This is a genomic window from Dietzia sp. CH92, from assembly GCF_032248695.1.
Classification (GTDB): Bacteria; Actinomycetota; Actinomycetes; order Mycobacteriales; family Mycobacteriaceae; genus Dietzia.
Genome location: NZ_JAVHXC010000002.1, coordinates 114,938 through 170,735 on the forward strand (window position 1 = coordinate 114,938; position 55,798 = coordinate 170,735).

Annotated in this window: 57 protein-coding genes and 1 tRNA gene (2 of these 58 cut by a window edge); 20 read left to right on the top strand and 38 right to left on the bottom strand. The window is 72.0% G+C overall.

Going from position 1 to position 55,798, the window contains the following annotated elements:
• Both RWK90_RS03875 and RWK90_RS03880 read left to right on the top strand, forming a co-directional pair.
• A protein-coding gene (locus RWK90_RS03875; protein ID WP_314034940.1) for a hemerythrin domain-containing protein crosses the window boundary here: on the top strand, positions 1–117 show its 3' end. 261 nt of this gene lie to the left of the window's left edge; 117 of the gene's 378 nt are visible here — the last part of the coding sequence; its start codon lies off the left edge, out of view; the stop codon is at positions 115–117.
• Positions 117–437: a hypothetical protein gene (locus tag RWK90_RS03880; protein WP_314034942.1), complete on the top strand. Its 321-nt coding sequence runs from the start codon at positions 117–119 to the stop codon at positions 435–437. The genes RWK90_RS03875 and RWK90_RS03880 overlap by 1 nt, the downstream gene beginning before the upstream one ends.
• A gap of 79 nt (positions 438–516) precedes the next feature.
• Here the strand turns inward: RWK90_RS03880 and RWK90_RS03885 are convergent, their stop codons facing one another.
• From RWK90_RS03885 to RWK90_RS03925, 9 genes are all read right to left on the bottom strand, one after another.
• Positions 517–1,770 carry an NADH:flavin oxidoreductase gene (locus tag RWK90_RS03885; RefSeq protein WP_314034944.1) on the bottom strand — a complete coding sequence of 418 codons (1,254 nt, stop codon included), beginning with the start codon at positions 1,768–1,770 and terminating at the stop codon, positions 517–519.
• A gap of 134 nt (positions 1,771–1,904) precedes the next feature.
• Positions 1,905–2,222: an SMR family transporter gene (locus RWK90_RS03890; protein WP_314034946.1), complete on the bottom strand. Its 318-nt coding sequence runs from the start codon at positions 2,220–2,222 to the stop codon at positions 1,905–1,907.
• Entirely contained in the window at positions 2,222–2,605 is a 384-nt protein-coding gene (locus RWK90_RS03895) for an SMR family transporter (RefSeq protein ID WP_314034948.1), read from the bottom strand. Before RWK90_RS03895 ends, RWK90_RS03890 begins: the two co-directional genes overlap by 1 nt.
• Positions 2,562–3,854, bottom strand: a complete 1,293-nt coding sequence (locus tag RWK90_RS03900; protein WP_314034950.1) for an alpha/beta hydrolase fold domain-containing protein — start codon at positions 3,852–3,854, stop codon at positions 2,562–2,564. Before RWK90_RS03900 ends, RWK90_RS03895 begins: the two co-directional genes overlap by 44 nt.
• A 74-nt stretch (positions 3,855–3,928) precedes the next feature.
• Positions 3,929–4,001, bottom strand: a tRNA-Ala gene (locus RWK90_RS03905).
• Between the two features lie 113 nt (positions 4,002–4,114).
• The gene (gene glpR, locus RWK90_RS03910) at positions 4,115–5,398 is read right to left on the bottom strand and encodes a gephyrin-like molybdotransferase receptor GlpR (protein ID WP_314034952.1); all 1,284 of its coding nucleotides are present in this window, start codon (positions 5,396–5,398) and stop codon (positions 4,115–4,117) included.
• 120 nt (positions 5,399–5,518) lie between these two features.
• The gene (locus RWK90_RS03915) at positions 5,519–6,199 is read right to left on the bottom strand and encodes a GNAT family protein (RefSeq protein ID WP_314034954.1); all 681 of its coding nucleotides are present in this window, start codon (positions 6,197–6,199) and stop codon (positions 5,519–5,521) included.
• A complete protein-coding gene (gene glp, locus RWK90_RS03920) occupies positions 6,196–7,467 on the bottom strand; it encodes a gephyrin-like molybdotransferase Glp (RefSeq protein ID WP_314034956.1) in 1,272 nt (423 codons plus the stop codon). The genes RWK90_RS03915 and glp overlap by 4 nt, the downstream gene beginning before the upstream one ends.
• A gap of 67 nt (positions 7,468–7,534) precedes the next feature.
• The gene (locus tag RWK90_RS03925) at positions 7,535–8,434 is read right to left on the bottom strand and encodes a UTP--glucose-1-phosphate uridylyltransferase (protein ID WP_314034958.1); all 900 of its coding nucleotides are present in this window, start codon (positions 8,432–8,434) and stop codon (positions 7,535–7,537) included.
• 64 nt (positions 8,435–8,498) lie between these two features.
• On the opposite strand from RWK90_RS03925, the gene RWK90_RS03930 reads away from it, so the two are divergent.
• The 4 genes from RWK90_RS03930 (at position 8,499) to mscL (ending at position 10,807) form a co-directional block, all read left to right on the top strand.
• Positions 8,499–9,125, top strand: coding sequence for a 5-formyltetrahydrofolate cyclo-ligase (locus RWK90_RS03930; RefSeq protein ID WP_314034960.1), 627 nt, complete (start codon positions 8,499–8,501; stop codon positions 9,123–9,125).
• A 37-nt stretch (positions 9,126–9,162) separates the two neighbouring features.
• Positions 9,163–9,507, top strand: coding sequence for an FmdB family zinc ribbon protein (locus RWK90_RS03935; RefSeq protein WP_314034962.1), 345 nt, complete (start codon positions 9,163–9,165; stop codon positions 9,505–9,507).
• 224 nt (positions 9,508–9,731) lie between these two features.
• A complete protein-coding gene (locus RWK90_RS03940) occupies positions 9,732–10,247 on the top strand; it encodes a hypothetical protein (protein WP_314034964.1) in 516 nt (171 codons plus the stop codon).
• 131 nt (positions 10,248–10,378) lie between these two features.
• Complete coding sequence (mscL, locus tag RWK90_RS03945) at positions 10,379–10,807, top strand: large conductance mechanosensitive channel protein MscL (RefSeq protein WP_314034965.1); 429 nt, start codon at positions 10,379–10,381, stop codon at positions 10,805–10,807.
• A gap of 67 nt (positions 10,808–10,874) precedes the next feature.
• On the opposite strand, the gene RWK90_RS03950 is transcribed toward mscL, so the two are convergent.
• From RWK90_RS03950 to RWK90_RS03980, 7 genes are all read right to left on the bottom strand, one after another.
• Positions 10,875–11,087, bottom strand: a complete 213-nt coding sequence (locus tag RWK90_RS03950) for a hypothetical protein (RefSeq protein ID WP_314034967.1) — start codon at positions 11,085–11,087, stop codon at positions 10,875–10,877.
• Positions 11,084–11,662: a molybdopterin-binding protein gene (locus RWK90_RS03955; protein ID WP_314034969.1), complete on the bottom strand. Its 579-nt coding sequence runs from the start codon at positions 11,660–11,662 to the stop codon at positions 11,084–11,086. The genes RWK90_RS03950 and RWK90_RS03955 overlap by 4 nt, the downstream gene beginning before the upstream one ends.
• A complete protein-coding gene (locus RWK90_RS03960; protein WP_314034971.1) occupies positions 11,659–12,756 on the bottom strand; it encodes a trypsin-like peptidase domain-containing protein in 1,098 nt (365 codons plus the stop codon). Before RWK90_RS03960 ends, RWK90_RS03955 begins: the two co-directional genes overlap by 4 nt.
• A 449-nt stretch (positions 12,757–13,205) precedes the next feature.
• On the bottom strand, positions 13,206–14,582 hold the full coding sequence (locus RWK90_RS03965) for a HAMP domain-containing sensor histidine kinase (RefSeq protein ID WP_314034973.1): 1,377 nt from the start codon (positions 14,580–14,582) through the stop codon (positions 13,206–13,208).
• Positions 14,583–14,596: 14 nt separating this feature from the next.
• Entirely contained in the window at positions 14,597–15,280 is a 684-nt protein-coding gene (locus RWK90_RS03970; RefSeq protein WP_314035914.1) for a response regulator transcription factor, read from the bottom strand.
• Between the two features lie 193 nt (positions 15,281–15,473).
• Positions 15,474–15,644, bottom strand: coding sequence for a 50S ribosomal protein L32 (gene rpmF / locus RWK90_RS03975; protein WP_314034975.1), 171 nt, complete (start codon positions 15,642–15,644; stop codon positions 15,474–15,476).
• A 53-nt stretch (positions 15,645–15,697) separates the two neighbouring features.
• Positions 15,698–15,958: a type B 50S ribosomal protein L31 gene (locus tag RWK90_RS03980; protein ID WP_007632787.1), complete on the bottom strand. Its 261-nt coding sequence runs from the start codon at positions 15,956–15,958 to the stop codon at positions 15,698–15,700.
• Between the two features lie 375 nt (positions 15,959–16,333).
• On the opposite strand from RWK90_RS03980, the gene rpmB reads away from it, so the two are divergent.
• The 5 genes from rpmB (at position 16,334) to RWK90_RS04005 (ending at position 18,415) form a co-directional block, all read left to right on the top strand.
• Entirely contained in the window at positions 16,334–16,570 is a 237-nt protein-coding gene (gene rpmB / locus RWK90_RS03985) for a 50S ribosomal protein L28 (protein ID WP_007632788.1), read from the top strand.
• Between the two features lies 1 nt (position 16,571).
• A complete protein-coding gene (gene rpmG, locus RWK90_RS03990) occupies positions 16,572–16,736 on the top strand; it encodes a 50S ribosomal protein L33 (protein WP_010542298.1) in 165 nt (54 codons plus the stop codon).
• Between the two features lie 3 nt (positions 16,737–16,739).
• Complete coding sequence (gene rpsN, locus RWK90_RS03995) at positions 16,740–17,045, top strand: 30S ribosomal protein S14 (RefSeq protein WP_314034983.1); 306 nt, start codon at positions 16,740–16,742, stop codon at positions 17,043–17,045.
• 10 nt (positions 17,046–17,055) lie between these two features.
• A complete protein-coding gene (rpsR, locus tag RWK90_RS04000; RefSeq protein WP_017836288.1) occupies positions 17,056–17,313 on the top strand; it encodes a 30S ribosomal protein S18 in 258 nt (85 codons plus the stop codon).
• A 163-nt stretch (positions 17,314–17,476) separates the two neighbouring features.
• Positions 17,477–18,415, top strand: a complete 939-nt coding sequence (locus RWK90_RS04005; RefSeq protein ID WP_314034986.1) for an AEC family transporter — start codon at positions 17,477–17,479, stop codon at positions 18,413–18,415.
• 15 nt (positions 18,416–18,430) lie between these two features.
• On the opposite strand, the gene RWK90_RS04010 is transcribed toward RWK90_RS04005, so the two are convergent.
• From RWK90_RS04010 to RWK90_RS04050, 9 genes are all read right to left on the bottom strand, one after another.
• The gene (locus RWK90_RS04010) at positions 18,431–19,120 is read right to left on the bottom strand and encodes a type II CAAX endopeptidase family protein (RefSeq protein WP_314034988.1); all 690 of its coding nucleotides are present in this window, start codon (positions 19,118–19,120) and stop codon (positions 18,431–18,433) included.
• Between the two features lie 89 nt (positions 19,121–19,209).
• On the bottom strand, positions 19,210–19,899 hold the full coding sequence (locus RWK90_RS04015; RefSeq protein ID WP_314034990.1) for a 3-oxoacid CoA-transferase subunit B: 690 nt from the start codon (positions 19,897–19,899) through the stop codon (positions 19,210–19,212).
• Positions 19,899–20,675 (bottom strand): CoA transferase subunit A, encoded by a 777-nt coding sequence (locus RWK90_RS04020; protein ID WP_314034992.1) that lies wholly within the window; start codon positions 20,673–20,675, stop codon positions 19,899–19,901. Before RWK90_RS04020 ends, RWK90_RS04015 begins: the two co-directional genes overlap by 1 nt.
• A gap of 31 nt (positions 20,676–20,706) precedes the next feature.
• Entirely contained in the window at positions 20,707–22,356 is a 1,650-nt protein-coding gene (locus tag RWK90_RS04025; RefSeq protein ID WP_314034994.1) for an AMP-binding protein, read from the bottom strand.
• 61 nt (positions 22,357–22,417) lie between these two features.
• Positions 22,418–23,284 (bottom strand): CoA ester lyase, encoded by an 867-nt coding sequence (locus RWK90_RS04030; protein ID WP_314034996.1) that lies wholly within the window; start codon positions 23,282–23,284, stop codon positions 22,418–22,420.
• A complete protein-coding gene (locus RWK90_RS04035; RefSeq protein WP_314035916.1) occupies positions 23,281–23,814 on the bottom strand; it encodes a MaoC family dehydratase in 534 nt (177 codons plus the stop codon). The genes RWK90_RS04030 and RWK90_RS04035 overlap by 4 nt, the downstream gene beginning before the upstream one ends.
• A 26-nt stretch (positions 23,815–23,840) precedes the next feature.
• Positions 23,841–24,986 carry an acyl-CoA dehydrogenase family protein gene (locus tag RWK90_RS04040; protein WP_314034997.1) on the bottom strand — a complete coding sequence of 382 codons (1,146 nt, stop codon included), beginning with the start codon at positions 24,984–24,986 and terminating at the stop codon, positions 23,841–23,843.
• Entirely contained in the window at positions 24,979–27,066 is a 2,088-nt protein-coding gene (locus RWK90_RS04045; RefSeq protein WP_314034999.1) for an acetyl/propionyl/methylcrotonyl-CoA carboxylase subunit alpha, read from the bottom strand. Before RWK90_RS04045 ends, RWK90_RS04040 begins: the two co-directional genes overlap by 8 nt.
• An 8-nt stretch (positions 27,067–27,074) precedes the next feature.
• Positions 27,075–28,649: a carboxyl transferase domain-containing protein gene (locus RWK90_RS04050; RefSeq protein ID WP_314035001.1), complete on the bottom strand. Its 1,575-nt coding sequence runs from the start codon at positions 28,647–28,649 to the stop codon at positions 27,075–27,077.
• Positions 28,650–29,276: 627 nt separating this feature from the next.
• Between RWK90_RS04050 and RWK90_RS04055 the strand changes: the two genes are divergently transcribed.
• The gene (locus tag RWK90_RS04055; protein WP_314035002.1) at positions 29,277–29,567 is read left to right on the top strand and encodes a DUF1540 domain-containing protein; all 291 of its coding nucleotides are present in this window, start codon (positions 29,277–29,279) and stop codon (positions 29,565–29,567) included.
• A gap of 31 nt (positions 29,568–29,598) precedes the next feature.
• On the opposite strand, the gene RWK90_RS04060 is transcribed toward RWK90_RS04055, so the two are convergent.
• On the bottom strand, positions 29,599–30,276 hold the full coding sequence (locus RWK90_RS04060; protein ID WP_314035004.1) for a hypothetical protein: 678 nt from the start codon (positions 30,274–30,276) through the stop codon (positions 29,599–29,601).
• A gap of 146 nt (positions 30,277–30,422) precedes the next feature.
• Between RWK90_RS04060 and RWK90_RS04065 the strand changes: the two genes are divergently transcribed.
• A complete protein-coding gene (locus tag RWK90_RS04065; protein ID WP_314035006.1) occupies positions 30,423–31,907 on the top strand; it encodes an amidase in 1,485 nt (494 codons plus the stop codon).
• A gap of 6 nt (positions 31,908–31,913) precedes the next feature.
• A complete protein-coding gene (locus RWK90_RS04070) occupies positions 31,914–32,102 on the top strand; it encodes a hypothetical protein (RefSeq protein WP_314035008.1) in 189 nt (62 codons plus the stop codon).
• Between the two features lie 36 nt (positions 32,103–32,138).
• Here the strand turns inward: RWK90_RS04070 and RWK90_RS04075 are convergent, their stop codons facing one another.
• On the bottom strand, positions 32,139–32,606 hold the full coding sequence (locus RWK90_RS04075) for an Lrp/AsnC family transcriptional regulator (RefSeq protein WP_314035010.1): 468 nt from the start codon (positions 32,604–32,606) through the stop codon (positions 32,139–32,141).
• A gap of 167 nt (positions 32,607–32,773) precedes the next feature.
• On the opposite strand from RWK90_RS04075, the gene RWK90_RS04080 reads away from it, so the two are divergent.
• Positions 32,774–36,412: an indolepyruvate ferredoxin oxidoreductase family protein gene (locus RWK90_RS04080; protein WP_314035011.1), complete on the top strand. Its 3,639-nt coding sequence runs from the start codon at positions 32,774–32,776 to the stop codon at positions 36,410–36,412.
• A 122-nt stretch (positions 36,413–36,534) separates the two neighbouring features.
• Here RWK90_RS04080 and RWK90_RS04085 read toward each other — a convergent pair whose 3' ends face one another.
• From RWK90_RS04085 to sucC, 6 genes are all read right to left on the bottom strand, one after another.
• Entirely contained in the window at positions 36,535–37,188 is a 654-nt protein-coding gene (locus tag RWK90_RS04085; protein WP_314035013.1) for a TetR/AcrR family transcriptional regulator, read from the bottom strand.
• A 1-nt stretch (position 37,189) separates the two neighbouring features.
• Entirely contained in the window at positions 37,190–38,770 is a 1,581-nt protein-coding gene (gene purH / locus RWK90_RS04090; RefSeq protein WP_314035015.1) for a bifunctional phosphoribosylaminoimidazolecarboxamide formyltransferase/IMP cyclohydrolase, read from the bottom strand.
• Positions 38,767–39,411 carry a phosphoribosylglycinamide formyltransferase gene (gene purN, locus RWK90_RS04095; protein ID WP_314035017.1) on the bottom strand — a complete coding sequence of 215 codons (645 nt, stop codon included), beginning with the start codon at positions 39,409–39,411 and terminating at the stop codon, positions 38,767–38,769. The genes purH and purN overlap by 4 nt, the downstream gene beginning before the upstream one ends.
• A gap of 63 nt (positions 39,412–39,474) precedes the next feature.
• A complete protein-coding gene (locus RWK90_RS04100; RefSeq protein ID WP_314035019.1) occupies positions 39,475–41,208 on the bottom strand; it encodes a DUF6350 family protein in 1,734 nt (577 codons plus the stop codon).
• Between the two features lie 132 nt (positions 41,209–41,340).
• Positions 41,341–42,243, bottom strand: coding sequence for a succinate--CoA ligase subunit alpha (sucD, locus tag RWK90_RS04105; protein ID WP_314035021.1), 903 nt, complete (start codon positions 42,241–42,243; stop codon positions 41,341–41,343).
• A gap of 21 nt (positions 42,244–42,264) precedes the next feature.
• Positions 42,265–43,431, bottom strand: a complete 1,167-nt coding sequence (gene sucC, locus RWK90_RS04110) for an ADP-forming succinate--CoA ligase subunit beta (RefSeq protein WP_314035023.1) — start codon at positions 43,429–43,431, stop codon at positions 42,265–42,267.
• Between the two features lie 412 nt (positions 43,432–43,843).
• Here sucC and RWK90_RS04115 point away from each other — a divergent pair, with 412 nt between their 5' ends.
• The gene (locus tag RWK90_RS04115) at positions 43,844–44,632 is read left to right on the top strand and encodes a M23 family metallopeptidase (protein ID WP_314035025.1); all 789 of its coding nucleotides are present in this window, start codon (positions 43,844–43,846) and stop codon (positions 44,630–44,632) included.
• Positions 44,633–44,636: 4 nt separating this feature from the next.
• On the opposite strand, the gene RWK90_RS04120 is transcribed toward RWK90_RS04115, so the two are convergent.
• Positions 44,637–45,224, bottom strand: coding sequence for a TetR/AcrR family transcriptional regulator C-terminal ligand-binding domain-containing protein (locus tag RWK90_RS04120; RefSeq protein WP_314035027.1), 588 nt, complete (start codon positions 45,222–45,224; stop codon positions 44,637–44,639).
• Positions 45,225–45,396: 172 nt separating this feature from the next.
• Between RWK90_RS04120 and RWK90_RS04125 the strand changes: the two genes are divergently transcribed.
• Complete coding sequence (locus tag RWK90_RS04125; RefSeq protein ID WP_314035029.1) at positions 45,397–46,605, top strand: FAD-dependent oxidoreductase; 1,209 nt, start codon at positions 45,397–45,399, stop codon at positions 46,603–46,605.
• Between the two features lie 30 nt (positions 46,606–46,635).
• On the opposite strand, the gene RWK90_RS04130 is transcribed toward RWK90_RS04125, so the two are convergent.
• Both RWK90_RS04130 and RWK90_RS04135 read right to left on the bottom strand, forming a co-directional pair.
• The gene (locus tag RWK90_RS04130) at positions 46,636–49,122 is read right to left on the bottom strand and encodes a UvrD-helicase domain-containing protein (RefSeq protein ID WP_314035031.1); all 2,487 of its coding nucleotides are present in this window, start codon (positions 49,120–49,122) and stop codon (positions 46,636–46,638) included.
• Between the two features lie 44 nt (positions 49,123–49,166).
• The gene (locus RWK90_RS04135) at positions 49,167–50,603 is read right to left on the bottom strand and encodes a sodium:alanine symporter family protein (protein ID WP_314035033.1); all 1,437 of its coding nucleotides are present in this window, start codon (positions 50,601–50,603) and stop codon (positions 49,167–49,169) included.
• 47 nt (positions 50,604–50,650) lie between these two features.
• On the opposite strand from RWK90_RS04135, the gene RWK90_RS04140 reads away from it, so the two are divergent.
• Complete coding sequence (locus RWK90_RS04140; RefSeq protein WP_314035035.1) at positions 50,651–50,932, top strand: chorismate mutase; 282 nt, start codon at positions 50,651–50,653, stop codon at positions 50,930–50,932.
• 9 nt (positions 50,933–50,941) lie between these two features.
• Here RWK90_RS04140 and RWK90_RS04145 read toward each other — a convergent pair whose 3' ends face one another.
• The gene (locus tag RWK90_RS04145; RefSeq protein WP_314035037.1) at positions 50,942–51,613 is read right to left on the bottom strand and encodes a DUF5701 family protein; all 672 of its coding nucleotides are present in this window, start codon (positions 51,611–51,613) and stop codon (positions 50,942–50,944) included.
• A gap of 51 nt (positions 51,614–51,664) precedes the next feature.
• Here RWK90_RS04145 and pgi point away from each other — a divergent pair, with 51 nt between their 5' ends.
• A complete protein-coding gene (pgi, locus tag RWK90_RS04150) occupies positions 51,665–53,320 on the top strand; it encodes a glucose-6-phosphate isomerase (protein WP_314035039.1) in 1,656 nt (551 codons plus the stop codon).
• A gap of 263 nt (positions 53,321–53,583) precedes the next feature.
• A complete protein-coding gene (locus RWK90_RS04155; protein WP_314035041.1) occupies positions 53,584–55,383 on the top strand; it encodes a DUF222 domain-containing protein in 1,800 nt (599 codons plus the stop codon).
• Positions 55,384–55,425: 42 nt separating this feature from the next.
• Here the strand turns inward: RWK90_RS04155 and RWK90_RS04160 are convergent, their stop codons facing one another.
• Positions 55,426–55,798 carry the end of an SDR family oxidoreductase gene (locus RWK90_RS04160; protein WP_314035043.1) on the bottom strand. 383 nt of this gene lie beyond the right edge of the window, so the window shows 373 of its 756 coding nt (coding positions 384–756); its start codon lies off the right edge, out of view; it ends in the stop codon at positions 55,426–55,428.

Here is a 55,798-nt window from a genome sequence, read left to right on the forward strand (position 1 = left end):
GACCACGCTCGGATAGCCCCGGCAGCGGAGGCGGCCGCCGAGGCCGCGCGGGCGTACGTGGCCACCACGACCGCCCCCCCCCGCGGGCGGCGCTCATCGACGCCCTCGACGAGTTGATGGAGGTGTTGTTCCCCCATCTGGACCGCGAAGTGGCCGAGGCGATGCCGGTCGCGTCCGCCTGCCTCACCGCGCGCGACTGGGACGGCTTCCTGAAGCATCTCGAGACGAGGCCGACTTCCCCGAGGGCGGTCGCGCTCCTGGCGATGCAGGCGCTGTGGGCCCTGGAAGGAACGGACGCCGAGAGCTACGCCGTGGCGACCGCTGCGGTGCCGGCCCCGCTCCTGTTCGTCCTCGTCCACGGCTTCGGGCGCTCGTACCGCCGCCACGCCGCGGAGAGGTGGGGTCCGGACCGACCGGCCGGCTCGGCCGCCGCGTGAGCGACGCCGCGCCGGGAGCACGCCCTCTCCGGATCTCACCGCGTCCGGATCTCGCCGCGTCAGACCTGCGGCGTCAGGATCAGACCTGCGGCGTCAGGCTGGTCACCTGCAGGGTGTCGTGGCCGCCACGGGGCGGGATCGGCGGCACGTACTCGCGCAGCACACACCGGCTACCGCTGTAGATGGTGGCCATGCAGCGGTTGCAGTGCACGCACAGCGACCGGCGCCGCTCGTCCTCGCGCAGCTTCGCGGGGAAGTCGGGCTCACGCAGCAGCGCGCGGCCCATGGCGACGAACTCGAATCCGGCGCCCATGGCCTTGTCGATGGAGGGCCGGTCGACGATCCCGCCGAGAAGCATCATCGGCAGGTCGACGGCGTCGCGGATCTGACGGGCGTCGTCGAACATGTACGCGTCGGTGTACGGGTACTCCTTGAACATCCTCGGACCGACGACCTTCATGCCCATCTTGATGACGGGCGGCTGGGTGGCGGCGAACTCCTCCAGCGGCGCGTCGCCCTTGAACAGGTAGATGGGGTTGAGCAGGGAGCTGCCGACGGTCATGACCAACGCGTCGGCGGAGCCGTCCTCCTCGAGCCACCTGGCGACCTGGCGCGCCTCGTCGATCCAGAATCCGCCGGGCACGCCGTCGTCCATGTTCAGCTTGATCGTGACGGCGATCTTGTCGCCCATGGCGTCGCGGATGGCGCGGCCGATGCGGCGGGCGAAGCGGGCGCGGTTCTCCAGCGACCCGCCGTACTCGTCCTTGCGGCGGTTGAGCTTGGGGCTGAGGAACTCGCTGACGAGGTAGTTGTGGCCGAAGTGGACCTCGATGGCGTCGAACCCGGCCTCGTAGGCACCTCGTGCGGCCCGCACGTGGTCCTCGACGATCCGGTCGATGTCGGCGATCGTGCACGCCTTGGTGATGGCCAGGCCCGTGGGCGCGGGGATGCGTGAGGGGCCGAGCGGGGTCATCCCGTTGGACGCGCCGTTGGCGACGGCGCCGGCGTGACCGACCTGCGCGGAGACCGCCGCCCCCTCGGCGTGGACCGAGTCGGTGAGCTTGCGCAGCATCCCGCCGTCGTCCATGCCCCAGTGGTACTGGTGCTTGTCGGTGCGCCCCTCGGGCGAGGTGGCGAGGTAGGCGACGGTCGTCATGCCGACCCCGCCGCGCGCGTACTCGGTGTGGAACTCGATGAGCTCGTCGGTGACCCGCCCGTGCGGACAGCGCCCCTCGAAGGTCGCGGCCTTGACGATGCGGTTGCGCAGGGTGACGTTGCCGATCTTCCCGGGGCTGAAGACGTCGGGTGCGGGTGTTCCGGGCGCGAGAGTCATGCCGGAACTGTAACTCGTTCTAGCGGGCCTGTCACTGCCTTGGCCTGCACTTATGCACGGCGTCTGCAGGATTTTCCGGCCGCTGCCGGGCCCGTACCCCGCCTACCTGCGGGGCATAGGGTGGCCTAACCGGGTCACACGCCCGCACCCAGTTCGACGAGCAGGACCCCGCAGGCGATGAGGGCGATCCCGGCACCCATCATCGGCGTGAGCGGCTCGCGGAACAGGAGCCGGCTGAACACCGCGGCCAGGGCGACGCCGGCGGCGGTCCAGATCCCGTAGGCCACGCCGAGCGGCATCCCGGCGGCCAGGGTCAGGGACAGGAACACGAACGCGACGAGATAACCGGGCACGACGGCGGCGTACCACCGCGCGTCGTCGACGGCCGTGCGGAGGGAAAGGGTCGCCGCGAGCTCACAACAGATGGCGACGACGAGGTAGCCCCACGCCATCACGCGGCCCCTGCCGCGCGGGCGCGAGCGCGCCCCGATCCGAGTTCGACGCACAGGACGCCGGCGATGATGACCGCGATACCGGCCCCCATCAGCGGGGTCAGTGGCTCGGCGAAGATCAGCGCGGACAGGCCCGCGGTGAGCGCGACGCCGGTGGCGCCCCAGATGCCGTAGGCCACGCCCAGCGGCAGGCCGGCCTTCAGCGTGCGGGCGAGAAACGTGAAGGCGCCGAGGTAGCCGACCACCACCACCGCGTAGAGGGCGCGCCGGTCGAGCGCGCCCTTGAGTGCGAGGGAACCGGCGACCTCGCAGCCGATCGCGGCCGTCAGGTACAGCCACCTACCGGTCGGTCGTCTCCCGGCCGCGCTGTTCCCCTGGGTCACGGGGGCCCACTGTATCGACGTCCGCCGCGGACGCCGTCACCGCCGTTTGGATATGCCCGGCCAGCACCGCGAGCGCGGACGCGCCCTCGGGGGTCCCCGCCACGACGGGGAAGCAGTGGACCATCCCGGGCCAGACGCGCAGGTCGACGGTCGCTCCCCGCGCGGTGCTCGCGTCGACGAAGGCGCGGACGTCGTCGACCACGAAGTCGTCGCCGCCGCAGACGATCGCCACCGGGGGCGCATCGGCGCCGAGCGGACGGCGGCCCGGGGATATCCCCGGGTCGTCCACGGGGGTCTGCCCCGCGTAGGCGTCGCGACAGTCGACGGCCACGGCCGGGGGCGTGAGCGGGTCGAAGGTGCCGCCGCGACGGCGTCGGCGCGGGAGCGCCGCGAGATCGACCCACGGGCTGATCAACGCGAGACCGGCGGGCCGGTCGCCGCGCCCGAACAGGCGATCTAGCAGCGCCAGCGCGAGGCCCCCGCCGGCCGAGTCCCCGACGATCGCCACCCGGCCGGGGCCGCCGACGCGTCCGGCGAGGTACCGGAACGCGGCCTCCGCGTCGTCGAGGGCGGCCGGGTACCTGTGCTCGGGGGCGAGGCGGTAGTCGGGGACGTATCCGGTCGTCCCGGACAGGCGGGACAGCGCCTTGGCCATGGTGGCGTGTGTGTCCGACGAGCCGGCGACGTAGCCGCCCCCGTGGAGGACGAGCAGTCCGGGTGCGTCCGACGGACCGTCGATCCACAGCCCCGGGACCGGGGCGTCGTGTGCGGGCCGGGTCCGCCGGCGCGCCCCGGTCGCGCGGGACGCGGCCGCCGCCACCGTCCGGAGGGCTCGGATCCCGCGCTCGTCGAACGGCGCGACGGCCAGGGCGGGCCGGACGACCAGCTGGAGGCCGACGCGCTGCAGCCGCGACGGCAGGCTGGGCCGGCGGGTGACGGCGATCCGCCGGTCCGCCTCGGTGACGAGCCGACGGGCGAGCAGGGTGAGGCCCGCCCGCGCGACGGTGTCCGCCAGCGCACCGGCGGGCCGCGTCGGCAGCCTCCACTCGAGTTCTCCGCCGCCGTCGGGAAGGGCTCGCACCGTGGGGCGTCCGAGGTGCCGGTGGGCGTGCCGGATCGGCAGTGGACCGGCCCATTCGCGCCACCGGGAGGGATCGGAGGTGAGGGCGAGGACATCGGCGGGCTCCGCAGAGAACCGCACGCGGACCCCGGGCGGGCGCCCGGACGCCCCGTCCTCTCGACGTGCCACCCCGCACCTCCCCGGATAGCGGAAAGGCCGTCCCCGCCTGAGCGGAAACGGCCTCTGTCCTTGCGGATCGTGGGTGGAGCTAAGGGGAATCGAACCCCTGACCTTCTCGATGCGAACGAGACGCGCTACCAACTGCGCTATAGCCCCTCGCCGCCCTCGCGGGCCGCGATGCCCCTCTTCCGAGAGGCTGTGCCGCCCTCTCGAGCAGCGTGGAATACCTTACCAGCATGGCCGGGCACCCGACCAAATCGGGGGTCTGATCAGCCCACCGCCCGGCGCAGCGGCTCGCGGTGATGGCGGCGCTGATCGTGGCGACCGGGGTCGGTGTCCAGGTCCTCGTGGAACGTGTCGAGCACGTCGAACGCGGGGTCCTCGTCGTCGATCTCCAGCACCACGGCGCCGGGCCGGCGCAGTCGCGGCGGCACGATCGACAGTTCGTCGTCCTCGCGTGACTCCACGCCGAGGCGGGCGCGACGCATGCGCTCGATGCGGCGGCGGCGCAGGCTCTCCTCCAGTTTCACCTGCCGGCGCAGGTACGTGAGGTAGGCGGCCAGCAGCAGCACGGCACCGCCGGCGAACCACCACACGGCGGGGACGGTGAGCAGTGCCAGGACCACGGCGATGAGCGAGAGCCCCACGAGGATGAGGGCCGTGCGCTGCCGGGCGTGGGCCCGCTGCTCGGCGGCCTGCCGGTCCGCCATCGGGTCGTAGGCCCCGCGCCCGCGACGCCGCTCGGCGAAGTCCAGATCGGCATCGGTGAGCTCCACCTCGGGCTCGGCCGGCCGCCGGCGTCCGCGGTGGGTGAGCACGGCCTCCTCGTCGATGCCCGCGGCGTCCTCGGCATGATCCGTGCGCCCGGCCGTCCGCTCCCCCGCGGAGCGTTCGACGAGCTCGCCGTCGACCACGACGGGCCGCCCCGGGTCCTCGCCGGCGTCGGCGGCGGCGTCGTCCCCGCGCACGTCGGATCCCCCGCGGGTGGTGACCACGCGGGCGGCGGTCACGCGCGCATCGGAGTCCCCGCGCCCGCCACCGACCTCGGCCGCCACGGCCGACGCGGTGCGCTCGGACACCGAGGCCACCGCGCGGGCGGCGTCCCGGTCATCCGCCACGACGACCGCCGGGATCTCGGAGGTGATCTCCTCGGAGGCCTCGTCTCCACCGGCCACGCGCTCGCCCCGGGAGGCCGCGGCGCGCCGCTCCTCCATGGCGCGCCGCACGGCCTCGCCGCGCCGACCTGCGGCCTCGCGGCGCAGGGTCTGCTCGAGCAGGTGCTCCCACGTCTCGGTGTCGAGCAGCTCCGCGTCCGTGGCCCCCGCCCCGGAGGGCAGGCCGAACACCGACTCCTCGGGTTCGGCCTGCACCGGATCGGCCGCGGCGCGCCCCCGACTCGGCACGAGCCGGCCGGAACCGCCGGAGTACAGCGTGCGCGTCTGGGCCAGTGCGTCACCAGTGCGGCGGATGGGATTGCGCGACCGGATGAGCATGGGCGCGAGGACGAACAGCCAGACCACCACCAGCAGGATGATCAGCAGCGAGCTCGACATCGATCAGGCCTCCTCGAGCGTCTACCCCGACTCGGGACGTCGTGGTGAGGCCCCAACCGTAACGGCGGGCGAGCCCCGTCGAGCGGCGGCGCGCCGCAGGTCACGATGCTCAGGACATACTCAGACGCGCCGGGCCAGCCCCGCCTCGACCAGCGACTCCACCACGCCCCGGCCGTGCTCCTCCCGGGTGCGCGCGACGAGGAGGTGGTCCCGCCACGCGCCGTCCACGTGGAGGTAGCGCCGGAGCAACCCCTCCTCGCGGAAACCGCACCGCTCGAGCACCACCCGGCTGGCCGCGTTCTCGGGCCGGACGGTGGCGTCCACGCGGTGCAGGGCGCCCGGCCCGAGGGCGTGGTCGACCCCCAGCGCGAGCGCGGCGGTCGCGACCCCGCCGCCGACGAACGGCCTGCCGACCCAGTAGCCGACCCAGCCGGAGTGCAGCGCCCCGCGGGTGATGCCGCCCACGGTGAGCTGCCCGCAGAACCGACCGTCGAGTTCGATGGCGGCCGGCAGGGTGGCGCCCGCGCGGGCGTAGCGGCGCAGCTGGGCGTGGACGGGCGGCCAGGCGCGCGGGGAGTTGTTCTGGTCCCACTGCCCCTCGACGGTCGGCTCCCACGGCTCGAGGTAGTCGCGCTCGGCCAGGCGCAGCGCCGACCACGCCCGCGCGTCCCGCCGGCGGACCGGCCGCAGTGTGACGACGCCCGCGGCCACACGCAGCGGCCCCGCGTCGATCGGCCAGCCGGGGTGCGCGACCGTGTCGGCCGTCAGCGCGTCCCACACGCCGCCCACGACCCGGCTCACCCGCGCTGGGCGAGGAACATCACGTCGACCTCGTCACCCGCCCGCACGGCCGTGACGCCCGGGTCGATCACGACGAGGCAGTTGGCCTCCGCGAGCGAGGCGAGCAGGTGGGTCGAGGACCCCTGCGCGCCGCCGAGGGCGCGGACGAGGTACTCGCCGGTGTCCGTGTCGCGCATGAGCTGCCCGCGCAGGTAGCCGCGTCGCCCCTCGACCGAGGAGATGGGCGCGACGGTGCGCGCGCGGACCGTGCGGCGCATAGGCTGGCGCTTGCCGAGGGCGATCCGGATGAGCGGCCGCACCATGATCTCGAACACCACCAGCGCGCTGACCGGGTTCGACGGCAGCAGGAAGGTGGGGACCTCGTCGCGGCCGAGCCGCCCGAAGCCCTGCACCGAACCCGGGTGCATGGCGACGCGGTTGACCTCGATCTGCCCGAGTTCCGCCATCACCTGGCGGATGCGGGTGGTGGCCTCTCCCCCGGCGGCGCCGGACACCACGACGAGCTCACTACGGACCAGCTGCCCCTCGAGGACCTCGCGCAGTCGGGAGGGCTCGGTGCTGGCGATGCCCACCCGGTGGACGTCGGCGCCGGCGTCGCGGCCCGCGGCGGTGAGGGCGTAGGAGTTCACGTCGTAGACCTGCCCGGTGCCGGGGCGACCGTCGACATCCACCAGCTCGTCGCCCACGGAGATGACCGCCATGCGCGGCTTGGGGTGGACGAGCACCTTGGCGCGGCCGACGGAGGCGAGCAGGCCGACCTGGGCCGGTCCGATGATGCTGCCGGCGCGGACGGCCACGTCGCCGGGCTGGACGTCGTCGCCGATCCGGCGGACGTAGTCGCCGGTGCGGACGGTGCGGGTGGGCAGGATCTGCCGCCCGTCGGCGGTGGCCCAGCCGACCGGTAGGACCGCGTCCGCGAGCGTCGGCAGCGGAGCGCCGGTGTCGACGCGCACGGTCTGGCCCGGCTGGAGCCGGGTGGGCTGGCGCGAGCCGGCGGTGATCTGACCGACCACGGGCAGCGGCACCGGCCCGGCCGGGGCGTCGGCGCCCCGCTCGCCGCCGCGGTCGGCGGGGCCGTCGGGCCGGACGTCGACGCTGCGCACGGCGTAGCCGTCGATCGCGGCCTGGTCGAACGACGGGAGCGGACGCTCGGCCACGACCTCCTCGGCACACAGGAGCCCCTGCGCCTCGGAGATCGCCACACGCACGGGGCGCGGGGCGACCGCGGCCGCCGTCACCAGAGCCAGCTGTTCCTCGACGGAGCGCACCGGTTGCTCCTTTCCCGTACCCGTCACCGCCCGCGCGAGCGGACCCGCCTCACCAGTGGAATGGGTGCTATGACCCCAGTCGGCCCGTGAGCCAGTCGCGCAGATCGTCCGCGTAGGCCGGATTGTCCAGCGCGAAGTCCACGCACGCCTTGATGTACCCGCCGGGGTTGCCCAGGTCGTGGCGGGTGCCGTCGTGCACCACCACGTGCACGGGATGTCCCTCGTCGATGAGCAGGTCGATCGCGTCGGTGAGCTGCAGCTCGCCGCCGGCGCCCGGCTCGATCCTGCGCAGCGCGTCGAAGATCGCGCGGTCGAGCACGTAGCGTCCGGCCGCGGCGAGGTGCGAGGGGGCGTCCTCGGCGGCGGGCTTCTCCACCATGCCGAGGACCTTCTTCACCGAGGGATCGTCGGTGTCCTCGACGTCGAACACGCCGTAGGAGGACACGTTCTCCGGGTCGACCTCGAACGCGCACAGCACGCTGCCGCCCCGCTCGGCGCGGACGGCGTTCATCTGCCCGAGGATGCCGAACGGCAGGACCAGGTCGTCGGGCAGGAGCACGGCGACGGCCTGCTCCTCGTCCCCGAGCACGGACTCGACCTGCGCGACGGCGTGACCGAGACCGAGCGGCTCGTCCTGGCGGACGTCGACGACCTCGATGAGACCGGGCGCGCGCTGGACCTTGTGCAGCAGGACGTCCTTGCCGCGGTCGGAGAGCGTGTCCTCGAGCACCGTGTCCTCGGAGAAGTGCGCCATCACGCCGACCTTGCGCTCGGAGGTGATGATCGCGAGCCGACCTGCGCCGGCCTCGGTGGCCTCCTCGGCGATGAGCTCGATGCCGGGGGTGTCCACGACGGGCAGCAGTTCCTTGGGCACCGTCTTGGTGGCGGGCAGGAACCGGGTCCCGAGACCGGCGGCCGGGACGACGGCGGTCCGGAACTGCGGCACGGGTGAGGTGTCGGACGTCATGGCGACCACCTTAGACCGCGCACCCGGCCGACCCGCGTGACGCCACGCGCGGCAGACTGGGCTCATGTCCCCGGAGGAGGTCGACCTCGGCGGGAGCACCGGCCACCCCGCCGCCGCCAAGACCCGTCTGCGCCGGGCGGTGCTCGCCCGCCGCGCCGCCGTGCCCGCGGCGGAGCGTGCGCGACGGGACCGGGCGATCCTCGGCCACCTGGGCGGGGTCGTCACCGCGGGGATGGTGGTGTGCGCCTATGTACCCGACGACGACGAGGCCGGCGGGCGGGGTCTCGCTGAGGAACTCTCGCGCCGCGGTGCGCGGGTGCTGTTGCCCGTCTCCCCGCCGGTCGGCCCGGTGGAGTGGGCGGCGTACGCCGGGCCGGCGGACCTGGTGCCGGGCCGGTTCGGCATCCTCGTGCCGTCGGCGCCGCCGGAGGGCCCGGAGCGCATCGCCGACGCCGACCTGGTGCTGGTGCCCGCCGTGGCCGTGGACCGCTCGGGGGCGCGCCTCGGTCGGGGCGGCGGATACTACGACCGCTCCCTCGCGCTGGTGAGCCCGCGCACCCGGCTGCTGGCCCTGCTGGACACCGAGAACGTCCTCGACGAGGTCCCCGCCGAGCCCCACGACCGCGCCGTGCACGGGGTGATCACGCCGGACGGGCTTCTCGACTTCGGAACTTGGCACTCGACGGAGTAGAGTGCCAACGACAATCCGATACGTCTCGGGAGGCCAGATGCCCACCTACTCCTACCGGTGCCGCGACTGTGACGTCGCCTTCGACATCCAGCAGTCCTTCGACGAGGATTCGCTGACCGTCTGCCCGCAGTGCGAGGGCGGCCTGCGCAAGCTCTTCAACACGGTCGGTGTCGTCTTCAAGGGCTCCGGCTTCTACCGCACGGACAGCCGGGGCGAGGGCGGCTCGTCCGGCTCGGGCTCCTCCGGATCCGGCTCGTCGGGCGGCGGGTCCTCGAACGGCTCCTCGTCCTCCGGTTCCTCGGGATCCGGCTCCGGCTCCGGCTCGAGCGCGCCTGCCGCGGCCGGCTCGTCCTCTAGCTCGTCCAGCTCGTCGTCGTCCTAGCACCGGTCGGCGCGGCACCCGCCAGCGCGGTATCCGGCGGCGTGGTACCCACCGTCGCACCCCGGCGGTTCTCCACACCCCCGTCCCCCTCCACAGGCTCCACGCACCCGGCGCCGGACACCGGTCCGGGCCGGGTGCGCGCCGCTACGGTCTGACCGACACCGCCCCACGACGGGTGGCGGCATCGCTCACCGCGCCACCGGCGCCGACGGACGGGGGACCCCATGCGCCGCACCATCGCCACGGTGACCACGCCCGGGCGGTGGCGGCGGCGACGCACGGCCCGGATGGCGCTCGCGGCCGCGCTCGTGGTGGCCGCACCGTTCGTCGGTCGATCCGACCCCGCGGACACCCCGGGGCCCGCGGTCACCGCCACCGGCACCACATCCGGCGCTGACGGCCACGCCGACGCGGCCGCACCGGTGCGCGTGGTCCCCATCCCCCTCGCCGATCCCGCGGTGGCCGACCTCCTACAGCCGGGCGACCTCGTCGATCTCGTCGCCACCGACCCGGCCGACATCGACCCACCCGGCACCGGTCACCCCGGCCCGGCCGCCGCGCCGGACGCCGGACCGCCAGCCCCGGGACCACACGTCGTCGCCCGCGCCGCCCGCGTCCGGGATATCCCGACCGGGCGCCCGGGAACCGGGTCCGTCCTCGTCGAGGTCCCCGAGGACCGGGCCGCGCACCTCGCCGCCACCGCCGCCACGACTCCGCTGGCCGTCGTCGTGCACGGCTGACCACGCCCGCGCTCGTTCCCCCGCCCGCGCCCGCGCCCGCGAAACGACCGCGTACCGTTCCACTGTGGACCGCTGTCCTGCTATCGTCCGTGCGATTCGACAGTCACCGTCAGAACAGACAGGGGTACGCCATGCTCAAGGGTTTCCGGGACTTCATCATGCAGGGCAACGTGATCGACCTGGCCGTGGCGGTCGTGATCGGCACGGCCTTCGCCTCCATCGTCGACGCGTTCACCAGCGCGATCATCAACCCGCTCATCGCCCTGCTCGGCGGGGACAAGGAGATCGGCTTCGCCGTGCAGCTCCTGGAGAACAACCCCGAGACACTGATGGACTTCGGGGCGCTCATCTCGGCGATCATCAACTTCCTGCTCATCGCCGCCATCATCTACTTCGTGCTGGTGGGGCCCATGAACAAGATGAAGGAGGCCGCCGCCCGCCGGAAGGGCATCGAGGCCCCCGCGACGGACAACGAACTCCTCGTCGAGATCCGCGACCTGCTCGCCGGCCGCCCGCTGGTGCACCCGTCCGACCCCGAGAACCCGACCAACGAGTCCTGAGAGCCGGGCGGCGGGAGCGGCCGCCAGTCGCGGCGGGGGCGGCCGCCAGTCGTGGTGGGGGCGGCCGCTAGTCGTGGTGGGGCGGGCGCTGCTCGCGCCACCAGTCGTCGTCGAGCCGCTCGCCGCCACCCCGCGCCTCGTCCGAGGTGGTCTCCGGCAGGGTCTGGCCGAACACCTCGTCCATGAGCCTGCGGTCCACCCCGCGGCGAACGGGCCGACCGTCGGCGGCCGCGCGGTGGTCCGGCGCGCGACCGCCGTCAGCGTCCCGCCGCTCGGTCACAGTCCGTCGAAGCCCGACAACTGCGCGACGACGTACGACACGAGCGGGCACAGCGTGGCCATCCCGTCGCGGATCGCGGCCCGGCTCGGCGCGAGGTTCGCCACCACGGTGCTGCCGGAGACCCCCACGTGTCCGCGGGAGACGATCGAGTCGACGGCCCCGGCGGTGAGGCCGGACGAGCGGATGGCCTCCGCGATGCCGGGCAGCCGCTGGTCGAGGATCTCCTCGGTGACCTCCGGGGTGATGTCCCGGGGACCGACCCCGGTGCCGCCCACGGTCACGACGAAGTCGAACCCGCCGACGACCGCGGTCTCGAGCGCCTTGCGGACCTCGGACTCGTCGGCCGCCACGCCCACGACACCGCCCACGAGGAATCCCTCCTCCTCGAGCAGTTCGGTGACGAGCGGTCCGATGAAGTCCGCGCGCTCCTCGGGCATCCGGTCGGTCACCACGACGACCATCGCCCGGCCAGCGATCACCGGCTCGACCGGCTCGAGGTCCGTCGGGTCGAACTCCACGGTCGCGGGGAGCTTGCGGCCTCCGGGCAGAGCCCGCGGATCGAATCTGGTGCTCATCTGGCCTCTCCCAGTACAACGTCGACGGTGTTCGGCGGTTCGCCCTCACGAGAAGCATAGGTGACGGACACCGTCTCCCCCGGAGCGCGGGACCGGATCGCGGCGACGAGGGCGTCGCCGCTCTCGATGACACGCTCCCCCACCCCGGTGACGATCGCCCCGTCCTCGATCCCGGCGCGATCGGCCGGGCCGCCCGGTTCGACGGACCTCACCAACGCGCCGTCCCCGGACGGCGAGTCGCTCACGGTCACGCCCAGCACCGCGCGCGTGGCGTAGCCCTGCTTGATGAGCTGATCGGCGATCCGGCGGGCCTGGTCCACGGGGATCGCGAAGCCGAGCCCGATGGACCCCGAGTTACCCGAGCCCAGCGAGGCGATCGCGGAGTTGATGCCGATCAGCTCGCCGTTCATGTTCACCAGGGCGCCACCGGAGTTCCCGGGGTTCACCGCCGCGTCGGTCTGGATCGCGTCGATCACCGTGCTCTGGTCCGACTGCGCGCCCCCGGCACGGACCGGGCGCTCCAGCGCCGAGACGATGCCCGTGGTGACCGTGCCGGACAGGCCTAGCGGCGACCCGACCGCGGCCACCGCCTGCCCCTCCTTGAGAGTGGAGGAGGTCCCCAGTGCGATCGGGGTGAGCGGACGGTCCACCTCCGCCTTGATCACGGCGATATCGGTCGCGGGATCGGTGCCCACGATGCTCGCCGGGGCCTTGGACCCGTCGTCGAACCGGACCTGGATCGTGCCGCCGGTCCGGGCCATGGCGATCACGTGGTTGTTGGTGATGATGAGCCCGTCCGCCGTCAGGACCACGCCGGAACCCTCGCCGCGGCCCGCCTGGGCGCGGACGTCGATCGACACGACGCTCGGCAACACCTTGTCGGCCACCGCCTCGGCGGTGCCGTCGGGAGCCTGACTCACCGGCTGCGCCGTGTTGACGGGCGAGGACAGGCCCGCCCCGGACCCGCCGGCGACGGTCGCGCCGATCCATCCGCCCAGGCCGCCCGAGACGAGCATCGCGGCCACGAGGCCGGCCGCCAGCAGGCCGCGTCCGGAGCCCTTCGGCGACCCGGCCCCGCCGGGAGCGGGTCCCACCGCGCCCGGGTCCTGTCCCGCCGCGCCCGGGTCCTGCCCGGGCATCCCGGGCCCCGGCCCACCGGCACCGGCAATCCCTGACGGCGCCTGGTGAGGAGGGAACGCGGTCGTCGGGGTGCCGCCGCCCCATCCCGGGGCGGGTCCGGACCCCGGACCGGGTGCCTGCTCGCCCCGCGGGTACGCACCGTCCCCGGGGTACGCACCGCCACGGGGATCACCCGGGTACTGCGTCGGCCCCCCGGACCACTGCGGGGACCCACCGAGGCCGGCACCGGGTCGGGCGGCCCATTCATCTCCGGGGCCCCGGTCTCCCGGGCCCCGACCGTTGTCGTTCTCCATGACCACCATGGTTCCTCACCGCGCTGTGTGCCCGCTGAGATCAGCGGCGACCAGACGGCCTGCCCGCCGGGCTCCCCGGGGGGTGCCCGGTGCCCGATCCGCCGGGTCCGTCAGTTGGCCGGCTGCTCGCTGCCGGGGATCGTCAGGCGGACCTGGGCGCCCCCGCCCTCCGCGTCACCGATCTCGACGGTGCCCCCGTGCCGGGTCGTCACCTGCCGCACGATCGCCAGTCCCAGGCCGGAACCGGGCATGCTGCGGGCCTCGCGCGAGCGGTGGAACCTCTCGAACACGAGCTCGCGGTCCTCCTCGGGGACGCCGGGGCCCTGGTCCGACACCGTCAGCTCCATGACCGCGTCGGAGACCGGGCGCATCCGGATCGTCACCGTGCCGCCGGTGGGGCTCCACTTGGCCGCGTTGTCGCACACGTTGAGCACCGCCCGTTCGATCCCCGCAGAATCGCCGAAGCAGTACCAGGGCGTCAGCTCCACGTCGAACTCGACGTCGTGGCGGCGCCGCCGCACCCGTTCCAGAGCCCGTTCGACGGCCTCGGAGACCGCGACCGGCTCGAGTTCCACCTCCCCGGAGTCCTCGCGGGCCAGCTCCACGAGGTCGCCCACGAGTTGGCTGAGCTCGGAGATCTGGCCGACCACGTCCACCTCGAGCGAGCTGCGGTCCGCGTCCGGGATGGACGGCGCGCCGGGGCGGCTCGCGGCGATGAGCAGCTCGACGTTCGTCCGGAGGCTCGTCAGCGGGGTCTTGAGTTCGTGGCCCGCGTCCGCCACGAGGCGCGCCTGGCGCTCACGACTCTCCCCCAGCGCCACGAGCATCTGGTTGAAACTGCTCGTGAGGCGGGCGATCTCGTCGTCGCCGGCCACGGGGATGGGCCGCAGGTCGTCCGTCCGGGCGATGCGTTCCACGGCCCGGGTCAGGCGCGCGACCGGCGCCAGCCCGGTGCGGCCCACGGCCGTGCCGGCGACGGCGGCCAGGGCGATACCCGCCGCGCCGACGAGCGTCAGCACGATCGCCAGTCGGTTGAGCGCCGCCCGCGTGGGGCCGAGATCCTGCGCGAGGATCAGCGTCGAGCCGTCCCGGACCCCGACCGCGTAGATCTGCTTGCCGCCGGAGGTCCGCAGGCTCGACTCGGACTCACCCCGCACCACCGAGATCTCCGGCCCGCCGATCTGGAACGGCTCGCCGGTCGCGGTCCGCACACCGGAGGGGGCCACGATCTGGGCGTCGAGGTTGGGGTTGAACGCGCGCAGCGCGATGAGGGTGCTGCGGGACTGCAGTGCGAACTCGGAGGCCAGCTGGCTGTTCACCAGCTGATCCGCCTGCTGCTTGAGCCGGCTGTTCACGTCGCTGTACATCGAGCCCGACACGACGAAGTACGCCGCGACGGCCATGAGGGCCACCGCGACGCCCACCGAGCTCGCGGCCAGCAGGGTGACCCGCTGGTGCAGCGAGATCGGAGCGGTTCCCGTCCGCATCGCGCGGGCCGGCACTACGGCGTCTCGCGCAGCACGTACCCCACCCCGCGGACGGTGTGGATCAACCGGCTCTCGCCCTCCCCTTCCGTCTTACGGCGCAGGTAACCGATGTAGACCTCGAGCGCGTTCCCCGAGGTCGGGAAGTCGTATCCCCACACCTCTTCGAGGATGTGGCTGCGGGTGAGCACCCGGCGCGGGTGATGCATCAGCAGCTCGAGGAGCGAGAACTCGGTGCGGGTCAGCTGGATGCGGCGCTCGCCGCGGCTCACCTCACGGGTGGCCAGGTCCATCCGCAGGTCCTCGAACTCCAGCACCTCGTCGACCTCGTCCGTGTCGGACCCGCGCCGGCGCAGCAGTGCGCGCAGGCGCGCCAGGAGTTCCTCGAGCGCGAACGGCTTCGGCAGGTAGTCGTCGGCACCCGCGTCCAGTCCGGCCACCCGCTCGGACACCGCGTCCCGCGCGGTGAGCATGAGCACCGGGAGGTCGTCACCGCGGCTGCGCAGGATCCGGCACACCTCGAGCCCGTCGCGGCGCGGCATCATCACGTCGAGGATCACCGCGTCGGGCCGACTGGCGTCGACCCGCTCGATCGCCTCGACGCCGTCCCCGGCCAACTCCACCTCGTACCCGTTGAACGTGAGGGAACGTCGGAGAGATTCGCGCACGGCCTGGTCGTCGTCCACCACGAGGATCTTCATGAGGAGAAGTCTCACCTACCCGGCTGAACCCACGCTGAGGATCCGGTCGGCCGGCCCGGGGGCTCGGTGACCGGTCGACACGACGCCGACGAGCCCGGCGGGTCCGTTAAGACCCGCCGGGCTCGGAACCGGGCGTGTGCGTGCGGCGCAGACGGGCGCCGCAGTGCTCGACTGCCGGCGCTCAGGGGCGACGTTAGCGGTCGAGGTCGATCAGGCCGAGCTTGGCGGCCTTGACCAGACGACGCGGCAGCACCACGGGGCGGCCGTCGATCTTCGTCTCCTGGAGGGCGACGTTGTCGGCCTTCCACTGGGAGCGGCGGGAGTGGGTGTTGGCGCGCGAGAGGCGGCGCTTGGGAACTGCCATGATTATCGTCCTCGGGGTCTAGGAGGTGTACCGGGGCGCGGAGGCCCCGAGTCTCACTTGGCGCGACGGGCGCGGTTGCCGTACCGGCGCTGGAACTTCTCGACGCGGCCGGCGGTGTCCATGACGCGCTGCGCACCGGTCCAGAAGGGATGCGACTCGCTGGTCACGTCCACGACGATGAGCGGGTAGGTCTGACCGTCCTCCCACTCCACCGTGCGGGAGCTGGTCGCGGTGGAACGGGTGAGGAACTTGGTGCCCGTGCCCGAGTCCTGGAAGACCACCGGGTGGTAGTCGGGGTGGATGTCGTTCTTCATACTGGATCCCTCTAGCTCGGTAGAAGTCTGTGGGTCTGGCGCTCGCCCCGGCAGGGGCGCGCAAGTGCCAGTGGCCGAACCGGGGATCCCGGTGTCAGCACACGCATCGAAAGATCGTACCCGTAGGATGGCCGGGCACCCAATTCGAGCGTCTCGCGACGGCGTCCGCGGCCGCCGAATCGGGCCCTGACGTGCCGATTACCGTTTCAGGCGGTCGGCCCGTAAACTAGACCATCGCTGTTGTCTGCACGTTTGCTATCGCCTCTGACGGTGTTCGCGACGTGGCGGTACGCCCCCGCACGGCCCAGGCCGGACCGGGAAGCGCACCCCGCCGCGCGCCACCTACTACAGAAGGGGCGGAAGGAGAACCACGCCATGTCGGCGCATTGCCAGGTAACGGGACGGAAGCCGGGTTTCGGCAAGTCCGTCTCGCACTCACACCGCAGGACCAACCGTCGCTGGAACCCGAACATCCAGCGTCGTAGCTACTTCCTGCCCTCGGAGGGTCGTCGCGTCACGCTGACGGTCTCGACCAAGGGCATCAAGACCATCGACCGCGATGGCATCGAGGCCGTCGTGGCCCGCATCCGTGCCCGTGGGGAGAAGATCTGAGATGGCCCGTAACGACATCCGCCCCATCATCAAGCTGAAGTCCACGGCCGGCACCGGGTTCACGTACGTGACCCGGAAGAACCGTCGTAACAACCCGGACCGCATCGTCCTCAAGAAGTTCGACCCGGTCGTCCGTAAGCACGTCGAATTCCGAGAGGAGCGCTGACCCGTGGCCAAGAAGTCCAAGATCGCGCGCAACGAGCAGCGCAAGGCCAAGGTCGCCCGGTTCGCCGAGCGCCGCGCCGAGCTCAAGGCTGTCATCAAGAACCCGGAGACCACGGACGAGGCCCGTCTCGAGGCCCAGACCGCTCTCAACAAGATGCCGCGTGACGCCTCGCCCGTGCGGGTGCGCAACCGCGACGTCGCCGACGGCCGCCCCCGCGGCTACATCCGCAAGTTCGGCCTCTCCCGCGTCCGCATGCGTGAGATGGCCCACCGTGGCGAGCTGCCCGGTGTCACGAAGTCGAGTTGGTGAGTAGGTAATCATGGCTAAGGCACGTAGCACCCCGTCCAAGAAGGTCCGGGCCCAGGAGGGCCGCCGGCCCAAGAAGAACCCCTTGAAGGTCGCCGGCATCGAGACCGTCGACTACAAGGACGTCAACACCCTCCGCACGTTCATCTCCGACCGCGGCAAGATCCGTTCGCGCCGCGTCACCGGCCTCACGCCGCAGCAGCAGCGTCAGGTCGCCGTCGCGGTGAAGAACGCCCGCGAGATGGCCCTGCTGCCGTTCACCAGCCGCTGAGTCACCGCTCGGCGCGGTCGAACCGAACCGCCCGTCCCGCCCGCGGCGTCTAGACGTCGACTCAGGCAACAGCAACCCGATCGGGGTCGTGTCTCCTCTCACCGAGGGAGTGCACGACCCCGATCGGCGTTACCTCCCCTCCCCCTGACCCAGGAGTCCGCCAGTGGCCGGCGTCCTCAACGGCTTCGCCGTCATCGTCGCCCTCGTCGCGTTGGGCTGGGTGCTCGCGCGCACCCTCGTCCTCGGTACCGACGCACGCCTGGTGCTCAACCGGCTCGTCTTCTTCGTGGCGACCCCGGCGCTGTTGTTCGACTCCCTCGCCCGCACCACCCTCGACCAGGTCTTCACCGGCGTGTTCGTGGTGTCGGCGGTCTCGGCGATCATCATCGCCCTCCTCTACATCGCCATCGCCCGTCTGTGGCTCCGGCGCCCCGCCGCGGATCTCATGGTGGGCGCGCTGTCCGCGGGGTACGTGAACTCGGCCAACCTCGGCATCCCGATCGCCCTGTACGTCCTGGGGGATCTGGGGTTCGTCATGCCGCTGCTGCTGTTCCAGGTGGTGGTGCTGCAGCCGGTCGCCATCGCGGTGCTCGAGCGGGCCGCCCGGGCCGAGGGTGCCGGCGGCGGGGGTGGCGCCCTGGCTGCCCTGTGGCAGTCGGTGCGCACGCCCATCGTGCTCGCCGCGCTGGCCGGCGTCGTCGTCGCCGCCCTGCCGTGGACCCCGCCGGATCCGCTCCTCGAGCCGGTGCACCTGGTGGGCCAGATCTCCGTGCCCGGCGCGCTGCTGGTGTTCGGGATGTCGCTCTACGGGGTCAGGGTGCTCGAGGCCGGCGCCTCGCCGCGCCGCGAGATCTTCCTCGCGAGCGTCCTCAAACTCATCGCCCACCCCGTGCTGGCCTACGCGATTGGCGCGTGGCTGCTGGGGATGCGCGACCACGAACTCCTCACCGTGGTCGTCGCGGCCGCGCTGCCCACGGCGCAGAACGTGCTGGTGGTGGCCACCCGTTACGGCCACGGCACCCTCCTGGCACGCGACTCCGCGGTGCTGACGACGCTGGGTGCGCTGCCGGTCCTCTTGCTGGTCTCGGCCCTGCTGGCCTGACGGGCCCCGCCGCGATCAGGCGGCGCCCGCCGCGGCCAGGACGCCGGCGAACACGACCGCGTTGTTCACCCCGTGCAGCACCATCCCGGGCACGATCGAGCGGTACCACTCGGCCATCGCGCACAGCGAGATCCCCACGACCAGCAGGTACGGCAGCGCCGGCGGGACCATGTGGACGGCCGCGAAGACCGCCCCCGCGAGCGTGATCCCGGCGACCGCGCGGAACCGCGCTCTCACGGCGGGCAGGACGATGCCGCGGAACACGACCTCCTCGACGGCCGGCACGAGCACGGCCACGGTGAGCAGCCCCAGCACGGCGACGGCGGGCCCCCCGGCGATGAGGTCGCCGATCGCCTCGCCCCCGGGATCGTCCTCCACGGCTCCGGCGCCGAGCGGGACGAGCACGATCGCGGACGCGGCCGCGCCGCCGACCATCACCGCGGGGATCTGCCACGCCAGGTGCCACGGCGAGCGGTCCGGCCGTCGCACCCCCACGTCGGCCCACCCGAGGCCGCGGCGCCGCAGGAGGTGGATCCGTACGGCGACGAGCGCGACCACCGCGGTGCCGGCGAGGACGACCAGCGCGAGGGTCGCGGGATCGGGGCGGCCGGCGCCGACCGTGCGCACGGCGAGGAGCCCCAGGAGGACGACGACGACGAGGGCCGCCACGTACCCGAGGACCCACGCCAACGCGGACAGCGCCACCCGGCCGCGGACCGGTGTGGTCCAGAGTCCGGGGGCGCTGTGGCCGCGTGGGGCACGTCCGGGCGGGGGCCCGGTCGGCGGTGGTGTCGTCACCTCTGCTCGGCGGTCGCCCGGAGCTCGTCGGAGACGCGGAACGGGGCGTCGGTGGCGGCGGTGATCTGCTCGAGGCTCACCCCGTCGACCAGTTCGATGAGCGTGAGCCCGTCGGCGTCACGGTCGAACACGCCGAGTTCGGTGATGATCCGGTCGACGCAGCCCAGCCCGGTGAGCGGCAGGGTGATCTCGGAGACGATCTTGGAGGAGCCGTTCTTGGCGACCTGGTCCATCACCACCACGATCCGGCGGGCGCCCACCACGAGGTCCATGGCGCCGCCCATGCCCTTGACCATGGCGCCCGGCACCATCCAGTTGGCGATGTCGCCGGCGGGGTTGACCTCCATGGCCCCGAGGATCGCGACGTCGATCTTGCCGGAGCGGATCATGCCGAAGCTCATCGCGGAGTCGAAGATCGCCGAGCCGGGCAGGGTCGTCACGGTCTCCTTGCCGGCGTTGATGAGGTCGGGGTCGACGTGGTCCGGGTGCGGGTAGGGGCCGATGCCGAGCAGCCCGTTCTCGGACTGCAGGGTGACGTTGACGCCCTGCGGCACGTAGTTCGGCACGAGGGTGGGCAGGCCGATCCCGAGATTGACGTACTGACCGTCCTCGAGTTCGAGGGCCGCGCGGGCGGCCATGGCCTTGCGGTCGCGCCCGAGCCGGGCGGGGGTGGCGGCGGTGCTCATCAGCGCTGTCCTTCCGTGGGCGGGGTGGTGGTGGTCTTCTCGATCCACTTGGTCTGCGCGACCTGCTCCGGGGTCAGCTCGACCAGGCGGTGGACGAAGATCCCGGGCAGGTGGATGTCGTCGGGCGCGAGTTCCCCGACCTCCACGACCTCCTCGGCCTCGACGATGCACACGCGTCCGGCCATCGCGGCCAGGGGCGAGAAGTTACGCGCGGTGAGGTTGAACCGCAGGTTGCCGCTGCGGTCGGCCACCGCGGCCCGCACCAGCGAGTAGTCGGCCTCGATGGCCTGCTCGAGGACGTGGGTCTCGCCGCGGATCTCGCGGGTCTCCTTGGGCGGGGAGGCCACGGCGACGCCGCCGTCGGAGTCGTACTTCCACGGCATCCCGCCGTCGGCGACGAACGTGCCCACGCCGGTACGCGTGTAGAACGCCCCGATCCCGGAGCCGCCTGCGCGCATCCGCTCGGCCAGCGTGCCCTGCGGGGTGAGCTCCACCTCGAGCTCACCGGACAGGTACTGCCGGGCGAACTCCTTGTTCTCCCCCACGTAGGACGCGACGATGCGGCGCAGTTTGCCGCTCTCGAGCAGGATCCCCAGGCCCTTGCCGTCGACGCCGGCGTTGTTGGAGAACACCTCGAAGTCCCCCACGTCGCGGGCGGCGAGCGCCTCGATCACGATCTGCGGGATCCCGCACAGGCCGAAACCGCCGGCGGCGATCGACGCCCCGTCGGGGATGTCCGCGACGGCCTCGGCCGCGGTCATGAGTTTGCTGGACATTCACCACTCCTTGGATTGGACGGGCGGGCGGTCAGGCGATGCCGAGGATCTCGATGGCGCTCTTGCGCATGTCGACCTTGCGCACCTTGCCGGTGACCGTCATGGGGAACTCGTCCACCACGTGGACGTACTTCGGGATCTTGTGCCGCGCGAGCTTGCCGGTCGCGAACTCGCGGACCTCCTCGGCGGTGAGGTCGTCGCGTCCGGGCTTGAGCCGGACCCACGCCATGAGTTCCTCCCCGTACTTGGGGTCGGGCACGCCGATCACCTGCGCGTCGAGGATGTCGGGGTGGGTGTAGAGGAACTCCTCCACCTCACGCGGGTAGATGTTCTCCCCGCCGCGGATCACCATGTCCTTGATGCGGCCGGTGATCCGCACGTAGCCGTCGTCGTCCATCTCGCCGATGTCCCCGGTGTGCATCCACCCGTCCTCGTCGAGCGCCTCGGCGGTCTTGTCCGGCTGCTCCCAGTAGCCGAGCATGACGCTGTAGCCGCGGGTGCAGAACTCACCGGCCTCCCCGCGCGGGAGCGTCTCACCGGTGGAGGGGTCGACGATCTTGATCTCCAGGTGCGGCCCGACGCGGCCCACGGTGGACACGCGCCGGTCCAGCGAGTCGTCGGAGCGGGTCTGGGTGGACACGGGCGAGGTCTCGGTCATGCCGTAGCAGATCGACACCTCGTCCATGTTCATCCGCTCGATCACCTGGCGCATCGTGGACTCCGGGCACGGCGACCCCGCCATGATGCCGGTCCGCAGGGTCGACAGGTCGTAGGAGTCGAAGTCCTCCAGCGCGAGCTCGGCGATGAACATCGTCGGCACCCCGTACAGGCTCGTGCACTTCTCCTGCTCGACCGCCTTCAGCGACGCGACCGGGTCGAAGGCGGGGGCCGGGATGACCATGCACGCGCCGTGCGTGGTGCACGCGAGGTTGCCCATGACCATGCCGAAGCAGTGGTAGAAGGGCACCGGGATGCACACCCGGTCCCGCTCGGAGTAGTTGATGAGCTCGCCGACGAAGTAGCCGTTGTTGAGGATGTTCGAGTGCGAGAGCGTCGCACCCTTGGGGAAGCCGGTGGTCCCGGAGGTGTACTGGATGTTGATCGGGTCGTGGTTCGTCAGGGTCCCGCGGATGCCCGCGAGGACGTCCGCGTCGGTCGGGCCGGAGACCATCGCCTCCCACTCCTCGTCACCGAAGAGCACCACGAGTTCCAGATCCGGGCAGTTCGGCTGGACCTGCGCGAGCATCCCCGTGTAGTCGGAGTCCTTGAACTGCGGCGCCGCGATCACGGCCTTGATCCCGGCCTGCGTGAGCACGAACTCGAGCTCGTGGACGCGGTAGGACGGGTTGATGTTGACCAGCACGGCACCGATCTCCGCGGTGGCGTACTGGACCATCACCCACTCCCACCGGTTGGGCGACCAGATGCCCACCCGGTCGCCGGCGCGGATGCCGAGCCGGTGCAGTCCCGAGGCGAGCCGCCGGACGTCGGCGTGGAACTCGTCGTAGGTCCAGCGCCGGCCGGACTGGACGTCGACGAGCGCGTCCCGGTCCCCGAACCGCTCGACGGTCGCCGCGAGGTTGTCCGGGATCGTCTCGGTGAGCAGCGGGACGTCGGTCTCCCCGCGCGTGTGCGACAGGGCGGGGTCGAGGGGGGTGGAATCGAGATCGGTGGTGGTCATCTCGGTACTCCTTGAGGGCGGGGCCGTCTGGCCCGGGGACGTCAGGGTCAGATGCTGGGGGTCACGGGGACACGGCCGCGGCGCGACGCATCGTCGCCTCGGCCTGGCGGAAGACGGGACCGTCGACCATGCGCCCGTCCAGCTGGAAGACGCCCTGGTTGTGCTCCGCGGCGGCGAGGACCTTCCGGGCCCAGGCCACCTCGTCGTCGTCGGGCGCGTATGCCTGTCGCACCACCGCCACCTGGGACGGGTGGATGCAGGCGGTACCGGAGAACCCCAGGGCCACGGCGTCGAGCGCCTCGGCGCGCTGACCGTCGGTGTCGGCGATGTCGAGGTGGACCGAGTCCACCGCCCACCGGCCGAACGCCGCGGCGGCGAGCGCCACCCGGGCGCGGGCGTGCCGGGGCACGTCGCGGTACTCGCCCGCCACGCGGGGGCCGCCCGCCTCGGCGGTCGAGAACCGGCTGGTCGAGCCGCCCATCGCGGCGAGCAGGTCCTCGGCCCCCCACATCATCCCCGCGCAGCCCGGTGCCGAGGCGATCTCCTCGGCGCGGACCACGCCCAGCGGCGTCTCCACCAGGGCGAGGATCGCCGCCCCGGTCGCCGCGTGGACGTCGGCCACCTGCGCGGCCGACTCCGTCTTGGCGAGCATGACGCAGCGGTAACCCGTCTCCGCGACGGCCTCGAGGTCCGCGTCGTGGTCCTCGGTGCCCACCGGGTTGACGCGCACGATCGTGCGCTCCGGGTCCAGGGCCGAGGCACGCAGCGCGTCCCTCGCCGCCGGGCGGCCCGCGGGCGCGACGGCGTCCTCGAGGTCGAGGATCACCACGTCCGCGCGGTCGGCGGCCTTGCCGTACCGCTCGGGCCGGTCGGCCGGGCAGAACAGCAGCGCGGGCCCCGGCGGGACCCAGGTCGGGGCGGGGGTCATGCCGTCCCCTCCCCCGCCTGCGCGTCCGGCGTGGCCGTGCCCGACCCCGCCGGCCGCTTGCGCACGAGGGTCTTGCGGACCGCGCGCGCGACGACGTCGCCGTGCTGGTTACGGCCGATGTGCTCGAGGGTGACGATCCCCTCGCCCGGCCGCGACTTCGACTCCCGCTTGTCCGTGCACACGGTCTCCGCGTACAGCGTGTCGCCGTGCAGCACCGGCTTGGGGAAGCTCACCTCGGAGAACCCGAGGTTGGCCACGATCGTGCCCTGGGTCAGCTGCGCGACCGACAGGCCCACCAGCGTGGACAGGGTGTGCATCGAGTTCATCAGGCGCTCGCCGCCGAAGCCCGGCTGCTCGGCCGACCACGCGGCGTCCAGGTGCAGCGCCTGGGTGTTCATGGTGAGCGTCGTGAACAGGACGTTGTCCGTCTCGGTCATGGTGCGGCCGGGGCGGTGCAGGTAGGCGGTGCCGACCTCGTACTCCTCGAACCACAGACCGCGCTGGACGACCTGCTTGCGCTGCCCGTTCACAGCCTGATCACCCCCGGCCTGATCGCTCACAGCCCCAACCCCCGGGCGATGAGCATGAGCTGCACCTCGGTGGTGCCCTCACCGATCTCGAGGATCTTGGAGTCACGGTAGTGCCGCGCCACCGGGTACTCGTTCATGAAGCCGTAGCCGCCGTGGATCTGGGTGGCGTCGCGGGCGTTGTCCATCGCCGCCTCGGAGGCGACCATCTTGGCGATCGCGGCCTCCTTCTTGAACGGCTTGCCGGCGAGCATGAGACGCGCCGCCTCGTAGTAGGCGCACCGGGCGGTGTGCGCGCGGGCCTCCATGCGAGCGATCTTGAACGAGATCGCCTGGAACTCGCCGATCTTGCGGCCCATCGATTCGCGCTCCCGGGCGTACTTCACCGACTCGTCCACACAGCCCTGCGCGGCGCCGGTGGCCACGGCGGCGATCGCGACGCGGCCCTCGTCGAGGATCGACAGGAAGTTCGCGTACCCACGCCCCTCCTCGCCGAGCAGGTTCTCCACCGGCACGCGCGCGTCCGCGAACGTCAACGGGTGGGTGTCGGAGGAGTTCCAGCCGACCTTGTCGTAGGCCGGCTCGGCCGTGAACCCGGGCGTGCCGGCCGGGACGATGATCGTCGAGATCTCCTTCTTGCCGTTCTCGCGCACGCCGGTGACCGCGGTGACGGTGACCAGGGAGGTGATGTCGGTGCCGGAGTTGGTGATGAACTGCTTGTTGCCGTTGATCACCCACTCGTCGCCGTCCCGCTTGGCGGTGGTCTTGGTGGCACCGGCATCCGACCCCGCGCCCGGCTCGGTCAGCCCGAATCCGGCGAGCTTCCGGCCCGCGGCAAGGTCCGGCAGCCACGTCTCGCGCTGGGCGTCGGTGCCGAAGTGGTAGATCGGCATCGCGCCCAGACCCACGCCCGCCTCGAGCGTCATGGCGGTCGACTGGTCGACGCGGCCCAGCTCCTCCAGAGCCAGGGCGAGCGCGAAGTAGTCACCGCCCATGCCGCCGAACTCCTCGGGGAACGGCAGGCCGAACAGTCCCATGTCGCCCATCTGCGCCACGACCTCGTACGGGAAGGTGTGGTTGCGGTCGTGCTCGGCGGAGGCCGGGGCCACCACCTTGTCGGCGAACTCGGCGACCGTCGACTTGAGGTCCGCGTAGTGCTCTTCCAACTCAGGCATCGCCTGCTCCTTCGGGTTCTTCGGTGGAGGGGTGGGGCTCGACGGTCGCGAGCACGTGGTCGGCGGGCACCTGCTCGCCGGTGGTGACGTGCACCCGGACCACACCGTCGATCGGTGCGGCGAGCGAGTGCTCCATCTTCATGGCCTCGACGGCCACGATGTTCTGGCCGGCCGTGACCTCGTCCCCGTCGGCGACGAAGCACGCGATGACCGAACCGGGCATGGGGCTGAGGATCTGACCGTCCGCCGCCCCGGCGTCGTGGATGCGGGAGTCGATGAGCGGGAGCAGCCGCAGGTCCCACGTCCCGCCGTCGCCGGCCACCCAGAAGGTGTCCGACGCCCGGGGATCGCGCGACCGCACGACGGTCCACCGCTGCTGGGTGCCGTCGACCGTCAGCCTCAGCGAGGCGCCGTCCCGGGCGACCCGCGCATGATGCCGGGCCGAGACCGTCGGTTCCTCGGTGGAGCCGATGGTGGCGTCGGTGATGGTCACCTCGGCGTCGTCCGGCGTGCCCCTCAGGCCCACGGTCACGGCCTCGGACCCGGCGCCGGAATCGAGGCGGGTCCACACCTCGGCGCGGCCCCCGACCCGCCAGCCGTTCGGCACGTCCCACGGCCCTCGCCGGTGCGCGGGGACGCGGGCCCACCGCTCCTCGGTGCGGTGCATCGCCACGGCGATCAGCGCGCCCTCGGGCGGTGGCGTCGCCACGTAGTCGTCGACAGACCGGTCGAGCAGGCCCGTGTCCAGGTCGCCCGCGATCACCTCGGGGCGTCCCAGGAGGAAGCGGCAGAAGTCGACGTTCGTCCGCAGACCGAGCACGTGGGTCCCGGCCAACGCCGCGTCGAGACGCGCCAGCGCCTCCGCGCGGTCGGCGCCGTGGGCGATGACCTTGCCCAGCATCGGGTCGTAGTCGCTCCCGACGACCGTGCCGACGCGCAGACCCGAGTCCACGCGGATCCCGTCCCCGGACGGCTCCTCCAGTCCCAGGACCGTGCCGCCGGTCGGCAGGAAGCCCTTCGCCGGGTCCTCGGCGTACACGCGCGCCTCGATCGCGTGGCCGGTCAGCGTGACGTCCTCCTGACGCAGCGTGAGTTCCTCACCCGCGGCGATCCGCACCTGCCAGTCGACCAGGTCGACGCCCGTCACCATCTCCGTGACGGGGTGCTCCACCTGCAGCCGGGTGTTCATCTCCATGAAGAAGAACTCGTCCGGCGAGTGGGCCGAGACGATGAACTCGACCGTGCCGGCGCCCACGTAGCCCACCGACCGGGCGGCGTCGCACGCGGCCTGACCGATCCGCTGCCGGGTGGTCTCGTCGAGCAGCGCGCTGGGCGCCTCCTCGATCACCTTCTGGTGGCGGCGCTGCAGCGAGCACTCGCGCTCCCCGAGGTGGATCACGTTGCCGTGCCGGTCCGCGAGGACCTGCACCTCGATGTGCCGCGGGGTGTCGACGAACCGCTCGAGGAACAGGGTGTCGTCCCCGAACGCCCCCGCCGACTCCCGGCGCGCGGACTCCAACGCGGCCGGCAGATCGGCCGGGTCGGTGACGCGACGCATCCCCTTGCCGCCACCGCCCGCCGAGGGCTTGACGAGGACCGGGTAGCCGACCTCCTCGGCGCCGGCGATGAGCTCGTCGTCGGTCAGTCCCGGCCTGGAGATCCCGGGCACGGTGGGCACGTCACGCTCGGACACCGCCGCCTTGGCGGTGATCTTGTCGCCCATGGTCTCGATCGCCGACGCCGGCGGCCCGATGAAGATCAGGCCCGCCTCGTCCAGCGCGCGGGCGAACCGCGCGTTCTCCGACAGGAAGCCGTAGCCCGGGTGCACGGCCTGCGCACCGGTGCGGCGGCAGGCGTCGATCACCTTGTCGACGTCCAGGTAGGACTGCGAGGCCTGCGCCGGTCCCAGACGGACCGCCGCGTCGGCCATCCGGACGTGGAGGGCGTCGGCGTCCGCGTCGGAGTAGACGGCGACCGACCGGATCCCGGCGGCGCGCAGCGAGCGGATCACGCGGCACGCGATCTCTCCCCGGTTGGCCACGAGGACGGTGTGGAGTTTCTGTGTCGGGTTCTCAGACATCGCGCTGCTCACATCCTGAAGACGCCGTTGTTGACCGGCGCGAGAGGGGCGTTGGCCGCGGCCGCGAGGGCCAGGCCGAGGACGGTGCGGGTGTCGGCGGGGTCGATGATCCCGTCGTCCCAGAGGCGGGCCGTGGAGTAGTAGGCCGTCGACTGCTCCTCGAACTGCTCACGGATCGGGGCGGTGAACTGCTCCTGCTGCTCGTCGGTCCACTCCCCGCCCGACTTGGTCACCTGCGCCGCGCGCACGGAGGCCAGCGTGTCCGCCGCCTGCGGGCCGCCCATCACGGCGATGCGCGCGTTGGGCCACATCCACAGGAAGCGCGGCGAGTACGCCCGCCCGCACATCGAGTAGTTGCCGGCGCCGAAGGAGCCGCCCACCACGACGGTGAACTTGGGCACGCGCGCGCAGGCCACGGCGGTGACCATCTTGGCCCCGTTCTTGGCGATGCCGCCGGCCTCGTACTGCCGACCCACCATGAAGCCGGTGATGTTCTGCAGGAACACCAGCGGGATCTTGCGCCGGTCGCACAGTTCGATGAAGTGCGCGCCCTTGAGTGCGGATTCGGAGAAGATGACGCCGTTGTTGCCGATGATCCCCACCGGGTGCCCGTGGATGTGGGCGAAGGCGGTGACCATCGACGTGCCGTAGTTCTCCTTGAACTCGGTGTACTCGCCGCCGTCGACGATCGTGCCGATGATGTCGCGCACGTCGTAGGGCTGGCGGGAGTCGACGGGGACCAGATCGTAGAGGTCGGTCTGCGGGCGTGCCGGCTCGCGGGGCTCGAGCACCTCCCAGTCCGGCGCGGGCGCGGGCGGGCAGGTCGCGACGATCTCGCGGACCTTCATCAGCGCGTCGTAGTCGTCGTCGGCCAGGTGGTCCACCACGCCGGAGGTCTTGGCGTGCAGGTCGCCGCCACCGAGCTCCTCGGCGGTGACCTCCTCCCCCGTCGCAGCCTTCACCAGCGGGGGGCCGGCGAGGAAGATCGTGCCCTGGTTGCGGACGATCACGGCCTCGTCGCTCATCGCCGGGACATACGCGCCGCCGGCGGTGCACGAGCCCATCACCGCGGCGATCTGCGGGATGCCCTTGGCCGACATCGTGGCCTGGTTGTAGAAGATCCGGCCGAAGTGGTCCCGGTCCGGGAAGACCTCGTCCTGCTGCAGGAGCATCGCGCCGCCCGAGTCCACGAGGTAGATGCAGGGCAGGTTGTTGGCCAGCGCCACCTCCTGGCCGCGCAGGTGCTTCTTCACCGTCATCGGGTAGTACGTACCGCCCGAGACGGTGGCGTCGTTGGCGATGATGAGGCATTCGCGGCCGGAGACCCGACCGATCCCGGCGACGACGCCCGCGGCCGGTGCCTTGCCTCCGTACATCTCCTCCGCGGCGAGCGGCGAGAGCTCCAGGAACGGGCTGCCCGGGTCGAGCAGAACGTCCACCCGCTGCCGGGCGAGAAGCTTGCCGCGTTCGAGGTGGCGTGCACGGGCCTTCTCCCCGCCGCCCTGCGCGGCCCGCTCGAGGCGCTCCCGCAGGTCGGCGAGCAGTTCCTCGTGGGCCTGGCGATTGGTGGTCGCGGAAGTCATCAGCGCCGCTCCCTTTCAGTTAAGTCGGATTAACTGAATTCGACGATAGTGCCGCGGCTCACAAATGTCCAGAGCCGCCGGAGACTCCCTCAGCCGGGCGGCTCTGGACCGGCCCGGACGCAGCCGCGCGCGGCCATGGCGTCTCGCGCGCACCGCTGCGCACGCCGGACGCCATGCAGAGGGGCGGCGACGTGGATCGCCGTACATTCGCGGAAGCGAGACGCCATGGACAGGAGCGGCTGCGATGCACGAGACGGCGTCGGCCGGAGCGAGATGGCGCCAGCGGGAGCGAGACGGCGCCGGCGGGAGCGAGACGCCATGGACAGGAGCGGATGTCGGGGACGCACCGCCTCGGCGTCGGCGAGGGGCAGCCCCGTCGAGGCCCCGTGAACGCGCCGCCGAGGTCCCGGCCGTCGCCCCCACCGCAGCCGCCCCAGGGGCCGTGCGGGGCAGCTCGTCCGGAGCGCCGCGGCGGCTCGCGGAACCATGCAAACGGCCGCATACGTGCAGGCAGAGAGCTTAGGCTCGCCTCACTTAGCACAGCCTCAACTTGCTTGCAAGTCGGATCCGTTCGGTGTTGACTCGGAGCCACACCGCCCAGCCACTGCCACACGAGGAGCGATCGTCATGGCCACTCTCACCGGAATCAGCACCTGCACCGTCACCGCGTGCTCGTTCAACAGCGATCAGAGCTGCAGCGCCGGCGCAATCACCGTGGCGGGAGCCCCCGACCACGCCGAGTGCGGCACCTTCATCTCGCTGGACGTCCGCGGCGGCCTGCCCACCGCGAGCGCTCATGTCGGCGCCTGCCAGCGAGTCGAGTGCGCCCACAACAAGGACCTGCTCTGCTCGGCGGACTCGGTCAAGATCGGCGCCGGCGCGGACACCGCCGACTGCCTCACCTACACCCCGGCCTGACCCACACGGGCCCGCGCGGGCGAATCGCCTCTCAGCTGGCGCGGGCCACGTACTGACCCATCTCGCGGACGACGTCGTTGACGCACTCCGCCCGGGTCACGAACGGCAGGTGGATGACATCGGCATCGGTACCGAGAGCGGTCAGCAGGTGCAGACCGTCGGCGTCGACGCCCAACACATACGGCGGCTGAGCCGGGTCCCCCGACCCGGCCAGCATCGCCAGATCAGAACCGAAGCGCGCCCGGATCTCGTCCGCGAGACCGGGCGCCTCGCATGCCAGCGGGTCGGAGGGGACCGCGTCCAGATGGGCGGCGTCGACCGTGCCCTCGTGGCCGAGCCGGCGTACGTCGACCTCGCCGAGCTCGATCTCGATCTCGACGATCCAGCCCTCGCCCCGGCGGGCCGCGCGCGCGACACCGAAGCCGTAGAGGCTCGCCACATGGACCTTCGCCTCGACGATCGGGGCGAACTCGTCGATCATCACCACGACCTCGACCGAGTCGCCGGGCGCGACCATCAGGCCGGACCAGGGAGCCGGGGTCCCCGTCACCACAATCGTCCCGTCACCGATCCAGCGATGCCCTGCGGAGACCATCACGTCCGAACGGTCCTTGGAACCGCGAACGGCAACCGTCGCGATGCCCGATCCGTCGAGGAGACGGCGCGCGCCCGTGGTGACCGGATCCGACACGATCGGGTGCGCTGCCATCGATGAGACCTCCAGATTCGGCACCAAATGCGGGCTCGCATTAGGTGACCCTTGCCTTAGTTAGCTACTCCTAAGATCCATGTGCACGGGCGATCTGTCAAGAGGTGGCCCCCGAAAACCGGGTCGCGTCGCCCTACAGTGGGGGCGTGAGCGACGCCACAGACACGGCCGACGCGGGTACGGGCAGGTCCATCACCGCCGCCCCACCCGCCCGTGCTCGGCGCCTCCACGCCTTTCGCGACGACGCGCTCGGGTACGACGACGCCACCGGACTCGCCGCGAGACTCCGTGCGGGCGACGTCTCGGCCACCGAACTCCTCGAGGCGGCCGCCGAGCGGTGCGCACTGGTCGACCCGTCCCTCGGCGCACTCGTCTTCACCGATCTCGACCGCGCCCGGGCACGCGCCCGCCGGGTGGGACGCTCCGAGATGTCCGCTCCCCTGGCGGGCGTCCCGTCGGCGTTCAAGGACGCCGTGAGGGTCGAGGGCGCACCGATGCGCGTGGGCTCCCCCGCGGTGCCGGACACGCCCGCCCTGCACGACGGCCCCTACACACGGGCGTTCCGGGCCACGGGGCTGAACCCGCTCGGGATCACCGCGATGCCCCCGTTCGGCTGGACCGCCGCCACCGAGAGGCAGGGCGGACTGGTCACCCGGAACCCGTGGGACACCGGCCGGACCAGCGGCGGCTCGTCGGGCGGGTCCTCCGCGCTGGTCGCCGCCGGCGCCCTCCCTATCGCACACGCCAACGACGGCGGCGGCTCGATCCGCATCCCCGCCGCGGTCACCGGGCTCGTGGGGTTCAAGCCGAGCCGGGGACGCCACCCGGACGAGGCGTTCTCCCGGCACATGCCGATCCCCATCATCTCGCAGGGAGTCGTCTCCCGATCCGTCCGCGACACCGCCCTGTTCCTCACGGCCTTCGAGTCCGGGTGCCGCCCCCGCGGGGTCCCGCCGATCGGTCGGGTCGCGGCAACGCCCTCCCGGCGGTTACGGATCGGGCTGGTCGACCACAGCCCGGCAGGTGACGGGACCGACCCCGCGACGCTGTCCGTCCTGCACGAGACCGCCGGTCGCCTGGAAGAACTCGGCCACGAGATCATCCCCACCCCCGCTCCCGTGCCGCCGGGGTTCCGCGAGGACTTCATCGCCTACTGGGGACTGCTCGCGCTGAGCACCTCGACCTCCGGCCGCTCGCTCTTCGACCCGGAGTTCGACGCCACCCGCCTCGACCCGTTCACCGTGGGGCTGGCGCGGATGGCCCGCCAGAGGCTCGCCGCGATCCCGGGGCACCTGTACCGGCTCGCGCGGGCCCGCCGGCGGTTCGACGCGAGCTTCGGCGACCTCGACGTGTACCTGAGCCCCGTGGTCGCACACGAGACCCCCGAGGTGGGCTATCTCGACGCGGAGCTGCCGTTCGAGACCCACCTGGAGAGGGTGTCGAACTGGGTGACGTTCACCCCGCTGCAGAACATCGCCGGGTCGCCGGCCGTGTCGGTGCCGGCCGGGCACGCACCGGACGGCATGCCGATCGGCGTCCACCTCTCGGCGCGGCGCGGCGAGGACCGCGTCCTCCTCGAGCTGGCCTCCGAGTACGAGGCCGCCCACCCCTTCACCCCCATCTGGTCCTGACCGCCCGTGATCGCGGTCGTCGCCGGCCTGGCCGTCGTCACGCTGCTCGTCGTGCAGAACGTCGGCGGGGCGGCCGTGGCCCGGTGGTTCGCCTCGCAGACCGCCCTCAGCGGGAGCGCGTACCTCGCGCTCACGGCGGTCCTCGCCGGCGGGTTGGCCTACCTCGTCCTGCGGCGGGACACCCCGGCGAGCTGACCGGGGCGCACGCCGCCCCGCGCCCGCCACGCCGCGTCAGTCGCCGAGGAGCTGCGTGACGCGCGGTCCGACGCGCTGACGCAGGATCACCTCGGTCCGCGTCCGCAGGACCCCGGGGGTCGCGATGAGGGCGCTGAAGACCTCCTCCAGATGGGCGTGGTCGCGGGCCACGACGCGGCAGACGAGGTCGAACTCCCCCGCCACGCTCATCACCTCGAGCACCTCGGGCACCTCGGCCAGGCCCGCGCAGGTCGAGTCGAGCTCCGCCTGCGCCAGCTGGACGTGGACCAGCGCGCCGAGCGGGTACCCCAGGGCGGCGGGGTCGAGTCGGGGCGCCCAGGAGGCGAGGACGCCGCGGGCCTCGAGCTTGTCGAGCCGTGCCTGCGCGGTGCCGCGGGCCACCCCGAGCCGTCGGGAGAACTCGCGGACGCCGACCCGGGGGTCGGCCATGACCACCCTGAGGAGGCGTCGGTCGGTGTCGTCCATCGGGGGCGTGTGCTCCATGTGCCCAGGGTAGACGACGACGACAACGCATCTGGTCCACTTTGTCCCGCATAAGACACTTCCGATTGTGCAGACTGTTCGGCCGATCGATGACCGCGTGACGCACCTCACAAACCGTCCTAGCCTGGTGTGTAGACCCACGACCTCACACAGGCCAGGTGTTGATCATGACCTCTCTTCTCGGCCCCTCGAACGGCACCCACGACGACCTCCCGCGGTTCGGTCGGGCGGACGCCGGATCGTTCTCCCTCTCCGACCGCTACACCCGCGAACGCGGCACCGTCTACCTCACCGGCATCCAGGCGCTGGTGCGGACGGTGCGCGACCGCGCCAGGCTGGACCGGCGCCAGAACCTGCTCACCGCGAGCCTGGTGAGCGGCTACGAGGGATCCCCGCTCGCGGGCTACGACCTCGAACTCGCCCGTCGGGCGGAGTTCCTCGACCCGTTCGACATCGTCCACCGCCCGGCCCTCAACGAGGAGGCGGGCGCCACCGCGGTGATGGGCTCGCAGCTGGCACGCCGCACCGGCACGCTGCGGGCCACCGCCCACACCGGCGGCGCCCCGCTCCAGGGCGTGGTGGGCTACTGGTACGGCAAGGCGCCGGGACTCGACCGCGCCACCGACGCCCTGCGGCACGCCAACCTCATCGGCACCGACCCGAACGGCGGGGCGGTGGTGATGGTCGGGGACGACCCCGGCGCCAAGTCGTCGACCGTGCCGTGCGCCTCGGAACTCGCGCTCGCCGATCTGTACATGCCGACCCTGTACCCGGCGGACTCGCAGGACGTGCTGGACTTTGGCGTCCACGCGGCGATCCTGTCCCGCGTGTCCGGCCTGTGGTCGGCGCTGAAGATCTCCGCCCACGTCGCGGACGCCTCGTCGACCGCGCTCGTCGACCCCGACCGGATCCTGCCCGTCTACGGTGATCTCGGCACCAGCCCCCACGTGCCCTCGGGTCACCTCCTGGGCTCGAACCTCATGGAGCTCGAGCAGAACCAGCTCACCATCCGCCTGCCCCGGGCACTCGAGTACGCCCGACTCAACCGGCTCAACCGCATCGTGCAGTCGACGGCGGACGACCGGATCGGCATCGTCGCGGCCGGCAAGACCTACCTCGACGTACGTGAGGCGCTGCGCCGACTCGGTATCGACGACGACGAACTGGGCCGTCGCGGTATCCGCGTCCTCAAGCTCGGGATGATCTACCCGCTCGAGCGGACGATCCTCGACGAGTTCATGACCGGCCTCGACGAGGTGATCGTCGTGGAGGAGAAGCGCGACTTCATCGAGACCATGATCCGCGACATCCAGTTCCGCAGGCCCGGGGTCGCGAACGTCGTCGGCAAGGCCCACGAGGACGGCTCCACGCTGTTCAGCCGGTTCGGCGAGCTCGACGTGGACTCGGTGACCCGCGGGCTCGCGCAGCGGCTCGGCACGGTCCACGGGATCGCCTCCGCCGCGGCCTGGCTCGACGGCCCGGGGCGCGTGCGCACCCGCATCGCTCTGCCGCTCGCGGCCTCACGGACCCCCTACTTCTGCTCGGGGTGCCCGCACAACAGCTCCACCAAGGTCGCCGACGGCACGCTGGTCGGCGGCGGGATCGGCTGCCACGCCATGGTGCTCATGATGGACGAGCAGCAGGTCGGCCACGTCACCGGCGTCACCCAGATGGGCGGCGAGGGGATCCAGTGGACCGGGATGGCCCCGTTCCTCGAGGAACAGCACATGGTGCAGAACGTCGGCGACGGGACCTTCATGCACTCCGGTTCGCTGGCCCTGCGCGCGGCCGTCGCGTCCGGGGACAACATCACCTACAAGCTGCTGTACAACGGCACCGTCGCCATGACCGGCGGCCAGGACCCGGTGGGCGAGATGAGCCTGCCGGAGATCGTGCGCCTGCTGGAGGCGGAGAAGGTCGCCAAGATCGTCGTCACCACCGACGACGTCAAGGCCACGAGGGCCCGGGGACTCCCGCGCGGTGTGGAGGTCCGCGACCGCGTGGACACCCTCGAGGTCCAGCGCGAGCTCGCCGCCATCCCCGGGGTGACGGTCCTCGTACACGACCAGTACTGCGCCGCCGAGAAGCGCCGTCACCGCAAGCGCGGCACCTACCCCACCCCGGACCGGCGGGTGGTGATCAACGAGCGCATCTGCGAGGGCTGCGGCGACTGCGGGAAGAAGTCCAACTGCCTGTCCGTGCACCCGGTCGACACCGAGTTCGGACGCAAGACGCAGATCGACCAGTCGACGTGCAACCTCGACTTCTCGTGCCTGCAGGGCGACTGTCCCGCCTTCGTGACGGTCGTACCCGGGACCCGCTCCGAGCGGGTCGCCACCGCCCCCGCCCTGGCCGCCGGGGATCTCCCCGAACCCGCGCGCGCCGAGGTCGACCCCCGGCGGGGATTCTCGCTACGCCTGACGGGCATCGGCGGGACGGGGATCGTCACGGTCTCGGCCGTCCTGGCGACCGCGGCCGTCCTCGACGGCAGGTCCGCCCGCACCCTCGACATGACCGGCCTCGCGCAGAAGGGCGGCGCCGTCGTCTCCGACGTCCGCGTCTCCCTCGCCCCGGTGGAACAGCCTCCCAAGATCGGGGCGGGCGACTGCGACCTCTACCTGTGCTGTGACGGTCTCGTCGGCGCCGACGCCACCCACCTCAAGGTGGCCCATCCGGACCGCACCACCGCCGTGGTGTCGACCACCCGGATCCCCACCGGCAAGATGGTGATCGACACCGCCGAGCACTACCCCGCGACCGCGGACATCCAGGGCGTCATCGACCGTGCCACCGCGCGCGGTGTCTACCTGGACCCGGGCGCGTTGACGGAGGGGCTGTTCGGGTCCACGCAGACGGCCAACATGCTCATGGTGGGCGCGGCCTACCAGAGCGGTGCGTTGCCCATCTCCGCCGAGTCGATCGAGCGCGCCGTCGAGCTCAACGGAGTCGCGGTCGAGGCGAATCTCCAGGCGTTCCGTCGCGGCCGTCAGGCGGTCGCCGACCCCGCGGCGCTGTCGGCCCTGCTCGACGGGCTGCACCGCCACGCGACCGGCAGCCCCGCCGCGGCAGATCGCTCCGCCGGGGCGGACGGCCCCACCGCGGCGCCCGGGCTCTCCCCCGCCGCCGCGCGGGTGCTCGCGGGGCTCGACGCGGACGCGTCCGACGAGCTGCGTGCGGTCGTCGCCCGGCGGGTCGACGAGCTCATCGCCTACCAGGACGAGGCGTACGCCGCCGACTACGTCCGTCGGGTGGAGGCGGTCCGCGCCGCCGAGGCGCTGCAGGACGCCCCGGCGGAGTCCCTGGCCCTGGCGGTGGCGCGCAACCTGTACAAGCTCATGGCCTATAAGGACGAGTACGAGGTGGCCCGACTCGCGGTCGACCCGGAGTTCGCGGCCCGACTCGACGAGGACTGGGGCGAGGGCGCGGTGGCCAGGCTGCAACTGCACCCGCCGGCCCTGAGGGCGCTGGGGATGAAGAAGAAGATCTCGATCGGGCCGGGTGCCATGCCGGCGATGCGGGCGCTGGCGCGGATGAAGCGGCTGCGCGGCACCCCGTTCGACGTCTTCGGCTACGCCGGCGTCCGGCGGGTCGAGCGGGAGCTGCTGGACGAGTACCGCGTCCTGGTCGACGAGCTCGCCGACGGCCTCCGACGCCGTGGACCGGCGGGCCGCGACGCGGCCTGGTATGGCACCGCCGTGGCGCTGGCCGAGCTGCCGGACATGGTGCGCGGCTACGAGGAGGTCAAGCTGGCAGGCGTCGCGCGGTACAGGGAAGAGATGGCCCGCCTCCGGGCGGAGCTGGGCTGACGCCCCACCCCGCGGCGCCCCACCCGCGGCGCCCCACCCCCTCGGAAATCCGCTACTCCCGCTCCGGATCCGCTACCCCTATGCGAGTAGCGGATCCGGACGGAGGGTAGCGGATTCCGGGGTCACGCCCGCAGGGCCGCCGAGGCCATCGCGGTGAGGACGGTGCGCAGCTCGGCCTCGGCCATGGCGGGCAGGCGGGGGCTCGAGTTGAGCAGCCCGAACACCGCGTGGACGTGGGCGCGCGCCTGGGTGGAGCTCAGCTCGGGGCGGAGGCGGACGAGAGCGTCGACCCAGAACTCGGCGTACTCACGCTGCAGGGTCCGCACCTCGTGCCTCGGCCCCGCGGGCAGTGACCCGAGGTCGCGGAACTGCACGCTGATGAGATCGGGTTCGGTGGCCACGAAGTCCACGTGGACGCCCAGTAGCGCGTCGAGCACCCCGGCGGGATCGCCGCCCCGCTCGACGGCCGCGCGGCCCCCGTCACGGAGCCGCCGGGAGATGTCGAGGAGCATCTCGGCGAGGACGTCCTCCTTGGACGAGAAGTAGCGGTACATGCCCGGTCCGGAGATCCCGACCTCGGCACCGATGTCGTCCAACCGCACGGCGTGGAAGCCGCGGCGGGCCATGAGCCGGGCCGCGGCGACGAGGATCTCGCCGCGCCGCCGCGCCTTGGCCAGGGCCCGCGGGGTCAGCGGGGCCGCGGAGACACCGGCCGCCGGGCCGGCCCCCTCCGCGTCGTGGTCCACCCCGCCGCGCGCGGCCCCGGAGTCCGCCATCTCAGTGGAAGAAGTGCCGTGCGCCGGTGAAGTACATGGTGATGCCGGCCTTCTCCGCGGCCTCGATCACCTCGGCGTCGCGCACGGACCCGCCGGGCTGCACGACGGCGCGGACGCCGGCCTCGGCCAGCACCTCGAGCCCGTCAGCGAAGGGGAAGAACGCGTCGGAGGCGGCGACCGACCCGGTGACGCGGTCCCCCGCGCGCTGGACGGCGAGCCGCGCCGAGTCGACGCGGTTGACCTGGCCCATGCCCACGCCGACGGTCGCGCCGGAGTGCGCGAGCAGGATGGCGTTGGACTTGACCGCCCGGCAGGCGCGCCACGCGAACAGCAGATCCCGCAGGGTCTGCTCGTCGGCGTCCTCGCCGCAGGCCTTGGTCCAGCCGGCGACGACGTCGCCGGTCGCGTCGAGGGCGTCGCGCTGCTGCACCAGCACCCCGCCGGAGATCTGCTTGCGCTCCACCTCGTCCCCGACGGGCGGCTGCGCCTCGAGGATCCGGATGTTCTTCTTGCGGGCGAGGATCTCCACGGCGCCGTCCGCGTAGGACGGGGCGATGATCACCTCGGTGAAGATCTCCGCCACCTGCTCGGCCATCTCGACGGAGACCTCGCGGTTCGCGGCGATGACGCCACCGAACGCGCTGACGGGGTCACACTCGTGGGCCGCGCGGTGGGCGGCGGCGATGTCGGCGTCGATCGCGATGCCGCAGGGGTTGGCGTGCTTGATGATCGCGACGCACGGCTCGGCGTGGTCGTGGGCCGACCGCCAGGCCGCGTCGCCGTCGACGTAGTTGTTGTAGCTCATCTCCTTGCCGTGCAGCTGGCGCGCCTGCGCGAGCCCGGGCGCCGCCGCGGCGTCGGTGTAGAGCGCGGCGCTCTGGTGCGGGTTCTCGCCGTAGCGCAGCGTCGCGACGAGGTCGAGGCTCTGGCCCTGCCAGACCGGGTAGCCCTCGTCCGCGCCTGTGCCCTCTGCGGCGCCCGCGCCGGACGTCTGGTCGGTCATCCAGGTCGCCACGGCCACGTCGTAGGCGCCCGTGTGGCGGAACGCGGCGGCGGCGAGGCGTCGGCGCTGGTCGAGGGTGAACCCGCCCGCGACGACGGCCTCGAGGGCCTCGGCGTAACCGGCCGGGTCGACGAGGACCGCCACGGAGGGATGGTTCTTGGCCGCCGCGCGCACCATCGAGGGTCCGCCGATGTCGATCTGTTCGACGCACGCGTCGAAGTCGGCGCCGGAGGCGACCGTGTCGGTGAAGGGATAGAGGTTGACGACGACGAGCTCGAACGGCTCCACCCCGAGGTCGGCGATCTGCTCGAGATGCTCGGGCTTGCGGGTGTCGGCGAGGATGCCGGCGTGGACCCGCGGGTGCAGGGTCTTGACGCGGCCCTCGAGGCACTCCGGGAACCCGGTCAGCGAGTCGACGGGCGTCACGGCGACACCGGCGTCGGCGATGCGCTGGGCGGTCGAGCCGGTGGAGACGATCTCGACCCCGGCGTCGGCGAGCCCGCGGGCGAGCTCTTCCAGCCCGGACTTGTCGTAGACGCTGATGAGGGCACGGCGGACGGGCCTGCGGGAGTCGGTCACTTCAGGTGCACCTTTCGACCTTCGATGTGGAGTCGGCCGCTGGCGGCGGCCGCGAGAACGTCGACGAGCAGTTCGCGCTCGACGACCTTGATGCGTTCGTGCAGGGAGGGCTCGGTGTCGCCGGGAAGGATCTCGACGGCACGCTGCGCGATCACCGGACCGGTGTCGACACCGGCGTCGACGAGGTGGACGGTGCAGCCGGTGACCCGCACCCCGTAGGCGAGGGCGTCGCGCACGGCGTGGGCGCCGGGGAACGACGGCAGGAGCGCCGGATGGGTGTTGACGACGCGGTCCGCGAACCGGCCCAGGAACTGGGCGCCGAGGATGCGCATGAAGCCGGCCGAGACGACCCAGTCGGGCGAGAACCCGCCCACCGTCTCCGCCAGCGCCCGGTCCCAGTCGGTGCGGTCGGCGTGGTCGCCGGGACGGACGACGGCGGTGGGGAGGCCGGCGCGTTCGGCGCGGGCCACGGCCTCGCAGTCCCGGTCGGAGACCAGGGCGATCACGCGGTACGGGCAGTCGGCCCTCGTCGCGGCGTCGAGGACGCTCTGGGCGAGGGTGCCGGAGCCGGAGGCCAGCAGGACGATCCCGCACGAGGCGCCGGCCGGGGCCGCGACACCGGAGGACTCGGTTCCCGCCACCTGGTGTGCTCCCGCCCGTCGATCCGGCAGCCCGCCGGTCGCGCGGGCCCATCGGATGGCAGTCTAGTCGGCCGGTCTCGGGGCGTCGTCAGGCAGACCGTCGGAATCCTCGTGGACCGGCTCAACCGGAGCGGCCTCCGCGCCGGCGGGCTCCGCGGCGTCGGCGGCACGCGCGTGGGCGGCGCCCGCCTCGACCTCGGCTCGATCATCGTCAGCCCCGGCCGCATCGGCCGGAGGGGTCACCTCATCCGTCTCGTCCGGCATCGCCTCGAACGGCTCCCCCGTCGGCACGTCCGCGGCGGGCGGGTCCACGTCCCCGGCTTCCGATGGCGGGCCCCCGTCGATGGCCGCGCCCGACTCACCGGGCTGCTCGACGTGAGCCGTCGAGTCGGCGCCGCCGGCCGCATCGTCGTCGAGGGGATCGACCTCGTCGTCGTCGTGCCCGTCCCCTTCCGCCTCGGCGTGCCCGATCCCCGAGACACCCGCGCGCCGCCGTGGCGCCCCCGCGTCGGGCTCCGTGGTCGCGGGCCCCTCCGTGGCGAATTCCTCCGTGGCAGGGTCCTCCGCGGCGGTCACGTCGGCGACGGCAGTCCCCGCACGTCGACGGCGACGTTCCAGCTCACTCTCCGCGCGCTCGCGGCGCCGGGTCAGCCCCGCCAGCGACAGGGCGATGGTCGCCGACGAGATGATCCCGAACAGCAGCAGCGCCATCCCCGCCGCGATGAGCGACCCCGTGCCCACCGTCCCGAGGACGCCGAGCTCGCCACCGGCCACCACCGGGCTCACCGCGATCACCGACGCCACGACCGCGGCGGCCACCCACGCCGCCCTCACCGCGTCACCGGTCGTGCGGAACCAGTGCGCGACGGACCGCGCCAGTACCGCCGCCACCAGGACGGTCACCAACAACAACCCCTGGACCGCCCAGTGCGGATTGGTCGTGGGCAGCACCGCCGCCAGCGGGACCTCCGGCATCGGCCCCCGCGACACCGCGAACACGCTGTACGAGGCCTGGCCGAGGTGCGCCTCACCCCCCACGAGCAGCGAGGCCCCTCCGATCACCACGTTGGGCAGATACGCCGCCGAGATCGCGGTGAGGGCGGCCGTGCCCACGAGATCCCTGCCGATCCCCAGCGCCGTGGCGACGGGCTCCCACGCCGCGACCAGACCGACCAACACGAGGAGTGTGACGACCGCCCAGGTCGCCGCCACGAACGCCGCGCCCAGATGGAGGCCCCCACGCACCCAGAGGGGCACCACCTCGCGCAGGTCGCGACGGAAGTACAGCCACACCCCCAGCCCCGCCCCCACGACGGCGACCGTGGCCGTCCACGACAGGGCCGAGGGCAGCGACGACTCGCGGACCGCGAAGTCCGAGGCGCCCGAGCCCACCAGCAAGGTCGCCAACCCGGTGAGCAGCAGGCCCGCGACCGTCACGCCGGCCACCGCCGCGCCGGCCTCGCGGGCGCCCGGCTGCTCCACGTCCGCGAGCACCGCGCGCGTCTGCCGCGCCAACACAGCCACGTAGAGCAGCGGCGGCAGCAACGGCAGGAACCCGAGTTCGACGGCGTCCACCGTCAGCGGCACGCGGTTCAGCACCAGCCACTCCACGGCGACCACCGCGAACAACGCATCGAACCCGTCGGAGGTGAACACCAGCACCGCCAGCGTCACCGCCGCCAGCACGAGCACGGTGACGATGACGGGCAGGGCCGCGGCCGCCGCCGTCCACAACAGCGAACGGGCGCCCGCGGGAGACCGTCGGACGGCGGGCCGGATGACGCGTGGGGGACTCACGCTGACCACCGTAGAGAGCCGGTCCGACATGACCACCCCCGGCACGCCGCGACCCCCGCCATCCTGGTGGATGACGGGGGTCGCGACAGCAGCTCACACTCGGCCACCCCTACGGGGCGGCCGCGGCGTGGATTACAGCGAGTCGAGGATCTCCTTGGCGAGCTGCGCGGTCTCGGACGGCGTCTTGCCGACCTTGACGCCGGCGGCCTCGAGGGCCTCCTTCTTGGCCTGCGCGGTACCCGCGGAGCCGGAGACGATGGCGCCGGCGTGGCCCATGGTCTTGCCCTCGGGAGCCGTGAAGCCCGCGACGTAGCCGACGACCGGCTTGGTCACGTTGGCCTTGATGTAGTCGGCCGCGCGCTCCTCGGCGTCGCCGCCGATCTCGCCGATCATCACGATGACCTTGGTCTCCGGGTCGTTCTCGAAGGCCTCGATGCAGTCGATGTGCGTGGTGCCGATGATCGGGTCGCCGCCGATGCCGATGGCGGTCGAGAAGCCGTAGTCGGCCAGCTCGTACATCATCTGGTAGGTCAGGGTGCCCGACTTGGACACGAGACCGACCGGGCCCTTGCCGGCGATGTTGGCCGGGGTGATGCCGACGAGCGACTCGCCCGGCGTGATGATGCCCGGGCAGTTGGGGCCGATGATCCGGGTCTTGTTGCCCTTGGCGAGGTTGTAGTTCCACGCGGTGGCGGTGTCCAGGACCGGGGCGCCCTCGGTGATGACCACGGCGAGCGGGATCTCGGCATCGATGGCCTCGATCATCGCGTCCTTGGTGAACGGCGGCGGCACGAAGAGGATCGTCACGTCGGCCCCGGTGGCGTCCATGGCCTCCTTCACCGAACCGAAGACGGGCAGCTCGATGTCGTTGCCGGCGGCGTCCTTGTGGGACACGGTGGTGCCGGCCTTGCGGGCGTTGACGCCGCCGACGATCTGGGTGCCGGCCGCGAGCATGCGGGCCGTGTGCTTGGTGCCCTCGCCGCCGGTGATGCCCTGGACGATGACCTTGCTGTCCTTGTTGAGGAAGATCGACATGTGTGTAAGGTCCTCTGTTTCTTACTTGGCGGCCAGCTCGGCGGCCTTGTCGGCGCCGGAGTCCATGTTGTCGGCCAGGGTGACGAGCGGGTGGTTCGCCTCGGCGAGGATCTTGCGACCCTCCTCGACGTTGTTGCCGTCCAGACGCACGACGAGCGGCTTGTTGGCCTCGTCGCCCAGGATCTCGAGCGCCTTCACGATGCCGTTCGCGACCGCGTCACAGGCGGTGATGCCACCGAAGACGTTGACGAACACGCTCTTGACCTGCTCGTCACCGAGGATGACGTCCAGGCCCGCGGCCATGACCTCGGCGGACGCGCCGCCACCGATGTCGAGGAAGTTGGCGGGCTTGACGCCACCGTGGTTCTCGCCCGCGTAGGCGACGACGTCGAGGGTCGACATGACCAGACCGGCACCGTTACCGATGATGCCGACCTCACCGTCCAGCTTGACGTAGTTGAGGTCGTTCTCCTTGGCCTTCTGCTCGAGCGGGTCGGTGGTGCCCGCGTCGGCGAAGTCCTCGAAGGTGTCCTTGTGACGGAACTCGGCGTTCTCGTCCAGCGTGACCTTGCCGTCGAGGGCGAGGATCTCGTCGTTCGGCGTACGCACGAGCGGGTTGACCTCGACCAGCGAGGCGTCCTCCTTGACGAAGACCTCGTAGAGCTTGGCGATGGTCACCGCAGCGGCGTCCAGCACCTCCTCCGGCAGGTGGCCGGCCTTGGCGATCTCGCGGGCCTTGGCCACGTCGACGCCCTCGGTGGGGTCGATGTTGATCTTGGCGAGGCGGTCCGGGGACTCCTCTGCGACCTGCTCGATCTCGACGCCGCCCTCGACCGAGCACATGGCCAGGTAGTTGCGGTTCGCGCGATCGACGAGGAAGGAGATGTAGTACTCCTCCGCGATGTCGCTGGCCTCGGCGACCAGCAGCTTCTTGACGATGTGGCCCTTGATGTCCAGGCCCAGGATGTCCTCGGCCCGGGCACGAGCCTCCGTGGCATCCTCCGCCAGCTTGACGCCGCCGGCCTTGCCGCGGCCGCCGACCTTCACCTGTGCCTTGACGACGACAGGCTTGCCGATCTCGGCCGCGACCTTCTCGGCCTCTTCCGCGGTGTCCGCGACGCGCCCCGGGGTGGTGGGCACGTCATGCTTCGCGAAAAGAGCCTTTGCCTGGTATTCAAAGAGATCCATCAGCTCACCATCTTGACGTGGGTAGATTCGCCCGGCCCTGTTGTAAAGCCGAGTCCTGCCTCATCCTAGGCGCGCGGTGTGTCGCCCGTCGCACCCCGGGGGTGTGCATGTGCACTGAATCACAGTGTGGACCACCGCGGATTCCCCTGGTGACGCCCCCTTGCCACCTTTCCGCCACTCCGGCCACCGTGACCTCACGAGTCACACCGATGTGATGCCCCCCTCCCCCGCGGGGTGGCGGCAGTCTTGCGGGGCCGTTGCCGGTCCGTTACCTTGGACGACGTTCATCACGAAAAGATCACGGCGCGACGACAGAGGGGAAACGACAACGGTGAGAGAGTCGCAGCACGAAGGACCAGCGACTCCAGTCGTCATCCCGTCCGCCGGAGCGCATCGGGTCGGACGCCACCGTATGCCCGCCCCGCCGACCGCCCTGCGCGGTCGCGCCGCCGTCCTGGCGGTTGCCGCGGGGGCCGCGGTCTCCGCGGCCTCGGCCGGATCCGCCCTCGACGCTACCGGCACGCACTCCGCCGAGGCGGGCGAGATCGCCCTCCTCGCCAACGGCGAGCCCGCCCCCGCCACCACGAGCCCCGCCGCACCCGGCAGCTCCGCGCCCGCGACGCCGTCGGCGCCCGAGCCGGTCGTCGTGCCCGCCTCCGTCGGGGATGACGCCACCGGGGACATCCACTCCGCGATGCTCTCCGCCGGCACCGAGATCAACGCCCAGCGCGAGATCGCGGAGGAGCAGGCCCGCCGGCCGAAGATCTCCCTCCCCGCGTTCGGCTCCTTCACCTCCCCCTACGCCATGCGCTGGGGGACGATGCACAACGGCATCGACATCGCCAACGTCAACGGCACCCCGATCCTCGCGGCGACCGACGGCGTGGTCATCGACGCCGGACCCGCACAGGGCTTCGGCAACTGGATCCGCATCATGTCCGACGACGGCACAATGACGGTCTACGGCCACATGGAGACCCTCGACGTCCAGGTCGGCCAGCGGGTCCACGCAGGCCAGAAGATCGCCGGGATGGGCAATCTCGGCTTCTCCACCGGCACCCACCTGCACTTCGAGGTCCTGGTCAACGGCGGCAAGGACTACGTCGACCCGCTCGTGTGGCTGGCCCAGCACGGTCTCGAACTCGCCGCGGGCAGCCTCTCCTCCTCGCACGACCACGCGCACGGCTCACTGGGCAGCTGACGCCCTACCGCTTGCGCACCCCGCAGAGCAACAGGTCGACCAACGCGTCCACCTCGGCAGCGGTCATCTGCCGCCGCACCGACACCGGGGCATAAAAAATCGGCGCGAGAAGCGCCTCGACGACGGTCCGGGGCTCGACCCCCTCGGCGGCCTCCCCCCGGTCCGCGGCCGCCCGCACCAGCCCGCACCACGACTCCATCGCGGGCTCCCACTGCCTCAACACCAACCGGTTGAACTCCGGGTACTGGCCGCCCGCCATGATCGCGGCGATCGCCACCTCGACCGGATCCGCCGCGAACTCCGCCAGCCGGTGCGCGAGCCCCCGCAGCCCGTCCTCCCACGAACCGTCGACCTCGACCGTCGGCACCCGCCGCACGTGGACCTCGAGCGCCTCGACGAGCAGGTCGTCGCGGGTCGGCCACCACCGGTACACGGTCCGGCGCCCCACCCCCGCCCGCGCCGCCACCTCCACGACCGTGAAATCCGGTTGACCCTCCGCGAGGAACGCGAGCGTCGCCTCCCCGACCGCCACGCGGACCTTCTCACTGCGTCCCCCCGCACGCACCCGCACCCGCCCCGTCGTGTTCTCCACCGGCCACACCTCCGTCGTCCACGTACATCGGCCCCTCCGGCACCGCGCGGGCCTGCCGCCCCACGGGAATGTAAGAGAGTCTACACTTTGCAAACGGCGCAAAGTGAGTTCTTAGAGTTCCCGCCCTGGCACGATCGGCGGGGCGTCCAAGGCACCGATCGAGGAGGGCCCCGTGCAGACCAACCACCACGAGGTCGTCGTTGTCGGCGCCGGCCCGATCGGCTCCGCGACCGCGCGCCATCTCGCCGAACAGGGGGTCGACGTGGCGGTCATCGGCCCGGAGGAGCCTGCCTCGCCGGAGGGCCACGCGGGGACCTGGGCGGGGTACTACGACGAGGGCCGGCTCTGCCACGTTCTCGAGGTCCCGCTCATGACCTCGATGCTCACCATGCGCTCCCTCCGCCGCTTCGACGCCCTCCGGACGAGGACCGGGATCGGCTTCACCACCCCCACCCACTCCGTGACGGTGCTGCCCGAGAACCTCGGCCCCGGCTCGGCGGCCACGTGGTTCGACCGTCGCGTTCTCGCCGCCAACGCACGCGACCTCGGCGTGGTCGTCCACGAACTCGACGAGGAGGGCCTGAGGGCCGCCTATCCCGATCTGCGGGTCGAACCCGGCCACGTCGCGCTCGTGCAGCCGGACGCGTACATCCTCAACCCGCGCGCTCTCGTCCGCGCGCAACTCGCCGCCGCCCGACAGGACGGCGCGCACGTCGTGCGTGACGAGGTCAACACCACCGAGACCCGCGGCGGCCGGGTGCGACTCACCGGGCGCACCGGCGCGACGTGGACAGCGGATCAGGTTGTGCTGGCCACGGGTGCGGCCACCAACATGACCGGCCTCCTCGCGCGCCCCCTCGCCCTGTCCGCCTTCGGGGCCACGGTCGTCCTCGCGGAGGTGGAGGACCCCGGGAGCCTGGACATGCCGACGATGATGATGCTGAAGTATCGCGACGGCGCTCGCCTCTACGGCGGGATCGTCATGGCACCACGTCCGTACCCGGACGGCCGGTGGTACCTCAAACTCGCGGGGACGAGCCTCCTGGACACCCCGCTCGAGACCGCCGAGCAGACGGCGGCGTGGGTGCGTTCCGGCGGGAACCGCGCCGACATCCCCGAGGCCGCGGCCGTCCTGCGCGACCTGCTCCCCCACCACGAGTTCACGACGTTCCGGACCAGGCCCTGTCTCGTCGCGTCGACACCGGGAGACCGTCCCTACATCGACCGCGTCGACGAGCACACCGTCCTCGCGGTCGAGGCGGAGCGGGGAGCGATGTCGGCGGACGAGATCGGCAGGCTCGCCGCGATGCTCGCCCGCGGCCCGTGGACCGACACCATCCCCCACGAGGTGTTCCAGGCGGAGTGGGCCGAACCGGTCTAGCCCGCCGGGGGCGCGGCCGGCCGGCCCGGGTCAGAGCTTCTGCATGGGGACTCCCCCGATGAGCATGAGCCGGACCTTCCCGGAGGCGCCGAAGTCGATGGTCGCCGTGGCCCGCGGTCCGCTGCCGTCACAGGACAGGACCTTGCCCAGTCCGTACTTGTCGTGCGTGACCCTGTCACCCGGGGCCAGCTGCAACGCGGGGGCCGAGCTCTTCGCGCGCGGGATACCGGACGACCGTCCACCCGAGCCTCCGCCGGAACCGAACCCGCCCGAGCTGTACCCGCCGGAGCCGTGGCCGCCGGCACCACCGCCGAAACGGCGCCGCGGCGCGTACGAGTCGTCCTCCCCGAAGCCACCGCCGGCCGGTTCCTCGCGCTGCCACTCGATCGCCTCCGAGGGGATCTCCTCGAGGAACCGCGAGCCCGGATTGGTCATGGGCTGCCCCCACGACGACCGCATCATCGCGCGCGTGAGGTAGAGCCGCCGACGGGCCCGGGTGATCCCCACGTAGGCGAGTCGCCGCTCCTCGGACAACTCCGCCGGATCCCCCAGGGCCCGCATGTGCGGGAAGAGACCGTCCTCCATGCCGATGAGGAACACCACCGGGAACTCGAGCCCCTTCGCGGTGTGCAGGGTCATGAGCGTGACCTGCCCCTGGTCGTCGTCGGGGATCTCGTCCGCATCGGCGACGAGCGAGACCCGCTCGAGGAACGCCGCGAGGGAGCCCGGCTCGGCCAGCCCCTCGTCGAGGTCGGTATCGGTATCCGCGTCGGCCTCCTCGATGAACCCCTGCTCCCGCGCGGAGCGCTGCAGCGCGGCCTCCGAGGAGAACTCCCGGCCCACGCCGACCAGCTCGTTGAGGTTGTCCAGGCGCGCGGCGTCCTGCGGATCGTTGGACGCCTCCAGTTCCGCGCGGTAGCCCGTGCGGTCGAGCACCGCTTCCACGAGCGCGCCCACATCCGGGGCGGAGTCGTGACCCCCCGCGTGGTCGGCACCGTCGAGGCGCCCGCGCAGGTCGTCGAGCATCTCGACGAACCCGGCGATCGCCTTGACCGACCGCGTCGGCAGCAGCGAGACCTTCCCCTCGGCCGCGTCGCGGAGGGCCTGCGCGAACCCGATCCCCCGTTGCTCGGCGTGGACCACCACGCACGCCTCGGCCCGGTCGCCGATGCCGCGACGCGGGGTGTTGAGGATGCGCCGGATCGCCACCGCGTCGTCGGGGTTGTTCAGCACCTTGAGGTAGGCGACCACGTCGCGCACCTCCTTGCGCTCGTAGAACCGGGTCCCGCCGACGACCTTGTAGGGCAGGCCCAGGCGGACGAACACGTCCTCGATCACGCGGGAGGAGTTGTTGGTCCGGTAGAACACCGCGACGTCGGAGTAGGACGCCTCGCCCGAGTCCACCAGGCGGTCGATCTCCCCGGCGATGAACCGCGCCTCGTCGTGCTCGTTGTCCGCGACGTACCCCACGAGCAGTTCGCCGGCGCCCTCGGCGGTCCACAGGTTCTTCTCGCGCCGTCCGGCGTTCCGCGAGATCACCGCGTTGGCGGCCGTCAGGATGGTCTGCGTGGACCGGTAGTTCTGCTCCAACAGGATGGAACGGGCATCCGGGTAGTCGTGCTCGAAGTCCTCGATGTTCCGGATCGTCGCCCCGCGGAACGCGTAGATCGACTGATCCGCGTCACCCACCACGCAGAGTTCGGCCGGGGGGACGCCCACCTCGTCGTCGTCCCCCTCCGCGCCACCCACGAGGGTGCGGACGAGGACGTACTGGGCGTGGTTGGTGTCCTGGTACTCGTCCACCATGACGTGGCGGAACCGCCGCCGGTAGTACGCGGCCACCTCGGGGTGCGCGCGCAGCAGGGCGACGGTCTCACCGATGAGATCGTCGAAGTCGAACGCGTTGGCCGCCTGCAACCGCGCCTGGTACTCCGTGAAGACGGCGGCGACCGTCTGGGCGGTGCGGTCGGAGTCCTCGAGCGCCCGGTCCATCGCCTCGGACGGGTCCCGCAGCTCGTTCTTGTGATTGGAGATGGCCGTGGCGAGCATCCGCGGGGTGAACTTCTTGACCTCGAGCTGCTGTTCCTTGGCGATCATCCCCAGCAGGCGCCGCGAGTCGTCCGAGTCGTAGATCGTGAAGTTCGAGTTGCGCGTCCCCAGCAACGCCGACTGGGCCCGCAGGATGCGCACGCAGATGGAGTGGAACGTGGCCACCCACATCCGCTCGGCGTGCGGGCCGACCAGCGCCGCGACCCGCTCACGCATCTCGGCCGCGGCCTTGTTGGTGAACGTGATGGCCAGGATCTGGCCCGGATGGGCGCCGCCCTCCGCCAACAGGTAGGCGATCCGCCGGGTGAGGACACTGGTCTTGCCCGATCCGGCGCCCGCCACGATCAGCAGCGGGCCGCCGCGGTGGGTGACCGCGGCGGCCTGCTGTGGGTTGAGCCCGTCGAGCAGCGGCGAGTGGGCCGAGCGGGGCGGGTGCTGGCGGGCGGGAGCGGAGGCGGTGTCGGTCATCGTGGGGTCCAATCTACCCACCCGGTCCGACACCGCCCGGTGCCTCAGCGCGCGCGGGCCCCCATGAACTCGTCGACCTGCGCGGCGGTGGCGTCGAGGCCGGGGTCGTTGTCGAGGTAGTGCCGGGTCTCGCGGACGATCAGGCCCGACAGGACCAGCAGACCGATGAGGTTCGGGATGGCCATGAGCCCGTTCATCACGTCGGCGAAGTTCCACACCACCTCGAGCTCGGTGACGGCGCCGATGAACACCACGCACGTGAACACCATGCGGTACGGGATGACGCCGCGCGCGCCCACGAGCCGCTCCATGCACCGCTCGCCGTAGTACGACCAACCGAGGATCGTGGAGAAGGCGAAGAACGCGATCGACACCGCGACCAGCTTGTCGCCCTCCGGCATCGCGGCGGCGAAGGCGTCGGCGGTCATCGTGCCGGCGGAGTCGCCACCCTGCTGCCACACGCCGGAGGTCACCAGCACGAGGCCGGTGAAGGTGACGACGATGATGGTGTCGATGAACGTCTGGGTCATCGACACCAGCCCCTGCCGGGTGGGGTGGGTGGTCCTGGCGGCCGCGGCCGCGATCGCCGCCGAGCCCATGCCGGACTCGTTGGAGAAGATGCCGCGGGCGACACCCATCTGGATGGCGTAGAGGATCGCCGAGCCGGCGAAGCCACCGACCGCCGCGGTGCCGGTGAAGGCGTCGGTGAAGACCAGGGCGAACGCCGACGGGATCTGATCGGCGTTGACGACCAGCACCACGAGGCCGCCGAGGATGTACAGCAGGATCATGAGCGGGACGAATCCGGCGGTGACCCGGCCGATCGACTTGATGCCGCCGAGCAGGACCGCGCCGGTGAGGATGAACATGACGATGCCGGTGGCGACGGGAGAGATGTCGAACGAGTTCTCCAGCTGGGTGGCCACGGCGTTGCCCTGGGTCATGTTGCCGATGCCGAAGCTCGCCAGGACGGCGAACACCGCGAACACGATCGACAGGACCAGGCCGATCCGGCCGCCGGTGCGTCCGAAGACCTCCGCGAACCCGCGGTGCAGGTAGTACTGGGGCCCGCCGGACTGCTCACCGCGGGCGTCGGTGACGCGGTACCGCACGCCGAGGAACGCCTCGGAGTACTTGGACGCCATGCCGACGAGCGCGGTGACCCACATCCAGAACAGCGCGCCCGGTCCGCCGAGCGCGATGGCGGTGGCGACGCCGACGATGTTGCCGACCCCGACCGTGGCCGCGAGGGCCGTGGTGAGCGCCTGGTACTGGGAGATGTCGCCCGCGCCGCCGTCGTCGTGCCGTTTGAGCAGTCCGAGCCGCAGGGCGGGGCCGAGCTTGCGGAACTGCAGCGCCCGGAGACGGATGGTGAGGAACAGGCCGGTGCCGAGCAGCAGCGGGATGAGGACGAACGGTCCCCAGATCACCGATCCGATGTCGGCGAGCATCGTGTTGAAGGCTTCCACGGGCGGAAACATTAGACGGTCTTCCCGCCGCCGAGTGGGGCAGTGGGATAATTCGTTCCATGAGCACCGACCCCGCCGGCACCGACGATCCGTTGTCCGAGGCCGAGATCCAGGAACTGCGACTGGAGATCGACCGTCTGGACGCCGAGATCCTGGACGCCATCCAGCGCCGTAGCGAGATCTCGCGCCGTATCGGTCGCACGCGCATGCAGTCGGGCGGGACCAAGCTCGTGCACACGCGTGAGCTCAAGGTCTACGAGCGTTTCGCCGTTCTCGGCGAGGAGGGGCAGACGCTGGCGGGGATGCTCCTGCGGCTGGGTCGCGGTCGCCTGGGCTACTGAACCTGACTGCTACCCGACCGGTCCGCGCCTGCCCGAGGTCGACGCGAAACCCAGCCAGGTGTGGTGGTTGTTCGCCCAGCACCAGCCGACCTTGGGCGCGCCCTTGTTCCCCGCGCCGTCGCGCCCGGTGCCGCCGCTGATCCACACGGCGGGGGTCCGTGAGTCGAGCCCGCCGGTCGGCTTGGTCCGGCGCGAGCCGATGCACATGAAGCACCTGCCCGGTTCGAGCACCTCGGGCTGCTGGAGGACCCAGCTGACGCCCTCGGAGACGGTGAGCGGTGTCCGGCCCCGGGTGGTCAGCTCGGCGTGGGCCTCGGTCGGCGTCCAGTCGAGCATGTCGTCGCCGCGGGTGACGTCGTCGAGGAGGTAGAGCGGCGCGTCGGGCAGGGTGATGTCGTCGGTGGGGGTGAAGTCGGCGAGGTCGGTCATGTCGACGACGACGAAGCCGGCCTTCCCGTCGCGGCGCATGAGGGTGGTCAGCTGCGCGGCCGACAGGAGTGAGGGGTGGACGGCCAGCACGGCTCCGCCGTCGCCGCGCCCGTCGCCGGATTCGGCGGCCAGCGCGCGGGCGTGGTCCCGCAACCGGTCGGCGCTGATCCCGGCGAGCGACGGCACCCCGAGCGCGACGAGCCGCTCGGCCTGCGCCGGGAGTGATGACGTGGGTGGAGTTGCGCGGGTCACATCCCCTCAACCGTCGGCGGCGCGTTCGTATTCCCGGCTAATCTCGCAGCCATGACCGACATCAGCACGACCGAGCAGTGGGCAGCGGTCGAGGGCCTGGTCCCCTCGATCGGCGAGGTGACGTTGCGCGAGTTGTTCGCCGCGGATCCGGAACGCGGACACAGGATGTCGATCACGGCGGGTGACCTGCACGTGGACCTGTCCAAGCACCTTGTCACCGACGAGATCCTGGCCGCGCTGACGGAGCTCGCCCACGCGGTCAGGCTGCCGGCGCAGCGGGCGGCCATGTTCCGGGGAGACCGCATCAACACGACGGAGGACCGGTCTGTCCTCCACACCGCGCTCAGGCTCCCGGCGGATGCCGAGCTCGTCGTCGACGGCGTGGATGTGGTGACCGACGTCCACGCGGTCCTGGCGCGCATGACCGATCTCGCCGACCGCGTCCGCTCGGGCGAGTGGACCGGGCACACGGGCGAGCGGATCGACACGGTGGTCAACATCGGGATCGGCGGCTCCGACCTGGGCCCGGTCATGGTCGACGCGGCGCTGCGTCCGCTCCAGACGGCCGGGATCCGCGCCCACTACGTCTCCAACGTCGACCCCGCGGACCTCTCGGCGACCCTCGCCGGGATCGACCCGGCCACCACCCTGGTGATCGTCGCCTCCAAGACGTTCACCACGCAGGAGACCATGGCCAACGCCCACGCGGCGCGGCGCCACTTCATCGAGGCCCTGGGGTCCGAGGAGGCGATCGCCTCCCACTTCGTCGCCGTCTCCACGGCCGCGGACGAGGTCGCCGCGTTCGGCATCGCCGCGGACAACATGTTCGGCTTCTGGGACTGGGTCGGCGGCCGCTACTCGGTGTCGTCCGCGATCGGGCTGTCCGTGATGATCACGGCGGGCCCGGCGGCGTTCGTCGAGATGCTCGAGGGTTTCCACACCATGGACCTGCACTTCGCCACTGAAGCGCCCGAGCACAACGCGCCGGTCCTCATGGCCCTGCTGGGGATCTGGTACACGTGCTTCCTCGGCGCGCAGTCCAAGGCGGTCATCCCGTACGCCCAGGATCTGCACCGGTTCCCCGCCTACCTCCAGCAGCTCACCATGGAGTCCCTCGGCAAGTCCGTGCGCCTCGACGGCTCGGACGTCACGTACCCCACCGGGGAGGTCTACTGGGGCGAGCCCGGGACAAACGGGCAGCACGCCTTCTTCCAGCTGCTGCACCAGGGCACCCAGCTCGTGCCGGTGGACTTCATCGGCGTGGCCCGACCCGCCGTCGACCTGGACGCCGACGTCCCCGGCGCCGGCCCCGTCTCCATGCACGACATGCTCATGGCCAACCTCTTCGCGCAGTCGCGGGTCCTGGCGTTCGGCAGGACCGAGGAGGAGGTCCTCGCCGAGGGCGTGGAGCCGGAGCTCGCCCCGCACAAGGTCATGCCCGGCAACCGGCCGTCCACCACCATCCTCGCGCCGTCCCTCTCCCCCGGCGTGGTGGGCCAGCTCATCGCGCTGTACGAGCACGTGGTCTTCACCCAGGCCGCGATCCTCGGCATCAACGCGTTCGACCAGTGGGGCGTCGAACTGGGCAAGGCCCAGGCCGGGGAGCTGCTCGCGGCCCTCACCGCCGAGACGCACCCGGAGCCGGCCTTCGACTCGTCGACGGACTCGCTCGTCGAGATCTACCGCGAGGCCCGCGGGCGGCGCTGACCCTCTGCCGACGGGGCTGCCTCTCGCGCATCCCAGCCCCCCTCGCAGCCCCGGCGCGCCCGCCTCGCAGTCCTCACCGCGCACTGGTCGTCGCATTCCGAATAGTGCGCGCGTAGCCCTACCCGTGGCCTCCCCTGCCTCCTCCAGGGGTCCACTCACGTAGCCCTTGTGGTGGCGAACACACGTGCGTAGAATAGAACACGTATTCGACACGATGTGCGGCCGGGGCCGCGCGGGCGAGGCGCACCGAAGGGGGTGGGGGCATGGCAGGTCAGGCTGGCGAGGCGGCCGGTGGCGCTGCCGACTCCCCCTCCGGTGGCCCCGCCTCCGGTGGTTCCGCTGCAAGTGGCTCCACCTCGGTGTTGGTGGCGTTGCGGGCGGCGGCGCACCAGGGGTGGGCGGCGGAGAATCGTGCCGCCGCCGGGCGTCTGGTGGCGTGCTATCAGCTGCTGCAGGCGTGCCTGGCCGAGTACGGGTACGGCCTGGACGAGGCCCGGCCCGGGTACGCGGTGGTGGACGGGCATGTCGCGGCGGCCGGGTATGTGGTGGCGGAGATGAACATCTCGGCCCGGCGCGCGGAGACGATGCTGACCTTCGCCTGGGACCTACACACCCGCTACCCCGCCATCCTGGAAGCGATGGCCGCCGGGCTGATGGAACAACGCGTCGGTGAGCTTCTGGCGCGGCAGATGGCCACCGTCCACGTCGACGTGCTCGAGAAGGTGCAACGCCAGGTCGTCGATGATTACCTGGCCGGGGTCGCTGCCGGCATCCGGCTCGGTGAGAAGGGCCTGCGCGACAATATCGATGCCATCATCGGCCGCCACGACCCCGACGGCATCCGGCTGCGCAGAGCCGACGCCCGCCGGGCCCGCGGAGTCCGGTTCACCAAAGGCGCCGACGGCATGTCCAATGTCTCGGCCATCCTGGCCCCCGAGGACGCCGCCGAACGGGCCGCGGCCCTGGATCCCCCCGTCGCCGAACCCGAGGCCGCCGCCGCCGCCGCCGCGGCGGCCGGGGGGGCCGCCGGTGCGGACGAGACCGCGGGCGCCGGGCCCGAGGTGACGTACACCAAACCCGAACGCCGCGCCGATGCGTTGATGTCCCTGGTGTGCGGCGACGCACCCGGCCACACCGGATCCCGCGACGCCGCCGACTCCGAGGGCGGCTCCGCCGACGCCGCTGCGGGTGCTGCCGGTGGCCGGGCGCCGGTGTTGCGGCCGAAGGTCACCGTCATCGCCACCGGCCAGACCGGCCGGGATCAGGACGGGGCGCGGGTAGAGTTCACCCGCACCGGCGAGGCCGCCCTGGCCACCCTGCTGGAGATGCTGGCCACCTGCGACGGCGCCAGCTTCGAGCAGGTGGACCCCACGATCGGCGCCGCCGACCAGCCCGGCGCCGAACTGAAGTATCGGCCCGGGGCGGAGTTGGCGCGCCGTGTCCGGCTACGCGATGGCACCTGCCGCCATCCCGGATGCACGGTCCCGGCCGAGGACTGCGACCTGGACCATGTCGTGCCGTTCGATCACGCCGACCCCGCCCGGGGCGGGCTGACCGTGGAGACGAACCTGATGGCCGAATGCCGACGCCACCACCGGTTCAAAACCTTCTCCGACTGGCACTACCGCCTGGAGCCCGACGGCACCCTGGTCATCACCACCCCCGACGGGGCGACCATGATCACCCGCCCCGAAGGACCCCTGGCCCAATACCGACGCGAACAACAGCGCGCCGAGGCCGATGCCTGGGCCCGCCAACAACGCCGCAACCCCCACCCACACACCGACGCGGCCGCGGCCACCGAGCAGGCCACCTACTTCACCCGCCGCGCCCAACGCCTGACCCGCGAACGCACCCAAGCAGCCACCGCGCCCGGATCGCCCACCACCAGCCCGGCCCCGACCCCGGCCGCGCCGCGGGGGTTCAGCCCGGCCGACGACAGCCGCTGGTGGCAACGCAACAAACCCCACCACAGCACCCTCGAACACGCCATCCGCCAAGCCCTGCTCGACCACCTCGACAAGCAACTCGACCAACAACTCCAACCACCACCACCCTTCTGAGGTGGGAGTCCCGGAAGGCTGGGTCGTGCGGGGTCTGTGCGGTCAGACGAAGCGGCGGCTGACCTTCTCGGGCAGCAGGGTCAACAGCGGCCCGATCGCCTTCCACGGCTTCGCGGGGACCAGAGCTCGAACGGGCTCGGCATCAATGGTCTTGACCAGCGCGTCGACGCCCTCATCGAACTCGGTCATCAGCGAGGTCTTCACGGAGCGGTTGATGTCCGTGCGGATGTAACCGGGGAGAATGTCGGTCACCGTGATGCCGCTGCCCGCGCTGTCGAGCTCGGCGTAGAGCCCCTGCGCCAACGAGGAGACGAATGCCTTCGTGGCCCCGTAGGTGTTCTGGGCCTTGGGCATCCCCCGCAGCGAACTCACTGACGAGATGAACACCAGATGCCCGTGGCCGCGGGCTCGTAGC

Excerpts from the sequence above, each read along its gene's own strand:
- RWK90_RS03880 (WP_314034942.1), top strand. The coding sequence starts at position 117 with ATGGAGGTGTTGTTCCCCCATCTGGACCGCGAAGTGGCCGAGGCGATG.
- RWK90_RS03885 (WP_314034944.1), bottom strand. The coding sequence starts at position 1,770 with ATGACTCTCGCGCCCGGAACACCCGCACCCGACGTCTTCAGCCCCGGG.
- RWK90_RS03890 (WP_314034946.1), bottom strand. The coding sequence starts at position 2,222 with ATGGCGTGGGGCTACCTCGTCGTCGCCATCTGTTGTGAGCTCGCGGCG.
- glpR (WP_314034952.1), bottom strand. The coding sequence starts at position 5,398 with ATGTCGAGCTCGCTGCTGATCATCCTGCTGGTGGTGGTCTGGCTGTTC.
- RWK90_RS03925 (WP_314034958.1), bottom strand. The coding sequence starts at position 8,434 with ATGACGTCCGACACCTCACCCGTGCCGCAGTTCCGGACCGCCGTCGTC.
- RWK90_RS03930 (WP_314034960.1), top strand. The coding sequence starts at position 8,499 with ATGTCCCCGGAGGAGGTCGACCTCGGCGGGAGCACCGGCCACCCCGCC.
- RWK90_RS03935 (WP_314034962.1), top strand. The coding sequence starts at position 9,163 with ATGCCCACCTACTCCTACCGGTGCCGCGACTGTGACGTCGCCTTCGAC.
- RWK90_RS03940 (WP_314034964.1), top strand. The coding sequence starts at position 9,732 with ATGCGCCGCACCATCGCCACGGTGACCACGCCCGGGCGGTGGCGGCGG.
- mscL (WP_314034965.1), top strand. The coding sequence starts at position 10,379 with ATGCTCAAGGGTTTCCGGGACTTCATCATGCAGGGCAACGTGATCGAC.
- RWK90_RS03955 (WP_314034969.1), bottom strand. The coding sequence starts at position 11,662 with ATGAGCACCAGATTCGATCCGCGGGCTCTGCCCGGAGGCCGCAAGCTC.
- RWK90_RS03965 (WP_314034973.1), bottom strand. The coding sequence starts at position 14,582 with ATGCGGACGGGAACCGCTCCGATCTCGCTGCACCAGCGGGTCACCCTG.
- RWK90_RS03970 (WP_314035914.1), bottom strand. The coding sequence starts at position 15,280 with ATGAAGATCCTCGTGGTGGACGACGACCAGGCCGTGCGCGAATCTCTC.
- rpmF (WP_314034975.1), bottom strand. The coding sequence starts at position 15,644 with ATGGCAGTTCCCAAGCGCCGCCTCTCGCGCGCCAACACCCACTCCCGC.
- RWK90_RS03980 (WP_007632787.1), bottom strand. The coding sequence starts at position 15,958 with ATGAAGAACGACATCCACCCCGACTACCACCCGGTGGTCTTCCAGGAC.
- rpmB (WP_007632788.1), top strand. The coding sequence starts at position 16,334 with ATGTCGGCGCATTGCCAGGTAACGGGACGGAAGCCGGGTTTCGGCAAG.
- rpmG (WP_010542298.1), top strand. The coding sequence starts at position 16,572 with ATGGCCCGTAACGACATCCGCCCCATCATCAAGCTGAAGTCCACGGCC.
- rpsR (WP_017836288.1), top strand. The coding sequence starts at position 17,056 with ATGGCTAAGGCACGTAGCACCCCGTCCAAGAAGGTCCGGGCCCAGGAG.
- RWK90_RS04015 (WP_314034990.1), bottom strand. The coding sequence starts at position 19,899 with ATGAGCACCGCCGCCACCCCCGCCCGGCTCGGGCGCGACCGCAAGGCC.
- RWK90_RS04020 (WP_314034992.1), bottom strand. The coding sequence starts at position 20,675 with ATGTCCAGCAAACTCATGACCGCGGCCGAGGCCGTCGCGGACATCCCC.
- RWK90_RS04025 (WP_314034994.1), bottom strand. The coding sequence starts at position 22,356 with ATGACCACCACCGATCTCGATTCCACCCCCCTCGACCCCGCCCTGTCG.
- RWK90_RS04030 (WP_314034996.1), bottom strand. The coding sequence starts at position 23,284 with ATGACCCCCGCCCCGACCTGGGTCCCGCCGGGGCCCGCGCTGCTGTTC.
- RWK90_RS04040 (WP_314034997.1), bottom strand. The coding sequence starts at position 24,986 with ATGCCTGAGTTGGAAGAGCACTACGCGGACCTCAAGTCGACGGTCGCC.
- RWK90_RS04045 (WP_314034999.1), bottom strand. The coding sequence starts at position 27,066 with ATGTCTGAGAACCCGACACAGAAACTCCACACCGTCCTCGTGGCCAAC.
- RWK90_RS04050 (WP_314035001.1), bottom strand. The coding sequence starts at position 28,649 with ATGACTTCCGCGACCACCAATCGCCAGGCCCACGAGGAACTGCTCGCC.
- RWK90_RS04055 (WP_314035002.1), top strand. The coding sequence starts at position 29,277 with ATGGCCACTCTCACCGGAATCAGCACCTGCACCGTCACCGCGTGCTCG.
- RWK90_RS04060 (WP_314035004.1), bottom strand. The coding sequence starts at position 30,276 with ATGGCAGCGCACCCGATCGTGTCGGATCCGGTCACCACGGGCGCGCGC.
- RWK90_RS04075 (WP_314035010.1), bottom strand. The coding sequence starts at position 32,606 with ATGGAGCACACGCCCCCGATGGACGACACCGACCGACGCCTCCTCAGG.
- RWK90_RS04080 (WP_314035011.1), top strand. The coding sequence starts at position 32,774 with ATGACCTCTCTTCTCGGCCCCTCGAACGGCACCCACGACGACCTCCCG.
- RWK90_RS04085 (WP_314035013.1), bottom strand. The coding sequence starts at position 37,188 with ATGGCGGACTCCGGGGCCGCGCGCGGCGGGGTGGACCACGACGCGGAG.
- sucD (WP_314035021.1), bottom strand. The coding sequence starts at position 42,243 with ATGTCGATCTTCCTCAACAAGGACAGCAAGGTCATCGTCCAGGGCATC.
- sucC (WP_314035023.1), bottom strand. The coding sequence starts at position 43,431 with ATGGATCTCTTTGAATACCAGGCAAAGGCTCTTTTCGCGAAGCATGAC.
- RWK90_RS04115 (WP_314035025.1), top strand. The coding sequence starts at position 43,844 with ATGCCCGCCCCGCCGACCGCCCTGCGCGGTCGCGCCGCCGTCCTGGCG.
- RWK90_RS04130 (WP_314035031.1), bottom strand. The coding sequence starts at position 49,122 with ATGACCGACACCGCCTCCGCTCCCGCCCGCCAGCACCCGCCCCGCTCG.
- RWK90_RS04135 (WP_314035033.1), bottom strand. The coding sequence starts at position 50,603 with ATGTTTCCGCCCGTGGAAGCCTTCAACACGATGCTCGCCGACATCGGA.
- RWK90_RS04140 (WP_314035035.1), top strand. The coding sequence starts at position 50,651 with ATGAGCACCGACCCCGCCGGCACCGACGATCCGTTGTCCGAGGCCGAG.
- pgi (WP_314035039.1), top strand. The coding sequence starts at position 51,665 with ATGACCGACATCAGCACGACCGAGCAGTGGGCAGCGGTCGAGGGCCTG.
- RWK90_RS04155 (WP_314035041.1), top strand. The coding sequence starts at position 53,584 with ATGGCAGGTCAGGCTGGCGAGGCGGCCGGTGGCGCTGCCGACTCCCCC.